This window comes from Paenibacillus sp. OK076, assembly GCF_900110055.1.
GTDB lineage: Bacteria > Bacillota > Bacilli > Paenibacillales > Paenibacillaceae > Paenibacillus.
In genome coordinates this window covers 230,687-288,357 of sequence record NZ_FOCH01000003.1, presented here as the reverse complement: position 1 = coordinate 288,357, position 57,671 = coordinate 230,687, and the positions used below count along the sequence as shown (strand labels likewise).

Annotated in this window: 51 protein-coding genes and 1 pseudogene (1 of these 52 cut by a window edge); 38 read left to right on the top strand and 14 right to left on the bottom strand. The window is 44.4% G+C overall.

Going from position 1 to position 57,671, the window contains the following annotated elements:
• Positions 1 to 795: the 3' portion of an LLM class flavin-dependent oxidoreductase gene (locus tag BMY78_RS23805; RefSeq protein WP_090903849.1), read on the top strand. It extends 528 nt beyond the left edge of the window; 795 of the gene's 1,323 nt are visible here — the last part of the coding sequence; its start codon lies beyond the left edge, outside the window; it ends in the stop codon at positions 793 to 795.
• Positions 796 to 952: 157 nt separating this feature from the next.
• Here BMY78_RS23805 and BMY78_RS23800 read toward each other — a convergent pair whose 3' ends face one another.
• The gene (locus tag BMY78_RS23800) at positions 953 to 4,102 is read right to left on the bottom strand and encodes an alpha-mannosidase (RefSeq protein WP_090903848.1); all 3,150 of its coding nucleotides are present in this window, start codon (positions 4,100 to 4,102) and stop codon (positions 953 to 955) included.
• A 231-nt stretch (positions 4,103 to 4,333) separates the two neighbouring features.
• On the opposite strand from BMY78_RS23800, the gene BMY78_RS23795 reads away from it, so the two are divergent.
• The 9 genes from BMY78_RS23795 (at position 4,334) to BMY78_RS23755 (ending at position 17,302) form a co-directional block, all read left to right on the top strand.
• On the top strand, positions 4,334 to 6,166 hold the full coding sequence (locus tag BMY78_RS23795) for a cache domain-containing sensor histidine kinase (RefSeq protein ID WP_090903847.1): 1,833 nt from the start codon (positions 4,334 to 4,336) through the stop codon (positions 6,164 to 6,166).
• Entirely contained in the window at positions 6,163 to 7,722 is a 1,560-nt protein-coding gene (locus BMY78_RS23790) for a response regulator transcription factor (protein ID WP_090903846.1), read from the top strand. Before BMY78_RS23795 ends, BMY78_RS23790 begins: the two co-directional genes overlap by 4 nt.
• Positions 7,723 to 8,006: 284 nt before the next feature.
• The gene (locus BMY78_RS23785) at positions 8,007 to 8,912 is read left to right on the top strand and encodes an ABC transporter permease (RefSeq protein ID WP_205524889.1); all 906 of its coding nucleotides are present in this window, start codon (positions 8,007 to 8,009) and stop codon (positions 8,910 to 8,912) included.
• A 24-nt stretch (positions 8,913 to 8,936) separates the two neighbouring features.
• Positions 8,937 to 9,893, top strand: coding sequence for a carbohydrate ABC transporter permease (locus BMY78_RS23780; protein ID WP_090903845.1), 957 nt, complete (start codon positions 8,937 to 8,939; stop codon positions 9,891 to 9,893).
• A gap of 58 nt (positions 9,894 to 9,951) precedes the next feature.
• On the top strand, positions 9,952 to 11,451 hold the full coding sequence (locus BMY78_RS23775) for an ABC transporter substrate-binding protein (protein ID WP_090903844.1): 1,500 nt from the start codon (positions 9,952 to 9,954) through the stop codon (positions 11,449 to 11,451).
• Positions 11,452 to 11,551: 100 nt separating this feature from the next.
• Positions 11,552 to 14,215: an endo-beta-N-acetylglucosaminidase gene (locus tag BMY78_RS23770; protein ID WP_090903843.1), complete on the top strand. Its 2,664-nt coding sequence runs from the start codon at positions 11,552 to 11,554 to the stop codon at positions 14,213 to 14,215.
• Positions 14,216 to 14,540: 325 nt separating this feature from the next.
• Entirely contained in the window at positions 14,541 to 15,548 is a 1,008-nt protein-coding gene (locus BMY78_RS23765) for a zinc-dependent alcohol dehydrogenase (RefSeq protein ID WP_090903842.1), read from the top strand.
• Positions 15,549 to 15,560: 12 nt separating this feature from the next.
• Positions 15,561 to 16,388 carry a sugar phosphate isomerase/epimerase family protein gene (locus BMY78_RS23760; protein ID WP_090903841.1) on the top strand — a complete coding sequence of 276 codons (828 nt, stop codon included), beginning with the start codon at positions 15,561 to 15,563 and terminating at the stop codon, positions 16,386 to 16,388.
• Between the two features lie 35 nt (positions 16,389 to 16,423).
• Positions 16,424 to 17,302, top strand: a complete 879-nt coding sequence (locus BMY78_RS23755; protein ID WP_090903840.1) for an AraC family transcriptional regulator — start codon at positions 16,424 to 16,426, stop codon at positions 17,300 to 17,302.
• A 224-nt stretch (positions 17,303 to 17,526) separates the two neighbouring features.
• On the opposite strand, the gene BMY78_RS23750 is transcribed toward BMY78_RS23755, so the two are convergent.
• Both BMY78_RS23750 and BMY78_RS23745 read right to left on the bottom strand, forming a co-directional pair.
• Complete coding sequence (locus BMY78_RS23750; RefSeq protein WP_090903839.1) at positions 17,527 to 18,162, bottom strand: hypothetical protein; 636 nt, start codon at positions 18,160 to 18,162, stop codon at positions 17,527 to 17,529.
• A 2-nt stretch (positions 18,163 to 18,164) separates the two neighbouring features.
• Positions 18,165 to 18,770: a hypothetical protein gene (locus tag BMY78_RS23745; RefSeq protein ID WP_090903838.1), complete on the bottom strand. Its 606-nt coding sequence runs from the start codon at positions 18,768 to 18,770 to the stop codon at positions 18,165 to 18,167.
• Between the two features lie 67 nt (positions 18,771 to 18,837).
• Here BMY78_RS23745 and BMY78_RS23740 point away from each other — a divergent pair, with 67 nt between their 5' ends.
• The 7 genes from BMY78_RS23740 (at position 18,838) to pstB (ending at position 25,540) form a co-directional block, all read left to right on the top strand.
• Complete coding sequence (locus BMY78_RS23740; protein ID WP_090903837.1) at positions 18,838 to 19,215, top strand: RrF2 family transcriptional regulator; 378 nt, start codon at positions 18,838 to 18,840, stop codon at positions 19,213 to 19,215.
• A 73-nt stretch (positions 19,216 to 19,288) separates the two neighbouring features.
• The gene (locus tag BMY78_RS23735; RefSeq protein WP_090903836.1) at positions 19,289 to 20,155 is read left to right on the top strand and encodes an aldo/keto reductase; all 867 of its coding nucleotides are present in this window, start codon (positions 19,289 to 19,291) and stop codon (positions 20,153 to 20,155) included.
• Between the two features lie 281 nt (positions 20,156 to 20,436).
• The gene (locus tag BMY78_RS23730; protein ID WP_256222350.1) at positions 20,437 to 21,831 is read left to right on the top strand and encodes a stalk domain-containing protein; all 1,395 of its coding nucleotides are present in this window, start codon (positions 20,437 to 20,439) and stop codon (positions 21,829 to 21,831) included.
• A gap of 55 nt (positions 21,832 to 21,886) precedes the next feature.
• Positions 21,887 to 22,750 carry a phosphate ABC transporter substrate-binding protein gene (locus BMY78_RS23725; RefSeq protein WP_063565318.1) on the top strand — a complete coding sequence of 288 codons (864 nt, stop codon included), beginning with the start codon at positions 21,887 to 21,889 and terminating at the stop codon, positions 22,748 to 22,750.
• A 107-nt stretch (positions 22,751 to 22,857) separates the two neighbouring features.
• A complete protein-coding gene (gene pstC, locus BMY78_RS23720; RefSeq protein ID WP_090903835.1) occupies positions 22,858 to 23,826 on the top strand; it encodes a phosphate ABC transporter permease subunit PstC in 969 nt (322 codons plus the stop codon).
• A complete protein-coding gene (pstA, locus tag BMY78_RS23715) occupies positions 23,823 to 24,731 on the top strand; it encodes a phosphate ABC transporter permease PstA (protein WP_090903834.1) in 909 nt (302 codons plus the stop codon). Before pstC ends, pstA begins: the two co-directional genes overlap by 4 nt.
• Positions 24,732 to 24,784: 53 nt before the next feature.
• A complete protein-coding gene (gene pstB / locus BMY78_RS23710) occupies positions 24,785 to 25,540 on the top strand; it encodes a phosphate ABC transporter ATP-binding protein PstB (protein WP_177185852.1) in 756 nt (251 codons plus the stop codon).
• Positions 25,541 to 25,603: 63 nt separating this feature from the next.
• On the opposite strand, the gene BMY78_RS23705 is transcribed toward pstB, so the two are convergent.
• A complete protein-coding gene (locus BMY78_RS23705) occupies positions 25,604 to 26,482 on the bottom strand; it encodes an SDR family NAD(P)-dependent oxidoreductase (protein ID WP_090903833.1) in 879 nt (292 codons plus the stop codon).
• Between the two features lie 135 nt (positions 26,483 to 26,617).
• Here BMY78_RS23705 and BMY78_RS23700 point away from each other — a divergent pair, with 135 nt between their 5' ends.
• Positions 26,618 to 27,076 carry a MarR family winged helix-turn-helix transcriptional regulator gene (locus BMY78_RS23700; RefSeq protein WP_090903832.1) on the top strand — a complete coding sequence of 153 codons (459 nt, stop codon included), beginning with the start codon at positions 26,618 to 26,620 and terminating at the stop codon, positions 27,074 to 27,076.
• A 12-nt stretch (positions 27,077 to 27,088) separates the two neighbouring features.
• Here BMY78_RS23700 and BMY78_RS23695 read toward each other — a convergent pair whose 3' ends face one another.
• Positions 27,089 to 27,430, bottom strand: coding sequence for a hypothetical protein (locus BMY78_RS23695; RefSeq protein WP_090903831.1), 342 nt, complete (start codon positions 27,428 to 27,430; stop codon positions 27,089 to 27,091).
• A gap of 416 nt (positions 27,431 to 27,846) precedes the next feature.
• Here BMY78_RS23695 and BMY78_RS23690 point away from each other — a divergent pair, with 416 nt between their 5' ends.
• The 4 genes from BMY78_RS23690 (at position 27,847) to BMY78_RS23675 (ending at position 36,588) form a co-directional block, all read left to right on the top strand.
• The gene (locus tag BMY78_RS23690; protein ID WP_090903830.1) at positions 27,847 to 28,941 is read left to right on the top strand and encodes an AAA family ATPase; all 1,095 of its coding nucleotides are present in this window, start codon (positions 27,847 to 27,849) and stop codon (positions 28,939 to 28,941) included.
• Between the two features lies 1 nt (position 28,942).
• Complete coding sequence (locus tag BMY78_RS23685; RefSeq protein ID WP_090903829.1) at positions 28,943 to 31,330, top strand: S8 family peptidase; 2,388 nt, start codon at positions 28,943 to 28,945, stop codon at positions 31,328 to 31,330.
• Positions 31,331 to 32,114: 784 nt separating this feature from the next.
• A complete protein-coding gene (locus BMY78_RS23680) occupies positions 32,115 to 35,648 on the top strand; it encodes an S-layer homology domain-containing protein (RefSeq protein ID WP_090903828.1) in 3,534 nt (1,177 codons plus the stop codon).
• Positions 35,649 to 35,865: 217 nt separating this feature from the next.
• Positions 35,866 to 36,588: a phosphodiester glycosidase family protein gene (locus tag BMY78_RS23675; RefSeq protein WP_177185851.1), complete on the top strand. Its 723-nt coding sequence runs from the start codon at positions 35,866 to 35,868 to the stop codon at positions 36,586 to 36,588.
• On the opposite strand, the gene BMY78_RS23670 is transcribed toward BMY78_RS23675, so the two are convergent.
• The 3 genes from BMY78_RS23670 to BMY78_RS32950 all read right to left on the bottom strand — a co-directional run bounded on the left by BMY78_RS23670 (position 36,552) and on the right by BMY78_RS32950 (position 37,578).
• Positions 36,552 to 36,962: a hypothetical protein gene (locus BMY78_RS23670; RefSeq protein ID WP_090903826.1), complete on the bottom strand. Its 411-nt coding sequence runs from the start codon at positions 36,960 to 36,962 to the stop codon at positions 36,552 to 36,554. The genes BMY78_RS23675 and BMY78_RS23670 overlap by 37 nt on opposite strands.
• A 110-nt stretch (positions 36,963 to 37,072) precedes the next feature.
• Positions 37,073 to 37,291: a helix-turn-helix domain-containing protein gene (locus tag BMY78_RS23665; RefSeq protein WP_090903825.1), complete on the bottom strand. Its 219-nt coding sequence runs from the start codon at positions 37,289 to 37,291 to the stop codon at positions 37,073 to 37,075.
• Positions 37,192 to 37,578 carry a sigma-70 family RNA polymerase sigma factor gene (locus BMY78_RS32950; RefSeq protein ID WP_177185843.1) on the bottom strand — a complete coding sequence of 129 codons (387 nt, stop codon included), beginning with the start codon at positions 37,576 to 37,578 and terminating at the stop codon, positions 37,192 to 37,194. Before BMY78_RS32950 ends, BMY78_RS23665 begins: the two co-directional genes overlap by 100 nt.
• 328 nt (positions 37,579 to 37,906) lie before the next feature.
• Here BMY78_RS32950 and BMY78_RS23660 point away from each other — a divergent pair, with 328 nt between their 5' ends.
• Positions 37,907 to 38,080, top strand: coding sequence for an S-layer homology domain-containing protein (locus tag BMY78_RS23660; RefSeq protein WP_090903824.1), 174 nt, complete (start codon positions 37,907 to 37,909; stop codon positions 38,078 to 38,080).
• Positions 38,081 to 38,283: 203 nt separating this feature from the next.
• Positions 38,284 to 39,230, top strand: a pseudogene (locus BMY78_RS23655) (helix-turn-helix transcriptional regulator).
• 106 nt (positions 39,231 to 39,336) lie between these two features.
• On the opposite strand, the gene BMY78_RS23650 reads toward BMY78_RS23655, so the two are convergent.
• The 5 genes from BMY78_RS23650 to BMY78_RS23630 all read right to left on the bottom strand — a co-directional run bounded on the left by BMY78_RS23650 (position 39,337) and on the right by BMY78_RS23630 (position 43,839).
• Positions 39,337 to 40,368 carry an alpha/beta fold hydrolase gene (locus BMY78_RS23650; RefSeq protein WP_090903823.1) on the bottom strand — a complete coding sequence of 344 codons (1,032 nt, stop codon included), beginning with the start codon at positions 40,366 to 40,368 and terminating at the stop codon, positions 39,337 to 39,339.
• Positions 40,369 to 40,444: 76 nt separating this feature from the next.
• Positions 40,445 to 40,651, bottom strand: coding sequence for a DUF554 family protein (locus BMY78_RS33810; protein ID WP_090903822.1), 207 nt, complete (start codon positions 40,649 to 40,651; stop codon positions 40,445 to 40,447).
• A 16-nt stretch (positions 40,652 to 40,667) separates the two neighbouring features.
• Complete coding sequence (locus BMY78_RS23640; RefSeq protein ID WP_090903821.1) at positions 40,668 to 41,990, bottom strand: amidohydrolase family protein; 1,323 nt, start codon at positions 41,988 to 41,990, stop codon at positions 40,668 to 40,670.
• Between the two features lie 196 nt (positions 41,991 to 42,186).
• A complete protein-coding gene (locus tag BMY78_RS23635; protein WP_090903820.1) occupies positions 42,187 to 42,798 on the bottom strand; it encodes a TetR/AcrR family transcriptional regulator in 612 nt (203 codons plus the stop codon).
• 381 nt (positions 42,799 to 43,179) lie between these two features.
• Complete coding sequence (locus BMY78_RS23630; RefSeq protein ID WP_090903819.1) at positions 43,180 to 43,839, bottom strand: hypothetical protein; 660 nt, start codon at positions 43,837 to 43,839, stop codon at positions 43,180 to 43,182.
• 285 nt (positions 43,840 to 44,124) lie between these two features.
• Here BMY78_RS23630 and BMY78_RS23625 point away from each other — a divergent pair, with 285 nt between their 5' ends.
• The 11 genes from BMY78_RS23625 to BMY78_RS23570 all read left to right on the top strand — a co-directional run bounded on the left by BMY78_RS23625 (position 44,125) and on the right by BMY78_RS23570 (position 54,231).
• Positions 44,125 to 44,394, top strand: a complete 270-nt coding sequence (locus BMY78_RS23625; protein ID WP_090903818.1) for a hypothetical protein — start codon at positions 44,125 to 44,127, stop codon at positions 44,392 to 44,394.
• Positions 44,395 to 44,593: 199 nt separating this feature from the next.
• Positions 44,594 to 45,631, top strand: coding sequence for an ROK family protein (locus tag BMY78_RS23620; RefSeq protein WP_090903817.1), 1,038 nt, complete (start codon positions 44,594 to 44,596; stop codon positions 45,629 to 45,631).
• Between the two features lie 307 nt (positions 45,632 to 45,938).
• The gene (locus BMY78_RS23615) at positions 45,939 to 47,138 is read left to right on the top strand and encodes an MFS transporter (RefSeq protein WP_090904014.1); all 1,200 of its coding nucleotides are present in this window, start codon (positions 45,939 to 45,941) and stop codon (positions 47,136 to 47,138) included.
• A gap of 187 nt (positions 47,139 to 47,325) precedes the next feature.
• The gene (locus BMY78_RS23610) at positions 47,326 to 48,288 is read left to right on the top strand and encodes a phosphatidylinositol-specific phospholipase C/glycerophosphodiester phosphodiesterase family protein (protein ID WP_090903816.1); all 963 of its coding nucleotides are present in this window, start codon (positions 47,326 to 47,328) and stop codon (positions 48,286 to 48,288) included.
• Positions 48,275 to 48,973, top strand: coding sequence for a response regulator transcription factor (locus BMY78_RS23605; protein WP_090903815.1), 699 nt, complete (start codon positions 48,275 to 48,277; stop codon positions 48,971 to 48,973). Before BMY78_RS23610 ends, BMY78_RS23605 begins: the two co-directional genes overlap by 14 nt.
• Positions 48,948 to 50,258, top strand: a complete 1,311-nt coding sequence (locus tag BMY78_RS23600; protein WP_218152285.1) for a sensor histidine kinase — start codon at positions 48,948 to 48,950, stop codon at positions 50,256 to 50,258. The genes BMY78_RS23605 and BMY78_RS23600 overlap by 26 nt, the downstream gene beginning before the upstream one ends.
• A 157-nt stretch (positions 50,259 to 50,415) precedes the next feature.
• Positions 50,416 to 51,267: an aldo/keto reductase gene (locus BMY78_RS23595; RefSeq protein ID WP_090903814.1), complete on the top strand. Its 852-nt coding sequence runs from the start codon at positions 50,416 to 50,418 to the stop codon at positions 51,265 to 51,267.
• A 77-nt stretch (positions 51,268 to 51,344) separates the two neighbouring features.
• Positions 51,345 to 51,593: a transcriptional regulator gene (locus BMY78_RS23590; protein ID WP_090903813.1), complete on the top strand. Its 249-nt coding sequence runs from the start codon at positions 51,345 to 51,347 to the stop codon at positions 51,591 to 51,593.
• 33 nt (positions 51,594 to 51,626) lie between these two features.
• Positions 51,627 to 52,115 carry an NUDIX hydrolase gene (locus BMY78_RS23585; protein WP_090903812.1) on the top strand — a complete coding sequence of 163 codons (489 nt, stop codon included), beginning with the start codon at positions 51,627 to 51,629 and terminating at the stop codon, positions 52,113 to 52,115.
• Positions 52,116 to 52,673: 558 nt separating this feature from the next.
• Positions 52,674 to 53,129, top strand: coding sequence for a DinB family protein (locus BMY78_RS23575; RefSeq protein WP_090903810.1), 456 nt, complete (start codon positions 52,674 to 52,676; stop codon positions 53,127 to 53,129).
• Positions 53,130 to 53,238: 109 nt separating this feature from the next.
• On the top strand, positions 53,239 to 54,231 hold the full coding sequence (locus tag BMY78_RS23570; protein WP_090903809.1) for a phosphotransferase enzyme family protein: 993 nt from the start codon (positions 53,239 to 53,241) through the stop codon (positions 54,229 to 54,231).
• A 186-nt stretch (positions 54,232 to 54,417) separates the two neighbouring features.
• Here BMY78_RS23570 and BMY78_RS23565 read toward each other — a convergent pair whose 3' ends face one another.
• Positions 54,418 to 55,743, bottom strand: a complete 1,326-nt coding sequence (locus BMY78_RS23565) for a hypothetical protein (RefSeq protein WP_143067076.1) — start codon at positions 55,741 to 55,743, stop codon at positions 54,418 to 54,420.
• Positions 55,744 to 56,129: 386 nt separating this feature from the next.
• On the opposite strand from BMY78_RS23565, the gene BMY78_RS33510 reads away from it, so the two are divergent.
• The 3 genes from BMY78_RS33510 to BMY78_RS23550 all read left to right on the top strand — a co-directional run bounded on the left by BMY78_RS33510 (position 56,130) and on the right by BMY78_RS23550 (position 57,590).
• Entirely contained in the window at positions 56,130 to 56,516 is a 387-nt protein-coding gene (locus tag BMY78_RS33510) for a hypothetical protein (protein ID WP_256222346.1), read from the top strand.
• Positions 56,517 to 56,616: 100 nt separating this feature from the next.
• Entirely contained in the window at positions 56,617 to 57,117 is a 501-nt protein-coding gene (locus tag BMY78_RS23555; RefSeq protein WP_090903807.1) for a ClbS/DfsB family four-helix bundle protein, read from the top strand.
• Between the two features lie 233 nt (positions 57,118 to 57,350).
• On the top strand, positions 57,351 to 57,590 hold the full coding sequence (locus tag BMY78_RS23550) for a winged helix-turn-helix transcriptional regulator (RefSeq protein ID WP_371129191.1): 240 nt from the start codon (positions 57,351 to 57,353) through the stop codon (positions 57,588 to 57,590).
• The last annotated feature ends 81 nt before the right edge of the window (positions 57,591 to 57,671 follow it).

Below are 57,671 nucleotides of genomic sequence, written 5' to 3'. Positions count from 1 at the left end.
GGTGTTTTCTTCGACCCATCCAAACTGCATACGCTGAACCACAAGGGAGATCACTTTTCTGTCCAAGGTCCACTCAATGTGGCACGCTCGAAGCAGGGACATCCTGTCGTTTTCCAGGCAGGTTCTTCGGAATCCGGCAAGGAGCTGGCGGCCCGATCGGCCGATGCTATATACACGGGGCACGAGACGTTGGAGGAAGCCCAGGAGTTCTATTCGGATGTGAAGGCAAGAGCGGTGGCTTATGGTCGTAAGGCGGAAGATATCCTGATCTTCCCTGGCATCGGTCCCATTGTGGGCAGAACGGAGGAAGAAGCGGAGCGCAAGTATCAGGAAATCGCGGAGTTGGTCGATATTGACCATGCACTGAATTATTTGGGACGTTACTTCGATCATTATGACTTCTCCCAATTCCCGTTAGATGAGCCTTTCCCGGAAATTGGTGATTTGGGCAGTAACAGCTTCCGCAGTACAACAGACAAGATCAAGCAGCAGGCCCGAGAACAGGGACTGACCCTCCGCCAAGTGGCATTGCTTGCATCAACGCCCCGCACATCCTTCATCGGTACACCGGAACAGATCGCTGATCAGATTCAGGAGTGGTTCGAAGGCGGAGCTGCGGACGGTTTCAACATTCGTACCGTTGTGCCGAACGGACTCGCGGACTTCGTGGATCTGGTCGTACCTGTCTTACAAGAGCGCGGCCTGTTCCGTACCGAGTATGAGCATGAGACATTGCGCGGTAATCTGGGTCTTGAGATTCCACGCAATCGATATACATTAGAGACGGTAAAATAAACATCAATTATGGTACATCGAACTTGCTTCCAGTTCAGAATGCTTTATAAGCGCTCCAGAAAGCTCCTATCCTAACGATCGACACGAAGAAACCAGCAAGTCGCCCATCATCTGGGGACTTGCTGGTTTCTTTGGTTAAGCTGCTGCAGTTATAGGATTATACTCTCAGATCAATCTCAAACGTCTTGATTTCATAAGGTTCAAGAGCAAAAGTTATCGGTGCATTATACAGGAGTTCGCCCTCCGGCACTTCCATAAGATTGCATTCTCTCCACGCGTAAATCCGTAGATCGCTTGTCAGTTCAAGCATATTCATGCTGCCGGAATAATCATGAACGCGTACGATGACACGATTGGAATCCTCCGCCTTCTTAACTGCCGAGATCATGGCTGTGCTGCCGGACAAGGTGAACATGGAGCGACTTGGCTGCTCTGATTGTCCCTGTGTATATCGAGCTGGAGCATTCAGAAGCCAGGCTTGCTGCACGGTTCCGCCAACGAGCCAATCTCCCTGATGCGGAAGAAGAGCATAGGTGAAGCTGTGCAGTCCCTGATCCGCATATGGATCAGGGTGCGTCGCGCTCTTGATCAGGGTCAGCCGCATGACGTTGTCTTTAATGTCATAACCGTACTTGGAATCATTCAGCAAACTGACGCCATAACCTCTGTCGGACAGATCAGCCCATTGATGGCCAACGGATTCGAAACGCGCCCAATCCCAACTTGTGTTCCAGTGCGTGGGCCGTTTAACGTTACCGAACTGAATATCGTAGGTGGCTTCCGTAGAGCGGATGCCGACTGGGAAGGCAACTTTCAGCAGTTGCTGCTGTTCATGCCAATCCACCTCAGTGGCGTAATCGATTCGTCGATGCCCGGTATATACAGTCATGTTCTGCGTAATCGTGGAGCCGAGGTATTCCCAAGCGAAGCGGATCACGGACTGAAGTGGCCCCGTCTCTACGACTTCAATGCTGGTGCATTTCGTAATCTCTCGCATATCTTCCTGATAGAAGATATCAATATCCCAGGCCTCGTGGGCAAGTGGTTTGTCCTCGAACACCTGAAGCACATTGCCTCTAGCGCCTTTGGCAAGCACCTCACGGTGTGACTCTTTATCGTAAAGGCGTGTCAACTGCCCATTCTCATTCCACTCAAGCAGATAGAACGGTGTCTCAATTCCATTGGCTGAGTGGATGAATGGCGAATGCTCAGGGATAGCGTTTACCGTACTGCTCTGGAAGTGAATGGTGGTATACCCCAGCGAAGGAATATTATTCACCTCGACGGACCAACGTGCATCCTGGTATTGAGCGTTCAGGATCTCTCCGGAATCGCTCAGCCAAGTTCCCGTTTCCAATTCGCCTGATGCCGCAGGAATGCTCACGATTTCTGTAACGACCCATGGGGAAGAGTTCCAAATGGTGTACGTATGCGGAGATTCTCCGCTGCAAGCGATAGCCATCCGAGCCTGCGTGTCCACGTGACTGCCAATCTGCTCAGCTTCTGCATATTCAATTCTGCTATCCTCATACACCTCTGTGATGGAGGAACCGGGAATGATGTCATGGAACTGGTTGCGCAAAATGATTTTCCAACCCGCAGTCAGAGACTTCGCTTGATACAGATTCCAGTCATTATGCACAATACTTTGCAATGCATTCAGCCATTCCGCTTCGCGGTAAGCCAGCTCAAGCTTGCGGTTCATCCGTTTGTTGTACGCCTGACTGGTATACGTTCCGCGATGATACTCCAGATACAGTTCACCATCCCAAGTATGGATGTACGAATCGGTTTTCTCGACCGTCTCCTGCAGTTTTTCAAAATAATCATCTGCGCGTCCTGTCTTGACCTTGGGCAATCCGGGCAGTTGATCCAGCCGACGTCTCATCTCCAGCATTTCGCGGTTAACTCCGCCTCCGCCGTCTCCGTATCCGTACGACAGCAGCAGATTCTGGTTCATCTCCTTATCACGGTAGGCATCCCAGATGCCCTTGACCGTCTTCGGAATGATTTTCCCGTTATAGGTATAGAACCATGAACCCGGCTCGGACCAAGGCTCGGGTGTAGTAATGAAGTGGGTCAGCACCTCTGAGCCGTCAATGCCGCGCCAGTGGAATGTATCGAATGGCATGCGGTTGTATTGGTTCCAGCTGATTTTGGTTGTCATGAACGTATGAATGCCGGATTTTTTCAGAATTTGCGGCAAGGACCAGCTGTAGCCGAAAACATCGGGCAACCATAGATATCGGCAATCCGTCCCGAATTCTTCTTTGAGAAAACGAGTGCCAATCAGCAATTGTCGGACCAGCGATTCACCCGAGGTCAGGTTGCAGTCAGCCTCCAGCCACATGCCACCGCCCGCTTCCCAGCGACCTTCAGCGACACGTTCCTTGATGGATTCGTACAGTTCCGGGTAGTCCTCTTTCACATATTCGTACAATTGCGGCTGTGTCTGAAGGAAAACATACTCCGGGAACATCTCCATCAGACGCATGACCGTAGAGAAGGAGCGGGCGCATTTCTCGCGCGTGTGCTTCAACCGCCACAGCCAGGCAACGTCAATATGAGTATGGCCGATACAAGTAACGGTCACATCAGAGGCCTTGTCCATCGCATTCAATCGGGAGCTTAGGTCATCCCTTGCGTCATGCACAGAAGTATAGAAGACATCGGACTTAGGCTGCGACCAATCGATCAGGCGGAAAGACTGCTGGAGTGCATGAAGCAGCTTTGTGCGTTCCGGTGCATGGGCATCCAGAATGTTGACCGTTTCCAGAATTGCTGACCCTGTAAATACAAGATCATCAACAGCTTCATCCAGCCAGCACAGTTCTGCTTGTCTGAACGTATGCGTCTGGTTGCGGGGCTGACCGCCACCTTCCAGACCGGACCATAAGCGGAAGACCAACTCGTTGGTGCTGCCTGCGGCAGAGGCTGGAAAGAACACTTCCTTGTGGTTGGAATCTACGCCTTGAAATGGCTTGCCATCCCAGTAGAACAGTGATTCAAAGCCGGAATTGTTACCACCCCCGGTATCGCCAAAATCAAACAGTCCGACAATCCGTTTATCTTCCCAGGAGGCAGGGAACTCGACTTTTGTACGCAGCCACAAATAGAGATCTCGACCGGACCAACTTTCTCCTGTATGCATAGGCTTCCAATGGCTATCGTCTCCAGGCAGGACCGGGTTGATCTCTTCTCTGCGGTCTTCGCAGGCGAGAAAATGATTTAAAGGCAGACGATCCCGGTAACGGAGCTCGGATAATTCATGAATACGTGCTTGTAGTTTGTTTTCAGTAAGAAACATCATAAAAACCCCCAGTTCATTTTATCGGGGAGTGATTCATATATAGAGAGCATCCAAAGCGAGTATGTATTACATAACTTTTATAGGGGAATGCGCCCATTATAGCGCTTCCATTCAATTTTGACAAATCATAATATGGATTACTGGTTCTATGCGCTGGTGATTGTCGAATTTAACCAAACGGTGATACACTGAGTTGGAAATGGGTCTGGAGGAGGTGTTCAGGCGCGAATGTCCAGGATACGAACCATGTATAAGAACTACTTGAAGAAAAAAATGTTCAACAAAATTCTGCTGTTTTATTCCATGGTGATGGTCCTGTTGTTCATCAGCATCGCGGTATTGGCCTACCGCTACTATGAACAGCGAGTGGTACAGGAACAAATGGATGCGAGTTTGCAGGAGCTGGATATTGTCAGCATCAACCTGAATCAGCAGTACGAACGGCTGTATAGTGCCGTGCAGCAGATTTATACCGACGCCATGATCGGCGATGATCTGAAGTATTTTTTGACTCATGAATACGAGGATTTTCTCAATTGGCGTCTGAATCAATATGCTTACAGCTACCGCACGGAGCGAGGGAACTTCGATTATCAATTACGTCTGCTGTTAAAGGATGAGGCTTCGATTGCAAATGTCGTCTTATACAGCACGGATCAGGATTTCTTCTATGTTCTTAATCGGGAGACCCAGCACTTTTACTATCATCCCAAGCTGTCTGCAGGGCATCAGGACTGGTTCCAGCGGCTGAGGAGTGCACCTTGGCAGTACATGGGCAGCGAACCGCTTTTCGAAGGGAAAATGGATGATGAGCCTACTCCATATAGCTACGCGAATGTGCTCAAGGACTCCGTGACATTGAAGCAGTACGGAGCAATTATGTTTGAGCTGAATACAGACCGTATCAAAGGGCTTCTTCGAGACAGACCGGGCGGCAAGAACAGTCGGATCATGCTGATGACCGGGGAAGGTGAGGTGATTTTCGATTCGCAGGGCAAGTATGACAACACCGTCTACCCATACTGGGGGAAGATGAATTTGCCGGAGGATTGGGTGGATCTGGAGGAGCGCTCCAAGGTGCAGCTGCTGAATATCGGGAATACGGGCATGGTCGTGGCTTCTATTATTCCGGAGTCGCACATCAAACAGAGCCTTCAGGCGATTCGTTTCAGCCTCATTGGGATTGTGATTCTGTGCATCATGATTAGCATCGCGGTGACGTTCACCATCATCCGCCGTTATTCCAAAAAAATTCACAGACTCGTGCTTTACATGCGTCGCTGGCAGGAGGGGGATCTAAGTAAACGTATCGAGATGGAGGGGGAAGATGAGCTGCAGCAGATTTCGCAGAGATTTAATCATATGTGTGATCGGCTGGAGTCTTACATAGAAACGGTATATGTGTCAGAGATCAAGCAAAAGAACGCGCAGCTTGTCGCTTTGCAAGCCCAGATCAATCCCCATTTTCTGTACAATACGCTGGAAAGCATCCGCATGAAAGCCATCAGTATGGGAGCCAGGGATGTTGGGCAGATGATTTATATTCTCGCCACGATGTTCCGTCATTTGATCAAAAAGCAGACCCATGTAACTTTGGCGGAGGAAATAGAGCTGTGCGGCATGTACCTGGCTTTGGTCCAATATCGGTATGAGGACAAGCTGCACGTGGAGACCCATATCGAGAATGCAGCGGCGGGAAGCATGGTCGTCAAGTTGCTTGTCCAGCCGATTATTGAGAATTACATTGTGCATGGTTTTCGTACGAATGATGAGGATAACCGGATCTCCATCACAGCCGAAGAAGAGAACGGCGTGATTCACATCCGTGTGAAGGATAACGGAAAGGGGATGTCCGCAGAGAGATTGCTTGAACTGCAGCATGGGTTGCATAAGGGTGATGAAGCTGCTGAGACATCTGACCGATCTTTGGGTCTTAAGAACGTGCACGACCGCATACGTCTGAATTATGGCAGTGATTATGGACTGCACCTGAACAGTGTGGAGGGCGAAGGATGTGAGGTGACCATCAGCATTCCAGTTACAAGGGAGGAAATGGGATGAGAAGTGTAATGTTGGTCGATGATGAGCCGCTTATTGTGAAAGGAATGCAAGCCATCATTGATTGGGATCAGAATAACATGCAGATTGCCGGAACGGCATGCAATGGGTTGGAAGCGCTAGCAATGATGGACGAGGTTCCTGTCGATCTGATTATTACGGATATCATGATGCCACAAATGACCGGACTTGAATTGATCCGGGAGACTAAAGCGCGCAATCCATATACCAAATTCATTATTTTGAGCGGTTACGAAGAATTCAAATATGTGCGGGAGGGCATCTCGCTGGGCGTCGAGAACTACCTGCTCAAGCCAGTCAATATGGATGAACTGGAAGCGACCATCAAGCATATGCAGCGGGATTGGGAGCACGAAGAGATGCGCCAGATTCAAATGGATCAGAGCTGGAGGATTCTGCGCAACAATATTTTGCAGCGGTGGGCGAACGAGACCATTGACGCTAAAGAATTCCGTGAGCGTGCGCAGATGCTTGAGATTCCCATGAACAAGTCAACATATTGTGCGGCTTCTCTTCGAATTGTAGGCGATGACAAGGGGGATGATCCCCAGATGTATCTGCCGGGAATTGCTGAGCAGTGTGAGCAGATCGGAAACAAAGGCCTCCCGGATGGCTGCGGTGTTATCTGCTTTCCCGATCAGGAGGGAGACATCATGCTGCTGTTCGTTTCAGCCGGTACGGAAGGCAGTGCTGAGTGGCAGCTTCAGGCACTTAACAGGATGAAGCAGGCGGTCGCCGAGGATACAGGTGCACGTGTATGGGGGATCATCGGTCAATCCGAGTCGACCTATCTGGGTTTTCCGAAGAGCTGCAAGTCCGTAAAGCTATGGCTTCAGAATCATTTGTTTATGGATTGTAATACCTTCATTATGCAAGTGGAGAACGAAGAAGCTGCCAATGAGTATCAAGAGAAGCCAGGGCCTGCGATGGAGCAGTTTCACAAGCTGCTGCGGGATGGTGAAGGTACTGAGGTGGACCGGTTCATCGACGAATTCTTCATTGCTGAGGGTAAGGAACCCTGTCTACCGAGAACACCGTTCTTCAATTCTGCGATCCAGCTTATGCTGGCCGCCAAGGAACTGGAGAAAACGCCTGACTATGGGGACATCTTCGGGCCCCTGTCCAGAATTCATACGCTCAGCAAACTGAAACAATTGGTCAGAAAGGTTGTTCATCGCACGCTGGATACATATCATACCGCCGAGAAAACGTACAGCCCGCATATCATGTCTGTGCTGGAGGTGGTGAAAAATCACTATCAGGATGAGCTGTCACTTAAGACGCTCAGTCAGAGGCTGGAGCTTCATCCGAACTACCTCGGCCAATTGTTCCAGCAAGAGGTCGGTACCACCTTTTCTGATTATGTGAACCAGTACCGAATCGAGCGTGCCACTCATTTGCTGTTATATTCGGACAAAAAGACGGCAGAAATAGCGGGCGAGGTGGGTTATTGGGACTCTACTTATTTCTACAGACAGTTTAAGAAATATGCTGGCGTTTCTCCTACGGAGCTGCGCTCAATCTACTTGAAAAAGTAAGCCGGGGCTCCGGCTGAATGAAGATACTCCCCATGTGGGGGTGTCTTTTTTGTTATGGAATGAATGTACGATCTTTAATTAATCCATCAATTTATTGGGTTTTTCAACTATCTCAAAATTGGTAGCGCTTGCATAATGGAAGTAGGAGTGAACGAGGAAATCCAAAGCAACAAAAGAGCTTAGATCCAGTGTTGATTATAGGGGATTAATGCTGGATGCAGCTAAAGCAATAATGAACGAGATTATAAGGAGGGACAGCCGTGCAGGGCATCTTCAAAAGTCTGATGAAGAACAAGGCGTTTCTTCTGCTGGTACTGCCGGGAGCAGCTTGGTTTATCATTTTTGCCTATTTGCCAATGTTCGGAACGATTATTGCTTTTAAGGACTTCCGGATTCATCCGGGCGGATTTCTTGAAAGCGTTCTAAAAAGCGAATGGGTCGGGTTCAAGAACTTTGAGTTTCTGTTCTCCACCAGTGACGCCTATATCATCACACGTAATACCATTCTGTATAACCTGGGTCTGATCTTTCTCGGGCTGGTACTCGCGGTGACGCTTGCGATCATCATGAACGAACTGTTGAACAAACGGCTGGCGAAGATTTACCAGACCGCGATGTTTATGCCTTATTTCCTGTCTTGGGTTATTATCAGTTATTTCGTCTTCTCGTTTCTGAGTGTGGAAAAGGGTGTGTTCAACCAGATCATTACCTATTTTGGTGGAGATCCGGTTAGTTGGTACAGTGAGACAGGGTATTGGCCGTATTTTCTCATTCTGCTCGGCCTGTGGAAAGGTGCAGGTTATGGCAGTGTAGTATATCTGGCGGCAATCGCAGGTATCGATCGTTCTTATTATGAGGCAGCGATGATCGACGGTGCTACGAAGTGGAAACAGATCCGGTACATAACGCTGCCACTGCTCAGACCGCTAATGATCATCCTCACCATTCTGGCGATCGGCGGGATCTTCCGTTCCGACTTTGGACTGTTCTATCAGGTTCCGCGGGACTCTGGTGCGCTGTATCCGGTCACCAATGTCATCGACACGTTTGTATACCGCGGCTTGACCATTATGGGTGATACAGGAATGAGTACAGCTACAGGATTGTATCAATCGGTTGTCGGTTTGATTCTTGTCCTACTGGCAAACTATGCTGTGCGTAAAATTGAAAAGGATTATGCCGTATTCTAGGCTTGCGGCAAGGGGGTGCTGTCCATGAGTAATTTAAGCGAACCGGTAAAGCGGGCATCTGCCCATGCGAAGAGGACCAGAAAGAAATCGAGAGATCTGAATGCCATTTCGCCATTATCCAATGTGATTTTTAATATAGCTATCGGTCTGTTTGCCTTATCTTGTATCTTTCCGTTTCTGTTCATCGTGATCATCTCATTTACCGATGAGAGGACGCTGGCGATCAATGGCTTTAAGTTATTCCCTGAAGTCTGGACGCTGGATGCCTACCGATTCCTTATGGAGTCCGGGCAGCAGATGGCCCAATCGTTTGGGGTTACCTTAACGGTGACGGTTGTCGGAACCGCGCTAACACTGTATTTGGTCACCACGTATGCGTATGCCATCTCGCGCAAAAATTTTGCGCAGCGTCGGTTTTTCAGCTTTTTGGCCTTCTTCACCATGCTATTTTCCGGCGGTCTCGTTCCCAGTTACATCGTGGTTACGCAGGTGCTGCACTTGCGGGATTCGATCTGGGCGCTGATCCTGCCGTCAATCATGAACGCTTTTTACATTATCGTTATGCGTACATTTTTCACGACTACCGTGCCGGATGCGGTTATTGAGTCGGCCAAAATCGACGGAGCTACTGAATTCGGTATCTATACGCGCATCGTACTGCCGATTTCGTTGCCGGGCATCGCGACTATTGGATTGTTCAGTACGTTAGGATTCTGGAATGACTGGTTCAATGCGCTACTCTACATCGACAATGCGAATTTGATTCCACTCCAGACATTGCTAATTCGAATACAGAACAATATGGATTTTGTTGTGCAAAACAGCAGCCGGGTCGTGTCCTACGACATTGCCTCGACACTGCCAACGGAGACCGTCCGCATGGCGATGGTTGTCTTGGCTACACTGCCGGTTGCGCTGGCGTATCCGTTTTTCCAAAAGTATTTTATACAAGGCCTGACCATTGGTTCGGTCAAAGAATAAGTCTGGTTGTGCCTGCCCTCAAAGGGCAGTAACAATAACATTGATAAGGGGGATACACATGAAGACAAGAAAAATCGCTCTGCTCATGGTTACTTTACTGCTTGCTTTTTCTACTGTTCTAGCAGGTTGCGGTGGCAGTAATACCAATGATACAAGCGGGAATGCGGCATCCGGGGGAGAATCCGGCGATAAGGACACAGTGAAGCTCAAGGTATATCTGATTGGTGGTCCACAGCGCGATCTGCCAATGGTGCAGGAAGAAATGAACAAATACTTAATGGAGAAAATAAATACAACTGTCGACATCACGATGATTGACTGGGGTGATTATTCCAAACGTATGCCAGTCATTACCGCTTCGGGCGAAAATTATGATATCGCTTTCACCTCTTCCTGGGCTTATGACTATCTGCCAAATGCCACCAGAGGAGCATTCCTGCCAATCAATGATTTGTTGGATAAGTATGGTCAGGGCATTAAAGAGCAGCTTGATCCACGATTCCTCACAGGATCGCAGATCGATGGCCAAAACTATGCTGTGCCAGTGAACAAAGAGTTGGCTTCGCAATGGGTATGGCGCTTCAACAAGCAGTACGTTGATAAATACAACATGGACATCACCAAGATTCGCACATTAGAGGATCTGGAGCCTTACCTGAAGCAAATTAAGGACAATGAACCAGCCGACATTACTCCGCTGGCTGTTCCGAAGGGCTTTAAGCCTTATCTGGCGTTCGACTTCCTGCTCGGTGACGAATTCCCGGTGGGTATCAACATGAATGGTGACACCGGTAAATACGTTAATGTGCTGGAATCCGAAGAGCTGAAAAGCTCGTTAAAAACCATCCGTAAATACTATCAGGCTGGTTATCTGCGCAAGGATGTAGCAACGTTGGAAGGCATCGACAACATCAAAACAGGCAAATGGTTTGTTGACCGTGAACAGACGCAGCCGTACGCCGAACTGGGATGGTCCAGAAGTGCGGGCTATGATATCGTGACTACACCGATGCAGGATCCGGTTATTTTCACTGGCTCGGCAACAGGCGCTATGCATGCAATCTCGGCGAACTCCAAGAACCCGGAACGGGCCATGATGTTCCTGAACTTGCTGAATACCGATCCATATCTGCGTAACCTGATCAACTACGGCATTGAAGGAACACATTACAATAAGATTTCAGATAATGTCATTGAGGATCTGCCAGCGATGAAGGACGGATTCCAGATGCCTGGTTTTGCCCTGGGTAACTTGTTCCTGACTTACATGCACAAGGAAGATCCAGCTGATAAGTGGGAAGCGTTCAAGGAATTCAATAATTCCGCGAAAGTTGCTCCAAGCTTTGGCTTCAACTTCAATCCTGATCCGGTGAAGACGGAAGTGGCTTCCATCTCCGCCATCGTGAAAGAATTCTACCCATCCATCATGACGGGAGCTGTTGACCCGGATGAGCATCTGCCGAAAGCGATCGAGAAGTTGAAAGCGGCAGGTCTGGATAAAGTGATTGCAGAAGCACAAAAGCAGTACGACGAATGGAAAGCTGCAAATCAAAAATAACCTGAATTATAAAGTAGACATGGAAACGTCTGTCCTGGTTTGACGGACGTTTCTTTTTTCACCCTGATTAGTTTGCCAAAACTGGATTGGAGGGTACGGTATGAAAAAACTTGGTGCGAGTCTCCTATTTGTAATATTGGTATGCGCTGTTCTTTCCTCAGCGGCCTTGGCGAAGCAACCTTATTCATCCTATTGGCTGCCTGAACAATTGCTTCACTGGAATCCAGCTTCCGACCCGGATGCGGCATTTAACCGGAGCACCATTCCGCTCCAGAGCCGATTCACAGGAGAGGCAGTTAACCCGAACGCAACAAAAGATCCTAAAGTGATGGCCTTGTCTGCGTTGAATCAGGGAACCAGTGGCGTTCCGTCACAGGGCTCGGATACATTCTCTGCAAATACGTTCTCTTACTGGCAGTATGTCGACAAGCTCGTATATTGGGGTGGCTCGGCGGGAGAAGGTATTATTGTGCCACCAAGCGCCGACACGATTGATGCGGCACACCGGAACGGAGTGCCAATCATGGGCACAGTGTTCTTCCCGCCATCCGTATACGGTGGCAAATATGAGTGGGTGAAGCAAATGCTTCAGCAGAACAGCGATGGTTCCTTCCCGGCCGCGGATAAATTAATTGAGGTAGCGGAGTACTACGGTTTTGACGGCTGGTTTATCAATCAGGAGACTGAAGGTGGAACAGCCACTGACGCACAGTTAATGAAGACATTCCTCCGTTATCTTCAGGATCATAAGCCTGCGGGTATGGAGATCATCTGGTATGATTCCATGACGAAGGAAGGCAATATTTCATGGCAAAATGCGCTGACGGACCGGAATGCAATGTTCCTTCAGGATAACGGGAACAAGGTATCAGACAGCATGTTCCTGAATTTCTGGTGGAATGATCTTGGCAGTTCTGCTGCCAAAGCCAAAAGCCTGGGCAGATCACCATTTGAACTGTTCGCAGGTATCGATGTGGAAGCGAAAGGATACGATACCAGTCTGAAATGGAATTTGCTGTTTCCTGAGGGAAAACCGGCTGTGACTTCCCTTGGCATTTATCGGCCGGATTGGTCGTACAACAGCGCGGACAGCATGACCGATTTCTTTGCCCGTGAAAATAAATTCTGGGTAGGGCAGAACGGCAACCCGGCCAATACGGCGACAAGCCAGGCCTGGAAAGGGATTGCGAACAATGTGGTTGAATCATCGCCGGTGGACCAACTGCCATTCACGACCAACTTCAACACGGGCAGTGGTAAGAAATTCTATGTTCATGGCCAGCAGGTACGGGATAGTGGTTGGAATAACCGCAGTTTACAGGATGTGCTTCCGACATGGCGCTGGCTGACAGAAAGTAAGGGTAACGCACTTACGCCGTCCCTCGATTGGTCGGATGCCTACTATGGGGGCAGTTCCCTTAAGGTATCGGGTACGCTAAGTTCGGCAAATGCTACCCATCTGAAGCTGTATCAAACCGATCTGAAGATTGAGCCAGCTACCAAGCTGTCGATCACGTACAAAACGCAGAACAAGCCGAGCATGAAGGTTGGTCTGGCTTTTGCAGACCGTCCTGATCAGTTCGTCTTTTTGGATGTAAAAGACAAAAAGGCATCGGGTTGGACGACGGACATCTTGAATCTGACGCCTTATAAAGGAAAGCGGATTGTGGCATTGTCTTTGTATTTTGACAGCAAGGAAATCATATCGGATTATGACATCCATATTGGTCAGATATCCATTCAGAAGAATGCTAATCCAGTGAAGCCACTTGAAGCAGTTCAAGCATTGAATGTCATCCAATCCGATTTCCGCGGCGGTATATACGGTGATGCAAGGTTGAAATGGAACGCGTTGGACAACGACAAGGAAGTTCAACAATATGAGATTTACCGTGTTCTGCCCGACGGCAAAGAGACTTGGGTGGGTGCGACCACCAATAACGTCTTCTATGTGCCTGAGATGAAGAGAATCAACGCGGAACAGGCAACTGTACTGAAAGTCGTGGCAGTGAATGCAAAATATGAGCGCGGCCAGGCTGCCAGCGTGACCATCCAATGGCCGGCGTATCCTAAGCCGGAAGCAGGATTCAAGGCCGATGTAACCCTGATCACACCGGGTCAGCAGGTGCATTTCACTGATCTCTCTTCCGAGGTGACGGAAGGCTGGTCTTGGACTTTTGAGAATGGCAGTCCGGCTGTCAGCACGGAGCAAAATCCAGTGGTAACGTATGACAAGGAAGGCACGTACAATGTGACGCTTACAGCTACCAACAGTTCGGGGCAGGATACGGTAACGAAGCAAGCTTTGATCACCGTCAGCAAGGGCGCTTCGGGAATCAAAAATGTCGCACTTGGCAAAACGGCCACTGCCGACCATGCCTGCGGACCTGCTGAAGATGCGGGAAAGGCCATTGACGGCAAGGTGACGGGCAACAGCAAGTGGTGCGCACTGGGGAACCAGCAGCATTGGCTGCAAGTGGATCTTGGCGAAGAACATCAGATCAGTGGTTTTGTCATCAAACATGCGGAGAGTGGTGGGGAGTGGTCTGGTTTTAATACGAGCGACTATTCGATCCAGGTCAGCGCTGATGGCGTGAATTGGTCTGATGTAGTTCATGTACAGGGGAATACCGCAGCCGAAACCTCGGATGCAATTGCGCTGGTCAAGGCTCGTTATGTGAAGGTGAATGTGCTGAAACCGACGCAGGGCGGCGATACGGCAGCCCGAATCTATGAGTTTGAGGTTCATGGGTTGCAGCCGTAGTTGGCGGTTGAGAAGTGACAAGTGTAGCTGTGAAATTAGCAAAAAAGGAATCATGTGGCCAATCCGGTTTCAATGACGGCTGGATATCCCTGAAATATCCCGTCTTCTAATGGGGGGACCGCATTGTATCAGACTACGACTGAATAGGATTGAATATGAGGCTCACAGATCATTGGATCTTGTGAGTCTTTTTACGTTTATGCTGGATTCGCTTACAAAGGTTTTAAAATCGTTGTTTTAGATAAAAAATCGGTTTTGCAATCAAAGACAATGGTAATGAAAAGTCTTATATTGTAGTTGAAAAGATAAGAAAGGAGTGAAGGTGATGAAGAATAGAAAGATCATGTTTGCTCGTCCGCTGCAAGTGGAAACGGTAGAAGAGGATTTTATTTTGCCAGCTCTAGGGGAGAAGGAAGTATTGGTTAAATTGATCTATTCCCTCATCAGTCCAGGGACGGAGCTGGCCATGTTATCGGGAAAAGAGGAGTGGGCCAAGCTTCCCGTATGTCCGGGGTATGCAAGTGTAAGTGAAGTAATCGAGGTGGGACAGGGTGTACACCATGTTCAGCCCGGGGACGCTGTGTTCCATTATGGTCAACATGCTGAATATCAAGTGGTATCCACAGATCATGTTTTCATCAAGGTACCTGAGCACTTGGATTTGAAGTGGGTTCCCTTCACCCGTATGGCAACCGTGGCATTCACCTCCGTTCGTGTATCCAATATTGAACTTGGGGATGTTGTTGGCGTGACGGGGCTTGGATTGGTAGGGAATTTGGCTGCTCAATTGGCACGCCTTCAAGGTGCAACTGTGATTGGCGTGGACCTGTCACCGGAACGAATCCGAACTGCCCAGACATGTGGGGTTGACTATACGCTTCATGGCGGAGAAGATAAAATAAAAGAAAAGATACATGCCCTAACGAATGGAGCAGGGGTATCCACTCATATTGAGGCGACGGGTGTACCCAGTGTAGGTGTTCAGAGTCTGGAGTGGATCGGGAAGCTGGGAGAGATTATTTTCCTGGGCAGTCCACGAGGCGAATATAACACGGATGTCACCGATATATTGAATTACTGCCACCTTTATGGACGAGGCTGCATTACGTTTAAGGGGGCACATGAATGGCGCTTCCCGGTTGAGCCGAACGAATTCGTTAAGCATTCCCTGGTGAGAAATTCGAACATTGTATTTGAACTGATGTTAAAGAACAAGCTGCATATCGAACCATTGATCAGTCATGTGATGAAGCCGGATCAAGCGCAAGAAGCATACGAGGGCCTGAGAATGAATAAAGACCAGTATAACGGTGTACTGTTTGACTGGTCCTAGGAGGAGATTGGGATGATTAGAGGGTTAACAAGAGCAGGCTTAGGGAACATCGAGTCCAATGAACAATATATTACGAATGCTGCAAAATACGGATTTCAATCTGTAGATTTGAATCCGCTCTCATTGATTGAAGAGGTTGGCAAGGAACAGGCCAAACATCTGCTCAAAAGCAATCAGGTGATCATCGGTTCATCCGATCTGACCGTAGACTGGAGAACCACAGATGAACAGTTTCGTGAAGGACTTCAATCGCTGGTTCAAATGGCAGAAGCCTCTGCTGCATTGAACTGTTACAGCTGTTGTACCTATATTTTACCTTCCACAGATCAGCCAGCAGCATCATTTATGGCGGCAGCTACCAAACGATTGAGATTGTGTGCAGATATTCTGGACGCCTATGGAATTCGACTGGGCCTGGAGTTTGTGGGTTGCCATCATCTGCGCACTCAATGGAAGAATCCATTTATTTGGAGTGTGGAGGATACGCTTGACTGGATCGAAACAATTCATGCTCCCAATGTAGGTTTATTGGTGGATTCCTATCATTGGCATACGAATGGATTAAAGATCGAAGAGGTGTTGGATCTTAAGAAGGAACAGATTGTCCATGTTCATATCAATGATGCTTATGATCTGCCCATTGAAGAATTGCTGGATCATGAGCGTTTATATCCTGGAGAGGGAGTAATCGATCTGCAAGGTTTCTTGAAGAATTTAAAAGCGATTGGATATACTGGCGTTGTATCTCAAGAGGTGCTGGCACCAACACCAACCCTTGATTCAAGTGAATTGTTTGCCAAGTCCAAAGCAGGCTTCGATAAAGTGTTTGCGACAATATAACCGGATCAGCGAGAAGGCAGTTGGGAGGAATACCTGTGTATGAGTCATGGATGAATAGCATTTCGCCATTTGTAAGAGCGGCAAGAATGACGGAATCATTTTCTTTGGCAGGGGAATGGATAGACCACGATCATGTATATACATACATTGAACAAGGGGAAGCGGAGTTCTTCTTGAGTGGAGTGAAATACCTGGTCAAGGAAGGCGACATTGTGCTGATGCATCCATTCATGTCTCATATCATTCGGTCCACCTCCAAGCAGCCATTGATTCAGTATATTTTTCATTTTGATCTGTACTATGAGGAAGAGCGTAGTTTATTGAAGAATACGAGTGCAGCTCATCGTGAAAGTCCCGATCTGGCGGATAGGGAAATGATGCTGGCTTCCATACGCCCAATATCTCATTTGCAGTTAGCCGATCGAATCGAATGGAAAAAGAGATTTGCGCTCATGCATAAGGAGTTTCAGGAAAAGCGGGGAGGATCTTCTTTAATCACGAAATCCATATGTTTGGAGTTGCTGCATCTGTTTTTCAAAAATCAATCCGCTGATCAGGACCAAGAGGGGAACATGACCAAGGGATGGGCATTCATTGAAAAGTCGATTCGTTATATTCATGAATGCTACGCCGATCCTCAATTAAATAATGTTGCCATCAGTAGATATGTCGGTGTATCGACGAACCATTTATCACATTTGTTCAAAAGCAAGCTGGGCATTACCCTTCACAAATATGTGACACATATCCGAATAGAGCAGGCCCAGAAAAGAATTATTGAAGGAACACATAATTTAACCCGGATTGCCGAGGAGGTTGGCTTTTCGAGTATTCATCTGTTCAGTCGATCTTTCAAGGCTGCTGTAGGTATCACTCCCAGTAAATATGCAGCGATGAAGTCGAGGGTAGAGTGAACTAAGTAAATTTCAATAAAGCCCATACGTCCATATAACAGCAATGATAAATACCATTTTGTAATTTGTTACTATACCTCATCTCATAATAGATAGGGCAATGTGTCCCCGTCCTTTTTATGTATGTTCAGGGAAATCCGGATTACTCAGGCTTCTAATCGGTGCATCTATCAAAAAAAGTAGTGCCTGAAATCTAGGCACTACTTTTGGTTAACCCGTTATAGTCATTGTGTATATTTTTCTAAAACACTTTTCTTCAACTCATTATATTGATCATTAGTAGCTTGCATTGTTTTTTCCTCTATATCAGTTCCAGATACCTCAAACTTACCTTGTTCCAGAGAATTAACCCAATATCCGCCAAGTTTTGGATTCCACACTAGAAATAAAATATATTCATTACCTTCTTGCATTAGTGTGTAATCTTCATAATTCATTCTAATGCTACCCTCTTTATCTTCGATCACATAGGAAGGTTCAAATGTTACAAGCTCTGAACCGATCTCCTGTTTTGCAGAATCCTTATATACTTGGGTTACTTTCACCTTAGTTTCTGTTCTGCCTGAAGGCCCCCACTCGAAATTTTCAATGACATTTTTGCTTTCACCAGTTGCAATGACTCTAACCACAGCGTCTGATTGAGATTCTGCATCATCTGCGTTTGTGAAAATTGCATGGTTGGCTTCGATTTTATCTGTACGCACTACAGATGGAGCAGATTTCTTAGCAATTGAATCAATATTTTTACTTATTGCAGCACTATCGTTTTTGTTCTCTACAGTAGAGCTATTAGAATATGAAAATACCCCTAGCCCAATTGCTAATGAAGCAACGGTTGTCAATACTATAATTTTCTTCATGCTTACCACCCCCATTTTGTTCTTACATGAGCCAAATCAGTAGCAGTAGGTGAAGTCAGTTTATATTTACCTGATTTCATCCAATGGTCGCCAGAGTGTGCCGGTGCATTCTCAAAATGATTTAAGCCGAGTACATGACCGATTTCATGTCCAGCATTCATGTATCGTTCCGACTGCTCCCAGCCACTTGTCCAACCGGCATCTATTACAACGCGAGCTACCTCATAGTTTTGCCCATTTGTTATAGCTCCAGCACCAATTTGCTGTCCGTTAAAATACCAGTAAGAGGTTTCGCCGTAAACATTAGCAGGAAGCGAGTATTCTCCTGCATAAACTTTTAATTTTGCAGTTGAGGAACTTGCGGAACTAAAAGAAATTCCGGATGATGCTGCATCCCACTTACTTATCGCGTTATCTACACCACCATTTTGACCGTATGATGCAACAGATGAATCAACCCAATAGGTAATACTACTTGCCCCACCTGATATAGAACCTATTTTAATGTGCGCGGTTCCAGTATCAGCGCTTGCCGTTGCTGCCATTAAAGATAAAGCAACTGTCATTGATGTGAGGATTAATTTTTTTGTCCTTTTTAAATTTCTCAATGATTTTCCTCTTTTGGTAAGATATTTTAATTTAACTTTCACTATATAGACGGTTCGAATAAGCAAAATGTTTCCATATTTTATTCATATTTCTCAATTTTTTCACCAAATTGATTTCGGAGCAATTAAATATTCCGGTTCCTACGACGGTAAAGTCATTCGCAACCTGAATAACGCCAAACTGACGATGGCCAAAGAAGGGGCAAAGGGCGGCATCTTGCTTGCTCAGCCTTTATCGGAGATCACGATGCTGGATGTATTCCTGGCGGTTGAACCCGGCAAAGACTTGTTTAAAATTCATACCGATGTAACATTCCAGGGACAGGAAGTGGATGACGTGAAACAAAAGGTCATTCATCATCTTGAAGGCGCGGAGATCGCCATGCAGAATTATTTAAAAGACATACGGTTAACCGATCTGTTTCATGAAGAAAGAAAGGGTTAACCTCTTTTTTTGGATTTAACTAGATATAATATATATTTAGTATATTTCGTTTATTTTGAGAGGAGCAGTCAAAATGAATTTGCATACAAAAGTGATTGAAGCCAGAAACGGGGTTCCCATTCCCCAATTGGGATTTGGCGTTTACAAAATAACGAAAGAAGCAGAATTTACAATAGCGACTCGCGAGGCCATTCAGGTCGGGTACCGACATTTTGATACTGCCCGAATTTATGGGAATGAGAAAGCGCTGGGAGCAGAAATCCGGCATAGTCAGACCCCCCGCGAGCAATTCTTCATCACGTCGAAAGTCTGGAATACAGATCATGGCTATGAAGCAACCAAGAAAGCTTTCCAGAAAACGATAAACAAGTTGGGTGTCGATTATCTCGATATGTATTTAATCCATTTTGCTTCGCCAAAGTATATCGAAACGTGGAAAGCGATGGAGGAATTATACGAGGAAGGCAAAATCAAGGTCATTGGGGTCGCGAACTTCGAGATTCAGCATCTGGAAGAATTAAGGAAGCATGCGAAGATCTTGCCGATGATCAACCAGATCGAGACGCACCCGGAATTTCCGCAGAACGAACTACGTGCCTATATGGACCAACATCAGATTTTGCATGAGGCGTGGGGTCCATTGGGACAGGGGAATAAAGTGTTATTGCAGCATCCGATATTGAAGGAAATCGCTGATCATCACCATAAGACGGTGGCTCAAGTGATTTTGCGTTGGCATCTGGAACGGGGCGTCATCCTGATTCCCAAATCATCCAATGCAAAGCGGATCAGAGAGAATAGTGAAATCTTTGATTTTGAGCTGTCGGCTGAGGAAATGGAGAAGATCAATCGCCTAAACTCGGGTAAGAGGTATTCGATCCATCCAACAGGTTATATTGTGAATCCGATTTTTAATGCGTTGATGAAACTTTTTATCTAGGAAAATAAGACAAAAAACGAGTCGTGGGTCATATTCCATCGACTCTTTTTTGTGTGTTATGAAAACATTGACAATTCGTTAACAATTCCAGGATTTCCCGTTTACAAATCTCTCCTATAATTACAATCGTGATAGGTCATTTTTACTATGAACGTGGAAGTTTGGGGGGATGAGCCGGACAAGCTCTCATAAAGACGATACATGCAGAATACCAGACAGCAGGGCATGACATAACAAGGCAAATTAAATGGAATAGAGAAGGGTGACAAGAGCCAATGTCAATGAGAAAAGTGTTAGTGGTGTCCATGGTAGCAACAGTGTTAGGTACTTCTGTAGTTAGTGCAGTATCGGCTGCTCCTGCAGTGAAACCTGCGGCTAATGCCGCTCAGGTGCAAAATTCCACGCTTACAATAAACGGTAACAGCGTCGTCGTTCGTTCCATCGTTAAAAATGGCGAGACACTCGTTTCCCTTCGTGATGTGATCAAAGCCATCGGTGCACAAGCCGAAGTACATAGCGGAACGACGGTGATCAAGCTGAATGATCACAGCGTGACGCTCCAAAACAATAGCAAACAAATCGTTGTAGATGACGTCAAAGTGAATTTGAATCAACCGGTCACCATCATCGGTGGTACAAGTTACATCGCTCTTCGTCCACTGGTGTCGGGCGTTGGCGGTACGATTGTCAAGCGAAACGGACTGCTTGAGATCAGTACGGTATCCTTGATCGATGAAGTCGAGAATCCTCGTTTTGCCGGAGCGGATAAGCTGATTGTCTCCAAGAGTGACAACAATGGCAGAAACGATTATCTCGTGAATACAACAAGCGGCAAATATGAGTTGTTGTTAACGACAGACGGTGGATCGGATCTCGTTATTTCGCCAAGTGGTGATCAAGCGGCTTACACGAATGCCGAAGGAGCCGTTTATGTTATTGATCTGAAGACCAAGGCTTCCAAACTGATCACGAGCGACAACAGCATCAAGCCTGAATTGGTATGGTCTGCTGACGGGAGTGCAATCTACTTCCTGCAAGGGGATAAAGGGTCCGTGATTGCCAAGCTGAATCTGGCAGATGGCGCGATTACGAAAGTGGTCGAAGACAAGGTGGACTATAAGGAAAACCTGAATGTCTCTGCTGACGGCAAGAAATTCATCTATACCGTAACCACCCTTGGTACCGTAACTTCGGATACAACGAATGTGGATGAAGACAATGTCTCCATTGATTTCTCATCCAATCAACAGCAGATATTTTCGTATAACACAGCAGATTCAAAACCAGAGGCTGTGAAGCTCACAACTTCAACCGACGACAAGGTATTTGTATGGTCTGCTGATGGACAAAAAGCCTACTACGTGAGTGTACCTTCCGAAGACGGTAAAGCATCATTGCTGTCTGTGGATTCATCCCAAAAGTCTACGCCGGTGTACACCGAGTACGATGTAGAACAAGCTATTCTGTCGGGTGGCATATTGTATGTACTGGCGGCTCAGGATGACAGCAACAGCGTGATCCTTTCAATCGACCCGGTAACCGGAAAACAAACCAAGCTGTACACGGTATCTTCCGATGTATCATCCATCGCGGTTGCCGGATCACAAATCTCTGTGGTTGAGAACGGCCGTGTTCTGGTACAAGCTGGCGGAAGCTGGAGAGCCGTTACAAAGTAATATTTGATATCAAATATGATCACAAGCTTTTTAATTCGAGAGGAGTTTAATTAACATGAAAAAATGGATCAAACCCTTCACAGCAATGCTTATGGCTGTATCTCTGATTGGTGGACTTGGTGGCGCAACGACAGCATCAGCTGCCAAGAGCACAGAGAAAGGTAAAATTGTCATTAACGGTTCCTCGGCATTGCTTCCGCTGACACTTCAAGCTGCCAGCGAATTCAAAAAAGATAATCCAAAAGTTAAAATCTCGGCTTCTGCAGCAGGTTCCATCACAGGTCCTCAATCCGTTCGTAAAGGGATCGCGGACATTGGCGCTGTAGACTGGGATGCATCCAAAGATGTACCTGGCTTCAAAAAATTTGATGGCTTGGTAGCCAATCCGGTAGCTGTAACAGTGTTCACGGCTGTCGTTAATACCAATGTGGGTGTAAGCAATCTGACAACAAAACAACTGCAGGACATCTTCTCCGGCAAAGTGACCAACTGGAAGGAAGTCGGCGGATCGGATGCCAACATCGTTGTGGTTAACCGTAAATTTGGTTCCGGTACACGGGTTAACTTCCAACAAAAAGCTCTGGATGGCAAGGATTTCATGAGCAAAGGGGACAACTACAAAGAGGTTGGCTCCAGCGGTGATATGAAAACAACCATTGAAACAACACCAAATGCAATTGGTTATATTGACCTTCCGTACGTGACTAGCAAAATGAAGGCTGTATCCATCAATGGCGTGGCACCAACAGAGAAAAACGTCCTGAACAAAACATACAAAGTATGGGGCATTGGATATTACATGACCAAAGGTCAGCCTACGGGAGCAACCAAAGCGTTCATCGAGTATATCCAAAGCAGCAAGTTCCAGAACGGTTCCCTGAAAAAACTGAAATTCATTCCGCTTGCTGCCGTTAAATAACGAAAGCTGCGAACGTTTATCATTCTCGCATTTCATAAGGAAAGGGATAGCCAGCTTCTGCGCACGGTCGCCAAGCTGGCTTCTCTATGTGAAAGGAAGAGCCCTTCATGATCGATTTGAATCCATCTTCGAACAGCCCTGCTCCGAGTGAGCTTGGTTCAAGCATCGGCAAGGCTCCCGGATCGGGACCCCGGTTTGACCGTAAGGCGCGTTTAAGATGGTCCAATAAACTGTTTCGCATGGTCTGTATTGGCAGTACATTGTTCGTTTGTCTCGTTCTGTTATGCATTCTGGTCCTTATGCTTCGTACGGGCGTTCTGACCTTTGCGGATGTTTCGCTCAGCGAATTCTTTTTCTCTACCAACTGGGACCCGGAAAATGAGCATTACGGTGCGCTGACCTTTATTCTGGGAACGCTGGTACTGACGGGGCTCACGATGCTGTTTGCCATTCCAATCTCCGTCATTATTGCCGTGTTTCTGGCCGAAATGACGCCAAAATGGCTTCGCCATATTTTGCGACCCGTATTGGATCTATTGGTGGGGATTCCTTCTGTGGTATACGGTTTCTTGGGACTGACGATTCTCATCCCCTGGCTTAGGGATATCAGTGGACATGATCTGGCGGACGGTTTGCTCGCAGCGTCCATCGTTCTGACGATTATGGTGCTGCCTACCATTAGCCGGATCAGTGATGATGCCATATCTGCTGTGCCGAACAAATACCGGGATGCAGCTTATGCGCTGGGTACAAACCGATTCCAAACCATAACTCGTGTGGTCTTGCCTGCTGCAAGAGGCGGAATCATGTACGCCGTCATTCTCGGGATGACTCGTGCCATTGGAGAAACGATGGCGGTGGTGATGGTCATCGGCAATACGGCGCAGCTCGCTAACAGTCTGTTTACGCCAACAGCGGTGCTGACAAGTAATATCGTTATGCAAATCTCAAGTGTCGAATTCGATTCCACCTGGAATCACGGGCTATACATGATGGGCTTTATCCTGCTTGCCATTTCCATCTTGATGATTGTAGCTGTAAGAATGCTTCAGAAGAAAGGGGGACGCTACTCATGAGTATGAAGAAGCAGGCGAACGCTGTCCCCGCCTATTCGTTCGGCAAACGCAGAGGTGCATCCACGCTGATGGACCGGATTTTTACGGGCATGGTATGGGGTGTAGGGATTGTCGTCATTTTATTCATTGTTGGACTGTTATTTCTTCTTCTGGAAAAAGGGCTGCCCTTGCTGAGCTGGGACTTTCTATATGGTGTTCCAAGCGAGATTGAAGAAGGAGGAGGGATTGGGCCGGCGCTGTTCAACTCGTTCTATGTGCTAATCCTATCCCTCCTGATCTCCATTCCCATTGGCATGGCGGCCGGGATTTATCTGGCGGAATTTGCTCCAAACAACAAACTTATGGAGATCGTACGAATTTGCGTGGAGGGACTGTCATCTGTTCCATCCCTCATCTTTGGATTGTTTGGTATTGCCTTGTTTGTGGAGTTCTTCGAAATTGGTCTTACCATTCTGGGAGCCGCCGTCAGCCTTGCCTTTCTGAATCTGCCTGTGCTGACTAGGGTAACCGAGGAATCAGTACGGGCGGTTCCCGTTGAACTTCGTAATGCGTCCTTTGCCCTTGGCTCTACCCATTTGCAGACGATCCGTAATGTATTGCTGCCGGTAGCTATAAACGGAATCATGACAGGTATTTGCCTCACAGCAGGTCGGGCATTTGGTGAGAGTGCCGTCATTATTCTGACCGCAGGGGTGTCTACTTCCGGGGAAATGTGGGACTTCAATTTGCTATCGCCGGGAGGAACCCTTGCGGTACATCTGTGGTACATCCAATCCGAAGCGATTGTTCCAGATGCCGAGGAGATTGCGCAAAAGACAACGGCTGTACTGATCTTTGTGGCCTTGCTCATTAATGTTCTGTTCCGTGTGCCACTGTGGCTGAATGCACGCAAAAATCAAGTCTGATGTGTCAGACTGATCCAGTAACAAGATCAATTTCAACACCGGGAGGAACTATTGTGCAGCCAATCATTGAGATCAACCAATTGAATTTATATTACGGTCAGTTTCAGGCGCTTAAGGATGTTTCCATTGAAATTCCGGAGCGGGCCATTACTGCTTTTATCGGACCGTCCGGCTGTGGGAAATCGACGCTGCTGCGGACCCTCAACCGCATGAATGACCGGATACCCGGAACACGCATCGATGGTAAAGTGGCCGTATGGGGGACGGATATCTACAGCGGCGAAGTGCATGTGGAGACCATTCGCAAGAAGATCGGTATGGTTTTTCAGCAGCCAAATCCCTTTCCGAAATCCATCTACGATAATGTGGCCTTCGGCCCACGACAACATGGCATTCATGGCAAAAAGAAGCTGGATGAAGTCGTGGAACAGAGCCTGCGTTCTGCTGTCCTGTGGGATGAAGTAAAGGATAACCTGAAGCGTTCCGCGTTAAGTCTATCCGGAGGACAACAGCAGCGCCTCTGCATCGCACGGGCACTGGCAGTGGAGCCGGACATTCTGCTGATGGATGAGGCTACGGCATCGCTTGATCCCGTCTCCACCTTCAAGATCGAAGAGTTGGCTCATGAGTTGAAGGAACGTTATACCATTGTGATGGTCACACACAATATGCAGCAAGCCGCTCGGGTCTCCCAGCAGACGGTGTTTTTCCTGAATGGAGAGGTCGTGGAATACTCTGCGACCCAAGATATGTTTGCCGAGCCCGTCGATTCGCGTACGCAGGATTATATCAGTGGTCGGTTTGGTTGAGGGTGGATCGGCAAGAGGTGGAAGTCTTTCAGATATGATCTGAAAGGCTTTTTCTATTTTCGATTATTTCAACAGACTGCGTTGCTCCAGTAATTGTGTCGTAACCTTCCACAGCTTGTTTTCCATTCCAGCATCCCCACCCGGATACACAGGAGTAATGGAAGCCCCGCTTCCAACATTGAAATACCCTCCCGTAACTTCTCCGAAATTCGGCTCCACAGCCAACCGGGTCATAATGTCCGCACCCCGCCGTGGGTCGCCGATGTGTAAAAAGGTTAAAATGCGCTCAAGCACACTCGCAAACCACAACTCCCGACCAAGACCCGTAACATTAAAACCTGGATTCAAAGCATTCACTCGGATTCCTGTTCCTTCCCATTTACGGGCAAGTTCGCCAGTAAACATAATATTGAGCAGTTTAGTTTTGCCATAGATGGCAGAGGAGCCGCGTGCAGTAAAGGGATCGGTATCCGTCAAATCATCGGGCAGCACCAGTTTGCCGTGATTCCGCGAGGCTTCAGAGGCAACATTGACGACTCGGGCGTGGCCTGCCCGAATCAGGGAAGAATGCAATGTGTGTGTTAGCAGCCAAGGTGCCAAATAGTTTACGGTCATCATCTCGGCAAACCCTTCGGAAGTGACTCTCTGTTCAAAAGCATGAAGTCCCGCGTTATTCAAAAGAACATCGATACGCGGATAAGCAGCTGCAATTTCAAGCCCCATACGTTTGACATCGCTCAGTAAGGATAGGTCTCCGAAGAAAACACGGATCTTGGTGGATGGTGCGATCTCCCTGATTTTGTTTCTGGTCGTCTCGGCGCGTTCTTCGCTTCTGGCTGTGAGCACAAGATGTGCACCGCGTTTGGCAAGTTCAATGGCGGCAAGCTGCCCTAGTCCACTTGTTGCTCCGGTAATTACAATAATGGGTTGTGTTGTTTTCATAATGAGGTCTCCTTTTGACACGAATAGGGTCGAATTATATAATGGACATAAATCAACTATATAATTTAATTGATATTTGTCAACTATATATTCAAAATCCTGTTTTGATGTATCGAGGAGAGGGGAACAACAATAATGAGTGAAAACCCGGTTAAAACCAAAGATAGAGAAACTCTGGAACTGGCACTTGGTGAGCAGATCCATGCACTAATTAGTGCCTCGCATGCGCTTAATGTCCGATCTGCCGAGCGTTTTGATGCGACTATGCAGCCTGCCGCTTTTCATCTGGTGCGGTGGTTGTACTCTTACGGTCCTACAAGCGCAGCAGCTTTGGCAGAAGCGACGGCTATGGACCGCAGTTCGGTAAGCCGTCTGATTAAACAACTTGAGAAGGCAGGGTATGTAAGCAAGGAGCCGGACCCCGAAGATCGGCGCGGCATTTTGTTGTCTTTGACGGAGCTTGGTCAACAATCGACGGTGGGTGCGCTCAAGGAGAAGGAGTCAACTTTTTATGAACGCATATCGAGATGGGATGATAAGGAGCTGGAGAGCTTCACCACCATGCTTCGGCAGTTTAACGGGTTGGATGGTTAGTCAGAGGTATCGTCATAGTTTCCAAGGAAGCTGTGGAAGCTTATATCGGAAAAAGGTAGTGTCTTCTTTTCTTACATAAATCCAGGGTGGCGGGACGGGGGTCCCTATCGCTTTATATAAGGCCGTCCCTTCATCGCTTGTCGAATATCCCTCGACACTTTGGATGTCGTTAAAATTAATCTTTCCCTGGTAAGATAACGTTTGTCCTTGAACAATGACATGGGGGGCTCCTGCAATGACTCGTTTCGTTGTGTTGAGAATTCCTACTTTCCCTTTAGAATTCATTACTAATTCGTTTAGTAATAATATGCTTACCAGGATAACAATGCTCACAATCCATCGTCTTTTTCTCATTGGTGTAACCTCCACTAATTAGGAATCAATCCTTACTTAGTTCATGTCTTTAATGACATGATCTCGTCGGATACGTTATTGAGTTTGGCTGAATTTTAGGTGAGGAGGATTTCTGGCTTGCTGAGTTCGATTTGTAAGATGTGAGTAGTATGGACGGAATCTTATTGTGAGAATGTTGGTGGTAACTTTCATTCTACACGAATCAGAATATGAGCCTTTTTTTATTTAATTTCTAGTAGATATCTTTCTTTATATTGAAATCCGTCATAAAATTAGAATCAAGGATATTTGAACACATTTTTTTGTTTAATTTACGTTTTAATCTGTAAAATATACAAAATTCCTTGATACATAACGTTATGATTGTTTTTGAGTACATTAAAGTATATATTTTAGAGAAAGGAGTTGTTGAACAAATGTTTGTAGAACTATTAAAAATAATTGAAGGCGGAATGTCTAAAGACCAACAAAAAGTAATCAATTTCTCAAAACTCTTAGCCCAAAAATTAGTTGAATCAGGTGATGATAAGATTGCTAAGAGAATCAATAAAATAATTGATGCCAATAATACAAATGTTGCTAGTCTAGATTCGCTTATCTCAAAACCATTTGATAATGACAGTAAATTGGAAACAGTTGATGTGTTTTTACCTGTGGAGACTGCAGACTCCTTAATTTTTAGTAACAGTATTGAAGAAGAAATTAAAGATTTCATTCTTTCATATTATAAAAAGGACCTACTCATAGCTAAGGGAATCGAAATCAATAATAACTTATTACTCTACGGTCCTCCTGGAACAGGAAAAACATCTGTAGCAAAATATATAAGTCTACAGTTAGATTTACCTTTAGTTATCGTCAGATTAGACAGTTTAATCTCTTCAATGTTGGGGAGCACCGCCAAAAACATCAGAAAAGTTTTCGATTTTGCCTCACGAAAACCTTGTGTTCTTTTCTTGGATGAATTCGATGTAATAGCAAAAATGAGAGATGATAAGCACGAAACGGGTGAGTTAAAGAGGGTAGTTAATTCATTAATTCAGAATATTGATGACTTCAGTGGTAATAGTATACTTATAGCTGCCACCAACCACCATCAATTATTAGACAGTGCCATTTGGAGAAGATTTGATAAAATTTTAATGCTTGATTACCCTGACCAAAAGATTCGTTTACTGCTACTAGAAGAATTTCTATCAACTATGAAAAACGATATATCAAAAGATGAAAAAAAATTGATTAAGTTATCTGATTTACTTATAAATATCTCCCCAGCAGAAATAAAATCAATCATTAACACCGCAATAAAGAAATGTGTATTAAATGATAAACTCGAATTAACTTATTACGATGTTCTTTACGAAATATATATTAGGGAAAACCCTTCACTTCAAAATGAAGAAAAATTCATAAAATTTCTATACGAGAATGGTATGACTCAAAAAGATATTGTAAGTAGTACTGGTTTTTCAATTAGAAAGGTAAGAAACTATATTCCAAAGGAGCATTGATATGAGTGATGATAAATACCGATTTATTAAATTCAATCAACGGGATCAAGATAATCTTCGTACTGAAGGCGGAGGAAAGGATACCATCTATTCTTGGACTTTAAAGGGTGATGATCTAAAAAAACACAGCGAAGCTTTAATAGGACAATTAAATTTCATTGAGAGGGCATCTAGACCATCTATTAAAGATTTCCCATATATTCTAACTGTAGATATTTTAGACGATGCTAAAGCTAAATCACATCAAAACAAATTAATTTCTATGTTTAACGTCGACAACTCCTTCACACAATTAGGAATGATTAGTGAGAACAAGCTTATTCTTAAGTTAGATCAAGAAGAATCTGTAAAAAAGGCCGCTAAAAATCTCAAACAACTTGAAAAAAATCAGAATTCTATCTCTGCTATAACTGAAATCAAACTGTTTGAGCCTAATATTATAGTAGATGAAAAAGAAGACGTTTATAAGATTAACCTTATTGACTTTCATAATGATAAGCTGAATAAAGATGTTTTAAGTTATGTGGAAGAACAGCTTAAAAATGAAGATATAAGTTTCGAAAGGCAAGAGTACAGCAAAAATCATAGTGTACTTGAAGTAACTGGTGTCACTTTAGATAAGCTAACCTTTATCAAGGAATTACCAGTAAAGAATATTGAGCCTATGCCATCTGTTGAAAGTCCCTTTCTAGACAATAATACGCTTGATGAAAATGAAATTAATTATATTGAATTTGAGCCCAGTAAGATTTATCCTATGGTAGGTTTACTGGATTCTGGAGTTACAATTTTGCCCCAACTAGAGGGGTTTGTACGGAGAGGTAACGGATGTAATTATATGGATTCAGAATTAAATACGAACCATGGCACTTTTATTGCTCATCTTCTAGTGCACGGCAACAACTTGAATGGTGTTAACGACTATTCTGTTGATGGATGTATAGTAGTTGATTGTCCTGTCGTACGGAGGGGATACACAAGCGAACCTCAGTTAATTAAAAACATTGAGGATGCAATCACCAGTAACCCTGAGGTTAAAATTTGGAATTTGTCTGTAAGCTTGAAAGGTGAGCTTTCAGAGGATAACAAATTCTCAGATTACGCTATTGAGCTAGACCGAATTCAGGATGAGTATAATGTCTTAATCTGTAAATCTGCTGGTAATGACGGAGATTCTTATATCATAGGAGATGAGCCAAAACGAATTAGCATAGGAGCTGATTCTGTTCGATCTTTAACAGTCGGATCAATTTCAAGATATGCCGATAATTTTGGATTCAGTAAAGAAAATCATCCCGCACCATATTCGAGAGTAGGTCGAGGCCCTGCAGCAATCATCAAACCTGATGTGGTTCATTATGGTGGTGATGTTTTCAGTTTGTCGGCAGCCCCAACTTCAATCATAGATTACAAAAATAAAGGTGAGCGCTCTATCCTAGCTGATGGATCCGAAAAGATAGAACCGGGTACAAGTTTTTCCACGCCCAAGATTGCAAAGCTTCTTGCCGAACTATATCTTGCCTTAGATATGAATCCAGAAACATTCAATCCTTTATTACTTAAAACACTAGTTATTCACTCAGCTAATTATTTGGATGGTGCTAACATAGAAGGTCTGGAAAGATTGAAAAGGATGGGCTTCGGGAAACCAAAAAATTCTAGGGAGATTGTTATTCAAGACTCACCACACTCTGCAACCTTGCTTCTTACCGGGAATCTTAGAAAAAAAACTAGGATAGATATTATGGACTTCCCTTATCCAAGAAACTTAACAAAAGGTAAATATTTTACAGGTGAAATTAAAGTCACTCTTGTTTATAAGAATTACTTAAGTAAGGAAATGGGACCAGAGTATTGCCAATCCGATATTGTCTTGAGAATGGGTACATATGATAAGCTCATAGATCGAGATACTAATGTAAACACAATATTAAATCCAATAGGCAGAAGTGATTCTAAAAACATTCTCCAAAAAAATGTCTATGGCACGAGGAAGATTACAAAAAACAATGATTTCCTAAAGGAACGAACTCTTATAGAGTATGGTGATAAGTATTATCCAGTCAAAAAATTCTCTGCGCACCTTGATGAGGCTAAGGATTCTGTTCAAAGAAAGCATCTAACGAAGGATAGGAAGTGGTTCTTATTCTTAGAGGGGCAATACAGAGACTTTATTTATCAACAATTAGAGCAGGATGATAGGCATATGTCCATGGATTTTGTTCTTACTGTCACTATAACAGACCCTACGAAAACAAAAGATGTCTATACTGAAACTATTCGTGAATTAGACAGGCATAACTTTGAATTCGAAATGGTCGACGTTGATGTAAGTGTGGAAATTGAGTCCTCAGGAGAAACTGATGAAGTTATCGTTTCTCCACTTTAGAACTACCATTCTTTTTAATGATGGAACTTTCCAACCAAACCCTTTTTGAACTCATATCATTATCTTTCTTGCACAAATATCTTTACTTTGGAGGAGCCGGACTCAACAAGAAAACAGGATATCATTTAATAAAACAAAAGGTTTACGTGAACTGCCCCCATAACATTAGACAAATTAAAGCACCTTCAAGTGAATGACCCTTGTAGTAGGATAGGGATATCATCTTGGAGGTGTTTTTGCATGGGTAATTAGAGTGAGTTAGCACTTGGAAAAATCGATGAGAGTCATATCGGCTCAATAAACCCCATGATACATGACAATTTTCACACATTATAGAACAACTGCTTCGAGGAAAGGTAAACAGAGGCGGCTAGGTAATAATAAAGCGAATTATACTGAAACAAGCTTACGAAGGAAATTTTTCTATTTGGGACTTTATGTAAATGTACAAACACGGTAACCCATCCAATTAGGGGGATTCCCTCTTATGCTAATTTTCTTCCTAATAGACCACTAGCAGTGGTGGAAATTCCCTGAATGGTGAACAAAATCCGAATTTTTCTTCACCCTCTTGCAACTTCTTTCTAGCACATTTCAAGACCTTAATATAGAGTAAGACTGAGCATGATCTTCATATACAAAGTAAAAGAAATCGTTAACGAAATGTAAACCAATGCAGATGTATGTCAAATTTTTAATAGGCGCTTTCATTGCGTTGACCCTGCCCTCAAAGTTTCTTATATTTACTCCCGACACAACAACTCAGAACGGTGGTGGGATGATTTTGTTCAATGCTAAAGGAAAGAAAATGCTCGCTATGCTTACGCTTATACCACTGGCTACGGGCCTTGTCATGGGAGCTTTCCCTGCTGCGGTAACCTATGCAGATGCGGGAAATAAAACACCAACCAACAGCTCGGCAGCAGGTTCATGGCAAACGGGCGATCTGCACGTACATACGTTTGAGTCCGATGATGCGCAGAATTCGCTTGAAAATGTACTTGACGCGGGACTGACGAAGTATGGTTTGGACTGGATCGCGCTTACGGATCATTTGCGGTTATCCAAGCGGGATCACAACGGAGTAGACATTCCAGGCGGATCGATTCCGATGTCCAAAGGGATGAACGAATATCAGGTGCCACAGATCAAGGCTCTTCAGGAAGCGGGCAAATACGCAGGCAAAACGATCTTCTCCGGTTTCGAATGGGACATGCCGACACATGAACACGTTGGTGTAGGGATTCTCACGGATGAGCCGAATTCGACCGAAGCGCTGGAAGCTGCGAACGAATTTGAGTATCGTTTTACCAATCGGGATGCAAGTTTATTCGATGCGGCTGACGTAGCGAATTGGGATCAGACCGGTGGACGTGCCTATACAACTCATCAGGATGCACTAGCTGCTATCAATTGGCTGGCAACCAAGTATCCAACGACGAGTTATGCAATGATCAATCACCCTTCACGAGGCAAAAACAAATATACCATCGCGGACTTCCGGGAGTTCAACGATCTGGCTCCACAAGTTGTTTTTGGTATCGAAGGTATGCTGGGCAACCAGATGGAACCGGATCGTGGCGGGTATAACACAAGCTACAACGTAGCCAATCCGACCGCAGATGATGGATACAAATATCGTACATACGGCGGTGTGGACTATATGGTCGCCAAGGTGGGCGGTCTGTGGGATGCATTGTTGGGAGAAGGGCGTCACTTCTGGAACTATGGTAATTCGGATTACCATTTCAAGACGATTGACACGAATTCCAGCGGTTATTTTCCGGGCGAATATGCCAAGACCTATTCGTGGGTTGATGGTACAGGAATGCAAGCCGTGCTGGAAGGACTGCGTTCGGGGAAATCATTTTCCGTATTCGGTGATCTGATCAACGCACTGGACTTCACGGCTTCCGGAGCGGGTAATCAGGCTGAAATGGGCGGAGACCTGGGTGTGACCCAAGGTGACGAAGTGGAACTGAAAATCCGTTTCAAGAGTCCAACCACGAGCAACAATTATGAAAAACCAATCAACAGCGGCACGTCTGCTGGACAAGTTCCAGTGGTGGATCACGTAGATCTCATCGCCGGAGATGTGACGGGCAAGGCTGAGAAGGGCACACCCGCATATAACAAAGACACCAACGACTCCACCCAAGTGCTGGCTACCTTCACGTCCAACGATTGGACGACAGACGCCGAAGGTTACAATGTTATTACGTACAAGATCAAAGCCACAGACCAGGATAAGTATTTCCGTCTGCGCGGTACGAATCTGGGTATGAACGTTACAGGTGAAACCGTAAATGGTGAACCACAGCTTGATCCGAAAATTACAACAGCTGATGCAACGACTCGCTTCAATGAGATCAATGACAAGAACTATGGCGATCTGTGGTTCTACTCCAATCCGATCTTCGTGAGTGCCACACCTTACAGTGATGCACAGGCGGTAAAAGATACGCTTCAAGCAATTGATCTGGGTAATCTGAACACGGTCACTTCCGACCTTACCCTTCCTGTGGAAGGGAAACATGGAGCCACGATTAGCTGGTCCAGCTCCAACCCGGAATTGATGGATGCACAGGGGAAACTTCTTACACAGCCTGAGAATAATGAGCGACTGGAATTGACGGCAACGGTACAACGTGGCAGCGAAACGGATACCAGAACGTTCACTGTCATTGTGGAAGGAACGAATAATCAGGTATTGGTGTTAAAAGGCAACATGACCACTGCTGACAGCCAGCCGTATCATACGGATACATGGACGAATCAGTCCGTAACGGTTAGTGTAACCGGCGCAGTATACGCGCCAGCCACTTCGGCGACGATTGAGTTATCCCGTGATGGAGGACAAACGTACGAACCATATACGGAGAATACACCTCTGGAGGTAACGGAGCCGGGAGAGCACAACCTTTTATTCAGAGCGACAGACGATCTGGAACAAACGTATACTTTACCTTTGGTGGTCAAAATAGACCGCGAAATTCCTGTCATCACCCTGCAAGGCAGCAGCCAGATGACATTAACCGTGGGAGATACGTATAACGAGCCTGGAGCACAGGCTACCGATAATGTGGGCATCCGTGGTTCCGTGCAGATGGACGGGACAGTGAACACACAATCAGCGGGGATCTACACCCTTCGTTATAACGTGAAAGATATTGCCGGCAATGCTGCACAGGAAGTCACACGTACGGTTACCGTACAAGCCCGTTCGGTCAATGGCGGCGGGGGCTCAGGCAGTGATGGAGGCAACGCTGGAGGGAATTCCGGTGGAAGCACACCAAGCGTGCCAACAACGCCTACCGTTCCAACCACACCAACCAACCCGGATGCGGGATCAGATTCAACGACTGAAGTGAAGGTAGGGGTCGAAGCGAATCAGCCAGTACAAACGGGTCTGAAAGACATCGTGCAATTCAACGCTCCAGCTGGAGCCATTGGAGAAAAAGATACATTGCAACTGTCTGTTGTATCCCAGAACCAATTGCAGAATGCAGTTTCGCTGAATGTACTGGGTCAAGCCGTACAGATTACTCGCAGCGGAGGACGGACATTGAACGATCAGGTAGCACTGATCCTGCAATATGACGCTTCCAAGCTGCCTCAAGGAACACAGCCAGCAATCTACTATTATAATGAAGCCCGTCAGAGCTGGGTATTCATCGGTGGCAAGATGAATGCAGCAGGAACAGTATCGGCAAATGTGAATCATCTGGGTACCTTTGTTGTGTCCAGTTACACACCAGCAAATCTGTCCGATCTGAACGGACACTGGGCATCCGACTATGCAGACCGCTTGATTGGCATGGACGTTATCCAGGGCTATACAGATAATACATTCCAACCATCCAAGAAGATTACACGAGCAGAGTTTGTTACGTTGATCAGTAAGGCACTGGCCTTGAAGTCCGTGCAGTCGGATACGACGTTTGCAGATCAAGGCAGTCTGCCAGACTGGGCGAAAGGTGATATTGCCGCAGCCATGCAAGCCGGAATCGTGAAGGGCTATGGAGACAACACGTTCAAACCTAATCAAACAATCACTCGTGCCGAGATGGCTGTAATGATGGCAAATACATTGAAGTTAAGTACAGATGTACAGTCGGGAACGAGCAATGATGCTGTAAAACCAAGCTTCACTGACGCATCGCAAACTCCGGCTTGGGCACAAGATGCACTGAATACAGCCGTTCAGGCCAAAATTGTGAACGGATATACGGACAATACGGTTCGTGCAGGGAATATGACGACCCGTGCGGAAGCCGCGGCAATGATCTATAAGCTGCTGCTCGCAATGTACATTTAATCTCAATAGAATGAATGAAAGGCCATCCTGAGAGGGATGGTCTCTGTTTATTCCAACGTTTAGTACAGTCTATTAATTAAAAAAAAGTTGAGTATAGGTTTCAAATTACACAGTAAAAACTCCTTAGTTAGTGAAAGACGAAGAGGATAGAAAGGCTTGGGACGGTCGTTTCCTCTTGCTCCCCGTCTTTACTAAATTAAGAATGAGGGATAAGAAAATGGCTATTAACTATACTTATTTTGAAAGTAGTGGATATCGTGTAATCAAGACTCATGTTAGTAATATTGTCTCAGAAGTTATTAAGAAACCCGTTTGTTCTACAAACAATTATGGTATTAATGGGGGGTTTTTTGCATCAAATCTATATACTGCGCCTCCAACTGGCGGTCTCTCAATCAGTTATGATGGCGCAACCCAAGATCCTGGAAGCAATGCTGGGGGGACACGGAATCGTGGTACGTTTTTTACTTACCTCGATAATGGTGTTACTAAAGCAGGAATTACCCGCTGTACAACTATTCCAAATTTGAAGCAACAAGTTGGTAATTTACAGTTCAAAACAATTATTGGTGGGGGAAGCCTTCATCTAACTGGAACAGAAGACCAGTTTAAGACCATCCACGAAGATGAAGTGTGGAACGTACACGCTGGTATTGCTGCAACAAGACGGGCTGGACTAGGCTTTAAAAATGAAAGCAATGGTGTGTATGCATACTTAGTGACATCAACAGTATGGAAAACCCTGTACAATTTAAGAGATTTCTTTAAAGATGATCTTGGTTGTAATAACGCTGTTTTCTTGGATGGTGATGGTTCCGTTCAGATGCAAGTGTACGCTAATGGTGAGCTGATCAAAGCAGATGGTACAGATCCGAGCCCGGGAAGATATGTATGGAATATGGTTTATTTGATAGTTAACTCATATATTTCAAATAAATGATTATTTACTTGTCTCGTCCAACTTTCAATTTTATCACCTACATTAACTTCATCGAAATCAGCCTCGATTCGCATTTTACTAAATTTTGCATCTGCTTGATAAAAATCACTAGAAGTAACATAAAACCTCGAATTTTTCGTTACATTCAGATATTCTCCATTATCCAGTACGATTGAGTAAAGTACCTTGTCTCCGTCTACTTTACTGTTTTGCTCTTTTATTTCAACGATGGTGCCAGTGTAATATTGCTGTTCCTTTGCTGGTGAAGACCATCCTTTCATATAATCCGAAAAGAAAACGAAATAGACGATTACCAGAAGTATTACGACAAAGCTGCTTATTACGACGAAGGGCCATTTTTTTTTTGCTTTCAAATTTTTCATCCTTCCTCAATGTACTATAGTATGTAGACGTCCAATAATTAAAAAAGTTACAAAAAAAGAAGCTATGGCTAAAAATATCCATAGTATTGTTTTCTTGAATTTTATTGAGTTGGAAAAATTTTAATAAACTCGATTAGTTCGAGCCGTAAGCTTTGTATGGTATCTTCTTTTGGCATTCTAATGGTTTCTGCTAATTTCTCCATTTCTGGGTGATAAAGTTCTAATATTTTAAGTATCGCCTGTTCTTCTCCAGCTCTAGCTTGGAAAAGTAGTTGGGTGAGATCTTCTTTCGTAGATCCTCTAGTGTTTTTCTTTTCCATTTATTCACCCCCTGAACACTAATATTCATTTCAACCGAGACTTTCTTAGCACTTTTGTCCTCCACGTAAAGTGAATGTATTATCTTTCTTCCACTCTCTTTATCGATCAAGCTTAATATATCTTTGACGTTTAACTCATCAATAATTTCATCTTCAAAGGATTCTTGTCTTGTGAAATCAAAAGTGAAGGGATATTGCTTCGCTGCTTTCCTACCGTGATACTGGAGTCTCCATGCCATCCGCTGGAGTTCGACATCAATTATTTCTTTAATTTGTACTTCGTTCATTGGATTCTCCCCCTTTCATGTGCAGTGTAATGATACCTAATATCTAGGAACTATATCTAAAGAATTTGAAACCAATTTCGCCAAAAAAGGGAACGCTAGTTCCTATATGTGAATATATTACCTTCTTTTAAGTCGGAGTTAAAGTGTTTTTGTATATAAAATCGATAAATTAGTTAGATTCTAATTATTGTTAATCTACTATTTTTATACAGATAGAGAATTGTATCTATATTTTACAATGGTCCAAACCCAGTTTAAGAGCTGTACACACGGATGTCAGTAGTCTGCCAGACTGGGTAAAAAGGAATGGCCGCTGCCATGCAGCCGAATGTCTGACAATACGTCCATTAAACCAAACTTCACTGACGAGTCGCAAACTCCGGCTTGGGAGCAAGATGCACTGAATACAGCCGTTCAGGCCAAAATTGTGAGCGGATATACGGACAATACAGTTCGTTCAGGGAATATGACTACCCCTGCGGAAGCTGCGACAATGATCTAGAAGTGAAGAAGAGAATTAACCGTATATAAAGTAGATAAAAAACTGATATCCTTTTGGGGATATCAGTTTTTTTGGGGGATTAAGACTTTCTCATCTTCGGGTGACATTTAAGACATTCCATTGCTTGAATTCACGAAACTAAAGGACCAGTTACTGTGATAGAATGAGTTAGGTTTGGATGATGAATGGTGGGGGCTTAGAACATGAACAAAACGGAGCGGCAGCTTGCTATTACGCTTGAATTGCAGAGAAGTAAGATGATCAGAGCTGAGGATCTGGCATCTCAATTTGAGACAAGTGTACGTACAATATATCGCGATATCCAGGCATTAAGTGAGGCTGGTGTTCCGATTATGGGAGCTCCGGGTCATGGTTATTCTCTAATGGAAGGATATTTCTACCCCCGGTAAGCTTCACGGCAGAAGAAGCTGTGTCCCTGCTCATGGGATCCGATTTTATCGAACAGAGATTGGATACAGAATATGCTATGCAGGCTAAGTCCGCTCAACGAAAGATTGAAGCGATTTTACCTGAAGTCGTTCGTAACGAATCAACACGTGTTCGTGAAACGATGCGACTGCTTCATGCGGCTGAACCTTTAACCAGAGCGAGCGTGAAAACATACCTTAACCAAATACGTAATGCCATTTTGGAGCAACGTAAAATCAGCTTCATGTACCTGAAAAAAATGCCAGGAACGGATGGCAATCGATATAACATGCGTGAGGTTTCTCCCTATGGACTCTCACTTGTTCAGGAGAATTGGATGTTGATTGCACGTTGTGATATGCGACAAGACATCCGTCATTTTCGTTTGTCACGCATGACTGAACTTTCCGTGCTGGAGGATCAGTTCCTTTTGCCGCCGGATTTTGATCTAAATAGTTATCGACCTCCTGACGACCGTAACGAACAAGTATTAATCAGGGCTAAACCTGAAATTGCTGACAAAGTTATGGAGGCAGTTCATTTTTATATGGATGCATTTGAGGAGCGGGAGGAAGGTGTTGTTTTTCATTTTCGTGTCCGTTATCCGGAGGAAATATTGCATTATTTACTTGGCTGGGGTGGGGATATCGAGGTCTTGGAGCCGGAGTCTTTACGCTTCCGAATGCAGGAAGTAGCCAAAAATATCTTGAGCCACTACTGACATACACCTTTCAGTAGTGGTTTTACGGATAATCAAATCCTCCACCGTTGATATTACATTTTCGAAGACGCTGGATTCCCAATGAAAGTCCTTTGATCACCTCGGTTCACTTGATAAAGGTATCTACCATCCAATCCAAAAATCTTTGCTTCTCTTCATAATGTGGGTAATGGGCCGAGTTATTATAGGCAATGAATTGCTTTTGATTTCCTTCAATCTGGTCAAAAAACACCTTGGCGGCATGGGATGAAGTCATTAAATCGTAATCTCCCATGACAAAATAAAAGGGAAGGTCCAGCTTCGTAATCAAGGAAGGCAAAGGACGGCTCATGGCTTCACTTATCAGTATTTCTTGCGAATAAATGATTCCTTTATTATAACGAATGGCATCCAGCATATTATATTCATGACTGAACGTCATTCCCAGAAAGCTGGTGTCAGGGCTGTCCATCAACCTTGATGTGCCCCCATAACGTTTAACGATATCTCGCGGCGTGAATGCCTGTCCTTGTTTGATCGGTTCATAGATCTGCTCCAACTGGTCTACGTCTTCATGATTATCAGCCAACTGGGCTTGCTCCATAACGTAATTCCATCCATCCATCTCGCTCTGTTGTGTATCTGCCATCTGCCCGATCCCAATGTAGGCTTCATATTTATCGGGTGCTCGATGCGCAGCAAGAGTTCCTATGTATGTTCCGTACGAATGACCCATCAGGATCACCTTTTTCTTCCCCAGACGTTGAGTAATATAATCCGTGACGGCCAGTGCATCTTCAACTAGCAAGTTAGCTGAGAGATTGGAATAATCCTCGAAAAAATGATAGGATTTGCCGCTTGCTCTCTGATCATAGTTCACAATCGTAAATTGAGATTCTAATAAATCTTGGACCTTTTTGGCGTACGGAAGTTCAGATGCACCGGGTCCACCGTGTAAATAAAGGATAACTGGGTTGTCTAGATCCTGCCCTCTGATCATGATTTCATGTCCCGTACCGTTGATTTTAACTTGTTCCAATACATGAATAGGGTTTGTTCCTTTTATTTTTGGCGTCCATGTTGGAAAGTGAAGAACTGCGAGTGATAGGGTTAGAGTCGTAATGCCAAGCCACAAACCTGTTTTTTTCATTTTGTTCATAGGATATGTCTCCTCTGGTTCAATGTCTTGAAGTGATTATTGTTCATAAACTCATAACTCTATCTTACTTGACTCGTCATTGATTCCAATCGTACGCCAGATTGAATTTGTTCTCAGTCTCAGGTTGGACATAAAAGACCTCACTAATGCCTATGATGAGTGCGCTGATCCCAATCACTTGATTGAGTCTGGACTTGTAACCGTCATTCATGAAGTTTTTGGAGATGGCCCAAAGGGTACTCCCGCATATAATGGAAAAACAATTGATCAGTATACCAAGCATGATTTCACTTCTGAATTCACCAAACTGAGTTTAGAACATCGTCGACTTCTTTGATTCTTGTGACAGATGGTGTTTGAATTAGATTTCCCTTGACCATGACCATAGAGATGTCAGACAAGGCTTCGATATGTTCCAGCGGATTTTGCTCCATCATAATCAGATCAGCATGTTTCCCGATATCCACCGTCCCTGTAACATCATCAACGCCTAAGATCTTCGCATTGGTTCGGGTCACCATGTCGATGACCTGTTTGTTGTTCAGGTTGGCCTGTCTCATGTAGTGGTCCATCTCTCTCCACATATCATAGTGAGTCACGTAAGGCATGGCGGCATCAGTGCCTATACCAACGGTGATGTCGTTTTCGATCGCTTGCTTGACGCCTTGGAGCATGGAATCGTAGACGAGTCTGGAATTCTCTTTTACCGTTGCACTTACCTTCGTTACGCTGGTATCCAGTGAGGCGGATGGATAAGCGGCTTGCAGGGTGGGGATGAGTGCGGTATAGCCATTCAGGGCATTGGGATTATTTTTGTACAAACGAATGATTTCGTCATCCATCTCCGAACCGTGCTCGATGGTATCGACGCCACCTTGTAACGCAACTCTTACGCCTTCCGTGCTCTCCACATGGGCTGCCACCCGCAGGCCAATCTTATGCGCTTCATCGCAGATCGCCGCAACTTCCTCCACCGTCATCTGTAAACGTCCAGCTTCGCCCACCATTTTCGCATCCGTCACGCCGCCCGTCACACAGATTTTGATCAGATCCACGCCGTGTTTCACATTGATGCGTACATTTTTTCGTGCTTCCCATGGAGAGTCGCCCTCCAGAGCCAGGAATGGAGCGCCATGTCCGCCTGTGACACTTAGGAAAAACCCGGAGACAAGCAGATTAGGGCCGACAAAGTCGCCGTTATTAATCTCATCCCGCAGCTGGACGTCCGTGTAAAAGAATTCCCCCACACTGCGCATCGTTGTTACACCTGCATGGAGTGCGGTCAGCGCGTTGCGTTTCATGCGTTTTTTCAAAACGTTTCTGCCGAACTTCGTGTTCAATATCCGATCATAGGCAAACTGCAACAAACCTTCACTGACCGAAAGACTGAATGGTTTACCATCTGCAAAGAGGTGCACGTGAGCATTAATCAGTCCAGGCATTACGTATTTACAAGCGAGGTCGATGGTTGTGTAGTGACTTGGGATATGCAACTCATGATCTCGGCCGATATCCTGAATGAGACCTTGCTCATTGACGAGAATGGTCATGTTTTTTTGCAGATTGCGGCTGGAGTCGCCGTGAATCAGATTGACGTTTTTTAATGCGTAAGCGGTGTTCATGTTGTGTTCCTCCTTAGAATGTGGGTGAGGTGAGTAGTTGGGGTAAAAAAGATACTCTTTTCAATAGTGAATAATTAATTCATTTTTAGGTTAAAAAAATAGGCTGATCTATGATGAAGTTTTTTGCGTGCAAACCAAGTGAAGTTGATCTGATCTGCACGCTTTGTCTATCCGGCATAAGTGATGAGATGGAGTGTTATTCGTTGAGACTCTTCATACCATACAGTCTGTATACATACAAAGCTTCGAAAATTTGCTTCCGGCTGTCTTCACTCATATCCCGCTTCAATAGATCCAGGTTCATGTCGATCACGTTGTGTGCGAGGATGTTCAGCAAGATCAAGTTCTCCTCGGTGCCAATCTCATACCGTTTATATTGATTCTTGAGATAGGCCTTCTTGGTTTCGATCATCAGCTCGACAAGCTCGTTCTTGGCGTTGGTGTAGATGGTGCCTTTATTCTTTTCAAAGATGATGACAATCTGATTCCGGTATTTCCGTAATACGTCCACCTGTTCCTGCAACAGCGCCGACTTTCGCTCGCTATCCGTTTCCTCGAACAAGGTCTGATTATCAAAGTGAATCGTCTCCACCAGCACATTTTTCAGATAATCCACTAGATCCGGCGGCACGACGGCGTAGAATAGTTCTTTCTTGTTCTTAAAATAAGTATAGATATTGCCCACGGAAATATTGATTTCATTCGCGATATCGCTCATCTTGGCATCCACATAGCCCTTTTCAAAAAAGACTTTGAGTGCCGCGTATTCAATCTCTTTCCTGACTTCGTCTTTCTTGGCTTGCACCATCGGGAACGACTCCTTAATAGTGAATGGATTATTCGTTATTAGGATAGACCTTTTTGAGGTGGGTGTCAAATAGGGGAGGAAATGCCAACAATAATGTAACAAATATGCTATCTAAGTTGTAGCTAAGTGGATATTTTTTATATTGTCGGACTCGAATACAAGAAAAATTAAGCAGCTTTATAAGTGAAACTTGAAGAACCTTGATGATTGTTACAATCAACAGAGTATCCAGAAGATTCTCCATTCGAGTGACAAGTATTAGGAGACTTATGTGCATATGCATTTATAGGAACAAGAGTTGATAAAAGAAGAGAAGTTATCGACAACTTTACTAGGAATTTTATCATAATCTATAACCCATTTCTTTCTCTTTGTTAATAATTATTTAGTTATTGATTCTATTCTCTTAATGAATGCTTCTTCGTTGAGCACTTGAGTGTTAGTCGTTTCATTGAGATTTAAAGTATGGTTGTTCTCAACATCATAAAGTTCTTTGTCAATATACCCTAATTTTTCAACAGTGTTATTTCTAATATTTTTATACATATTAGTATCTTCACCCAGTATCCAATAAAGGTTTGGATATTCTTCTGCCACAGAACCAACAGCTTTTTTCAAGAATAGAATATATTCTTCATTTTCTTGGAATAACGGATTATCATTAAACAAGACTTCACTATTACCTTGTTGCATGATACTAATAGTTTCTGATACTAGTGTAGGGTCACTTTTTTGTCTACTTAGAATTTGAGCATTAAATATACTTTTAGGCACGGGTTCGGTAAGTTCACCAAGGTTTTCACGTAATACTACTTTGACAATTAAATCTGCTTGTATAACCCCATCCTCGAAGGGAAAAACCTCTAGTTGACCTTTGAAGGTTTTCTTTTCATCCGTTTCTTGATTATTAATAGGTCCTGAAGTCTGGGCATCCCCATTAACGACTGATCCTGAATTCCTTTGATCAAGTGTACCTGAGTAAATCATTCCACCTGCCATTAAAGAGAGTATGACTGTTGAAAAAACTAATTTTTTATTCATAAAGCTAACCTCCAATCTAAATTTATGTACTTTCCAATAATTAGACGGTGGAACTTATAGAAATGTTTAACATTTTTATATAAAAAAATTTAATTAATGATTTTTAATAATACTTCATAAAGCCGCATGTGTAGCAGGCAAAACTTAAAGATTACTATAAATTCAGTCAAATAGATGATTATTTTAATAAACAATGATGTGAATAGGAATATACTGGTACGTTTACGCGTACCACATCTGTTCTATAGTTATGTTACCCTCTCCTTAACAAAGGAGAGTGGTGACATGACAAGTACAAACAGCGAAGACCTGAATTCGCAGTACGCACAACTCATCAAACAAGAAGACGATTACGTCGATCAACTGGTCACATGCAACAAACTCATATTGGACGCCATGGACATCATCGCAAAGCAGGCAGGTGTGCTAGACATGAGTACCGTGAAGCAAGCAGCATATCACCTTCATTCCATGGAACAGGATCTGAACCGAAAGTTATTTAAAGTCCGGCTGGAGAAGAGCATCTTGGCCCATCAACTAAGCCAGTCTACATAAAACCACCTTAACCAAAGGACAGCGCAGGATCGTAACCAATGATCTTCTACTGTCCTTTTGCCTTCCCATCCAAACGTTTTCCTCTCCCAATTAAGCATTGACTTTCCTCCCAAATCCCCCTACACTTCAATTATTAAAACACTTTTAAAAACATTCATTGAATGGTTCGAAATGAACGAAAGGAGGCATATAACTTACCATGTTACCCACATCACACAACACCCAGCAGGTGAAGCGCATTAACGTTGAACTGGTCAAGAACACGCTCCGATCCATGGGCGTAGGCACGAAGGCTTCCATCGCGAACCTGACCAAACTTAGCGTAGCGACATGCGGCACGATCCTGAACGAATTACTCCAAACGGGTGAGATTATCGACTTGGGTCCAGATGAATCGAGCGGTGGAAGACCGGCGAGTAGGTATCAGTTTAATGCAGACTACGCCAGCGTACTTTGCCTGATTATTCGAACAGAGGGCGGCATTCACTCAATCACACATACATATGCCAATCTGAACGGAGAGATGGCGGACGAACAGACACTCTTTTTGGATGAGATTAATGTCCCGGTGGTAGAGGATCTAATTGCAAACCTGATTGAAAAACACCACAATGTGCAGGCGATTGGTATCGGCATACCTGGTGTGGCACACAACGGCGTTATTGGGATTTGCGATGTACCGGAGCTGATGTATCAGCCACTCGGGCCAAGGCTCAAGGAACAATATGAAGACGTGGAAGTGGTCATTGGCAACGACATGAACCTCACGGTCTATGGACTGTATAACCAGCAGCAATTTGAGGAAGAGAAGAACTTTGCGGTGGTGACGTTTCCAGAGAACCATTTTCCGGGTGCAGGATTTATCATTGATGGTCGGCCGCTGACCGGGAATACGCAATTTGGGGGCGAGGTGTCCTTCTTACCTTTTGGCGTGTCACGGGAAGAGCAGCTGCGAATGTTGAAATCGACGGAAGGGTTGCAGGAACTCGTCACAAAGACGCTGATCTCCATCATTGCAATTATTAACCCGGCAGCGATTGTTGTTACGGGCGATACAATGGACCCGGCTATGCGGGATGACCTGTTACAAGGCTGTCTGGATCACCTGATCCCACAGGAGCATATGCCGGAGTTAATCATCCAAAGAGACACTCGGCGCGAATATGTGACTGGGCTAGTCGCGGTAACGCTAGAGAGCCTGACCTACCGCATTCAGGTGGTTGAGAAGCAGTGGTAAAGGAAAAAGGAGCTTTTACGAGTATTCTATTTTTAGGAATAAAGATTAACCATGTTACCTATCTCAAATGTACAAATCATTGATGCGATAACGGAGAGGGCAGAACCAATCTGAAGAACGCCTTTATCACTGTATTTTCACCTTTAGGAACGATTCAAAAAAATACAGGGATAACAGCGGTCGGAAGATGGTACTGCAATCGTAGTTATAACGTGCAATCATTTTCCTGAACACAATGGAGGAACTTATTTTGAATCAGCAAGCAGGTAAACAAGGCAACAAACGAAAGTTCAACAAGCTGTACGCCATGCAACTGGCAACGATCTTTCTGGGATTTATCGTATTTGGTATATCGGAAAATATTAAGGGGCCGGCCATTCCGCGCATTCAATTCGACTTCAATCTGGATGAGAAACAGCTCGGGACGTTATTGTCCCTGAATGCATTGGGTTACCTGATCGCCTGCTCCTTCACGGCTATTCTGGTTCGCAAATGGGGCATCAAGGCGGTTAGCATCATATCGTTTGCATCGATGATCCTATCGGGTGTGTTCATTTATGTGTCTCATACCTATCCACTCTTTGCTTCATCGTACTTCTTCATGTACATCGGTAACGGCATGCTGGAGATTGCCCTGGCGATTCTGGGTGCTCGGATCTTTGTAAAAAACACAGGTACGATGATGAACCTGTCCCATTTCTTCTATGGGTTGAGTTCAACGGTGGCGCCTTTGCTGGCGACAGGGGTAATGTCCTTGAACGTGTTCGGACACGTACTGGATTGGCGCGGCATGTATTTGGTGATGTTGTCGCTCTGTCTGCTGCCGATCATTGCGGCACTGCGCAGCAAGTTTCCGGGGGACGATCTTCCTCATGAAGATCGGACTTCACTGAAGACGTTAACACGTGATCCTGCCCTTTGGTTGATGGTGCTCATTCTTTCTTTTGGCGTGGTATCGGAGCTGGCGGTTGGGGGTTGGCTCGTTAACTTCCTGGAGAAAGCCTATACGTGGGACACGGTCAAAGCCTCCGGGTTATTATCTGCGTTCTTCCTCACGTTCTCGCTGGGCCGCCTGCTGCTTGGACCATTGACGGACCGGATCGGATTTGTATTGTCGCTGATTCTGTTCTCGGCTTTCTCGGGAGTGTGTACGTTCGTGGCGCTTGCAGGGGGAGAGCGTCTTGCGATTTTCTTTGCGATATCTGGCGCGGGCATAGCGATGATCTATCCTACAGTTATGGCGTTTATCGCACGCAGATATCCAAACGGCAGTGACACCGCGATTACTTTCACGGTTACCCTGATGGGAGTTGGTAGTGTCATCGGTAACTATGTGATTGGCTGGGTCATTGAAGGTGTGAAGCATATGTATGGGGCAACCACTCAGTTAGGGCTGCTGCGCGGACTTCAGGCGGGATATGGATTCATTGGTTTATGTGCAGTGATCTGTGCGGTATCTGGCGTAGTGTTGTATGTGTATTTGAAGCGGAAGCAGGAACTGATTTAGTTATCATTCTAATGGATATGAATAGCGCAAGATGGTATGGGAATCCTCGTTTTGGCAAACGGGGATTCTTTTTTTATATGGATTTCAATGTATACAAACTTCATAAATTCATTCGTTTTTATACCAGTCCTTCTTCATTTGAGTCTTGTAGTATGACTTACATCGGGATAACAAAGGGGCAGAACGAATGAAGAAAACGATTATGTTAAGCTTATTCATAGTCATTACGGCTGGAATAATCTGGTGCAGCTGGGGCTTTGTTTGGTCAGGTCAGAATCAGCCTGCCTCTACAGCTGGCACCAGCGGCTGGCAGGGAAATAGGCTTATTGCGCATGCATTTGGTGGAGTCAACGGCGCTAGCTACACAAATTCTTATGAGGCATTTATAACCAATTACAATAGAGGGTACCGTTTGTTCGAGGTTGATCTTGTGCAGACGACGGACAGGGAGCTTGTAGCCAGACATGATTGGTCTGACAGGCTACAGCCGGATTTGGCCGCTCATCGCGGACAAAACGTAACAACGCTTCAGTTTGCAAACTCGCTTATCATGGGCAGATTCCACCCTCTTACACTGCCGGACATACTGCAACTGATGCAGCAATATCCTGATTTCGACTTAATCGTGGATACGAAAGCAGGCAGTAAAGAGCAAATTCAGCAGCAGTTTACGCATCTAGTCAATGAGGCGCACCGTACGGATCCTGCACTGCTCAACCGGATTATACCTGAAATTTTCAGCCCGGAAATGTATGACACGGTTATGGGAATCTACCCCTTTCCAAACAAAATGTATTCACTTTACAAAACTGGCGCCTCTGCCGAAAGTATTGTAGAATTCGTAAGGGACAAACATTTGACAGCGGTTGCCATGCCCGTATACCGTGTGTATCTCAACCCCAATCTAGTTCCAGCACTAAATAAGTTTGGGGTTAAAAGCTATGTTCACACCGTCAATCGCAGACCGGTTATGCAGATTCTGGACAGATTCGGGGTGCATGGATTTTACACGGATCAGGAAGAATCACCGGAAGAGCTGATGCTTGCAGACGTTCCCTCCGGCCATGTTGATTTTCCGGGATACATGAGTTCCGGATGGGCAAGTATAAGAAATATTGTGATGAAGGTGAGAAATAATGGATATAAATAACATTCTTGTTGTAGACGATGAACCGGAAATTCGAGAAGCGCTCGTTATTTACTTGAAAAGCGATGATGTGGATGTATTAACGGCCTCTAACGGATTGGAGGCGCTGGAAATCCTAGAACAAGAAACAATTCATCTTATTATCATGGACAACATGATGCCACAGCTCGATGGAATTAAAACGACATTTAAAATTCGTGAAAACAAAAATATACCGATCATTATGCTTTCCGCCAAATCGGAAGATAGCGACAAGATTTTGGGACTCAACGTTGGGGCCGATGACTATATTACGAAGCCGTTCAATCCGCTAGAGCTGATCGCTAGAGTCCGATCTCAGCTGCGTCGGTTTACGAATTTAGGTTCCTTCCAGTCAAACGGGGAAGAGATCATTCAAGTAAGAGGACTCGTGCTGAACAAAAGCTCGAAGACTGTTGAAGTGGATGGAGAGGACGTCAGACTGACCGCGAAGGAATACAAAATTTTGGAGCTGTTGTTGGAGAACAAGGGTAGAGTTTTTTCAATTGAAGAGATTTATGAGCGCGTGTGGAATGAACCGATCTTCGCTTCAGAGAATACGGTTGCCGTACATGTGAGAAATATTCGTGAAAAAATTGAGATCAATCCCAAAGACCCAAAATATTTAAAGGTGGTATGGGGAATTGGATACAAAATCGAGAAAAAGTAAAGCAGATCGAAAGGTTGGAATCGACCTTATTGTCATAATTGTTGCCGCGATCTTATGGAGCCTCATACTCATAAGCGAGTATTCATACGTGGGGTTGAGTCTGAGCTATTCAACTTCAAGTTTCATCCAGGCACTGCTTGCCTTTACGATTCTTTGCTTGCTGGTGAGCAGACTGTTTCTTTATTTTAAGGCACCCCTTAGTAGGCGTTCCTTCTGGCATGGCAGTGTGCTGATGGATTACTTTCATTTTTGGAGAACTGGTCTTAGAGCCAGTCTGCAGAACTGGAGACTAACGTTAGGCCTCATCGTTATGCTTCTGCTAACCGCGATAGCCGGTATTTGTGTTTGGCAGGCAGCCACATATTACTACGAACGTGACTGGCACATACTTTATGTATTGCTGTATGTGCTTTTCCTGGTTCCGTATATACTTTCCAAGATTAGACGCTTTATCGCGATCATCAACGGGAGCAAAGAAATTGCCGAAGGGAATATTCAAAATGCAATTCAAGATACCGGGAAAGACGCCCTATCTGAACTTGCTGGCTATATTAACAATATGAAAGCCGGATATCAAAGCGCGCTGGAGAAGCAAATGAAAAGCGAACGGTTAAAAACTGAACTGATTACCAACGTATCGCATGATTTGAAGACCCCGCTTACTTCTATTATCAACTATGTCGATTTATTAAAAAAAGAAGATCTGTCTACGGAGACAACCCGAGCCTATATTGAAACCCTGGACCGGAAGGCGCTACGGCTGAAGCTGTTGATAGAAGACCTGTTCGAAATCTCAAAGATGGCCAGCGGTACAGTAGAGCTGGATATGGAGTACGTCGATGTCGCAACCTTGTTAACACAGGCGATTGCCGAGTCCAATACCAGTATGGGACAAGCGTCGCTCGTGATTCGGGAGAGGATCGCGAAATTCCCGATCCATGCACATTTGGACGGCAATAAAATTTGGCGTGTCTTCGAAAATTTAATTGGCAACGCGCAGAAATATTCGCTTCCAGGAACCAGAATTTATATTTATTTGGACGAGTCTGATGATATGGTATTATTTAAAATTCAAAACACAGCTGCGTATGAAATTGATTTTGCTGCGGAAGAATTGTTCGAGCGTTTCAAAAGAGCAGACGTATCTCGCCAGACAGAAGGCTCCGGACTAGGGCTGTCCATTGTGAAAAGTATCGTTGAGCTGCACGGCGGGGAGATCAAAATTGAAATTCATGGCGATCAATTCAACGTTATTTTGCATTTGCCCAAGCAGCGCTTAATTTAAACGTCATAAAACTAAGTTAACCCTCAATGCTCCTTTTCAGGATGCATGAGGGTTAACTTATCTTCAGGCTCTCTTCCAGCTCAAGCATTCATTGTGATCGGTGAACAAAGAATATTATTATGCGAATAAGTTTTCATTATTGTTAGGAGGTTAGTAGATGCTATATCGTAAGCTAGGTAACACGGAAGTAAGCATTCCTGTTATAGGCCAAGGGACATGGAAATATGGTGAAGATAAGCAGAAAGAAAAAGAGGAAGTAGAGGCGTTGCATTTTGGTATTAGGAATGGACTTACTCTGATTGACACTGCCGAAGAATATGGGAATGGTGGAGCAGAGAAAATTGTTGGTCAAGCCATCCATGGTATTAGAGATGATGTTTTTCTTGTGACTAAAGTCTCTGCAAAAAATTGTTCTTACAAAGGTGTCCTTAGAGCGGCAGAGGCAAGTTTAGAACGTTTAAAAACAAGTCATATTGATTTGTATTTACAGCATTGGCCTAGTCAACAACATGATGTTTCAGAGACGATGGGGGCCATGGCTGAATTAGTTAATAAGGGATTAGTCAAATATGTCGGGGTGAGTAACTTTAGCATTCAATTAATGAAAGAAGCTCAGTACCATTTAAGAAATGTGCCTTTGATATGTAATCAAGTACCGTACCATTTAAACGATAGAAGCATAGAGAATCAGATTTTACCCTTTGCAGAAGAGAATGGGATCACAATTATGGGATATTCACCATTTGGATTTGCTCCTCATTTACATACATTTGGTATGAAAGGTTTTCCTGAAGTGGGCTCAATAGAAAGAAATATACTCGACACAATAGGGGACAAGTACGGTAAAACAGCATATCAAGTTGCATTAAACTGGGTGTTAAGACAGCAAGGATTAGTTACGATCCCAAAAGCTGCGAACAAGAAACACATTGTTGATAATCTAAATGCCTTAGGATGGGAATTAGAAAAAGATGATATAGACCAGATTGAGAATCACTTTTCATTGTAAAAAAAGGAAGTATATTCACGCTGGCAATGGATTACGCTTAAGGTTAAATATGTTCTTATAAGGGAGGTCATCGTTTCTTGAAATTTGAATTAGGGCGTTGCTTACTGAATGAACGATTGAAGGAATCCGGAAAGTCAGCGGAATGGCTGGCAAAAGAATTACTTTTTAAACCGGAACGAGTTTACGACTTTATTGAAAACAAAAGAGTAATGCCACTCAAAATTGCCATATCAATCGCTGCTTCCATCGGTTGTGATGTTCGTGCCTTGTATGAATTAATTCCGAATGATACAAAGGCAGGGAAGTACGGGAATCATGTGGAATAAATATACAACTTTATCTTATTTGGAGGTTGTAAAATGGGGTTCCCGACACATATTGTATCTGCAGGCGGAATTGTAGAAGATGGAACTGGAAATATCCTTTTAGTAAAAGCCCATGACGACGGTTGGGTGTATCCTGGTGGGATAACTGAAGTTGGAGAAAATCTGATTGATGGTGTCATTCGTGAAATCAAAGAGGAAAGTGGAATAGACGCCACGGTTAGCCATTTAATTAGTGTTGTTTCGAATACAGCAATCCATAAGTGGTATGACGGTGTGACTGATGTCCCTACCAAGGTCATGTTTGATTTCGTATGTAAAGCTGTGGGTGGAGCGTTAGCTACTTCTAATGAAACGAGCGAATGCAGGTGGGTTCCAAAGGAACATGTTCTGGATTTGATTACTTTACCTGGAATCCGCATGCGTTATGAAGCTTATTTGAACTTTAATGGCTCTGTGAATTATATGGAGTATGTCACTGCGTCAACGACAGAATTTAATGTCAAGCTTCAAAGGAGTGTTTAGTTGTACGAGGGATCGTGTATTGAACTAACGGGAAACGAGAAAAAATGAGGAGGCAACCAATACATAATGGTCAATGATCTATACCGAAAAATGGGTCCTTTCCTTTTAAAGAAGAATCTAGTTCAGTTAGCATCTCAGTTTTTTATTTCGGCGTTAATCGGAGTTATATATACATTTATGATCATTGATGAAACTATAGGTGGATATATTCATGAAGTATTACCGAGTAAGGATGGACCGAATCTTCATCAATATTTGCCCATTGTGATCACTGTGTTAATTTACTCGTGCTTCATTCAAAGAAAAGAAAGAATTTTTATAGAAAAAATCTCATTCAGTTGTCTTCATATTTTGATTGCAATACTAAGCTGTATTTCTTCTCTTATCGTTATAATGATGGTTCAATTCCCATTGATGTAACTAACTAAATTATTCAACTAACGGGCAGGCTAGTTCACGGCACTATGCTTATGCGAAACAAATTAAAAGCTTCATTGATGAAACTATCAGATGGCAACAGGTTAAATTAATCAACGAGACGAAGAGGGGGAAATCGAAATGAAGACGATCAAGTGTATGATGGACCACCTTTACTGGGCAGACGGACGCATCTTGGACGCGCTGGAAGAGAGTGAGACGAAGAATATGGACCTTCTGAAACTCGTTCGGCACGTTGCGGTCGCGGAACGAGTCTGGCTGTCTCGATTGCAGGGCAAGGGCAGTGCGCAGTATTCGTTGTGGGAGGAAGCGGAAGAGCTGACGGCGATCCGGACGATGTTCAAAGAAAACGCTGAGCAATATCGCGTCTATATCGAAGGGCTTGAGGAATCTGAGTTGAACGAAATAATCGACTACGCGAATCAGAGCGGGGTTTCATACCGAACATCCGTCCGGGACATCCTGTTGCAGGTCCTCTTACATGGGCAATATCACCGGGGACAGATCAATCGGGCACTTCGGATCGAATCGATAGAGCCTGTCCAAGTCGATTACATCACGTTCGCGAGGCTCTAACGGGGCCTAATCTTCACTATTACTTGGAATGAGATTGGCATTGAACTTTTATTGTCATTTTATTAAGCGAGTTAGGCCATAAATTAATCTTTATTACTAAGGAGAACTAATGGACCCCAAAATAAAATTATTGTTCTTGGACGAACATGCCTCAGAAGGCGCCGCGCGTTATGGGGTCAGCCAAGAGGAACTCACTTTCATTGGAGGTTTTCAAAACTTTATTTATTCCTATAATCGCGATGAATTGAAATATATTCTCCGTTTCACTCCAAGCACTCTTCGCACATCGGAAGTACTAGTAGCAGAAATAGATTGGATTCGTTATCTTTCAGAGAGTGGTATATCAGTGTCAGAACCGATTTCTTCAATTAATGGAGAGTATTACGAATTAATTCAAGGAAATTCAATTGATTTTTACGTAACCTCCTTTAAATATGCACCAGGCCGTAAAATCGGATATCCAGAATGTCTAGGTAATTCTATACTTTATGAAGAGTGTGGACGTATAACGGGCCGTCTTCATAAATTAGCGAAGCTTTACAAGCCTACCAAAGCCAAAAGGCACACTTGGGAGTTTAATGAATACCTTTTACGAGCCGAGGATTATTTGCCGTCAGAATTTCGACCAATCCTTATTGCTCTTGATGAACTTAAAGGACAATTGGCGAGTCTGCCTGTTAATGCGGATAATTTTGGTTTGATCCACGGAGATATTAATGTAGGAAACTTCACGATCGATGAAGCTGGGGGATTAACTCTCTTTGACTTCGACGAGTGCCAGTACAGTTGGTATGTCGAGGATATTGCTATCCAGCTGTATTACTTGCTATATGTATTCGGAGAAGATTCGAAGTTCGAACGAAAGGAACAGTATGAACTTTTCATAAAGCACTTCGAGTTAGGCTATACAGAGGATGGCCGAAGAATGCCAGACAACTGGAAGGATTTGTTGAAGCTTTTCCTTAGACTTCGCGAAATCATTGTGGTTGTCGGTATGCATCGGAGCTGGGATTTAAGCAAACCAGATGATTGGACCCGCGATTTCTTGCAGGATAGTAGAATGAGGATTACTAAAGGTATCTCGTTGATCGATGAGTTATGAACCACTAAAATGGGGGGATACTCATTGAGCTAACGGTAATGATAGCTTAATAAAACCAAGAAAGCAGCTGACCAACGTGATCGGCTGCTTTTTGTTCAACTAACGGACAGAATAGTTGAATTAAGTGGTACATTGAGAAGGCTACCTGCAGCGAGGTGGTCGTGGGGTTGCCTAGTTTTGTTGTGGTTACAAGCGGTAATTGATGCCTTCGTAAGCGCCTGTGAGGGCGTTTATGTACACGTGAGAAACGCCTTCGATTCCAGTGACAGAAAATGCGTATACAAGCTTGCTGTTGTGGATCTCCAGCTTTGGATTACCCGAGACGATTACTTTTGGTCCGAGATTTTCAGAGGCTTGCTTCGCTGTCAGTTTCGGGTGAAGTGGAAAGGTTTTATTGTAATTGTAAAAATAATTATACGCATCAAAGCTCTTTAGCGCACCAGTACGGCGATCAAACTCCCATAAGACTTGCATTTGCGGAATGGAAACTTGCTCCCGAACCGGTATATAAGTGATATGAATTGAGGTACCTTTTATTTCTTTTGCTACTATTATCAGACGTTCGTCAGACCAACGCGCCATCCAGGTGTCTGCAACCGTGATAGCCTGCTTTAAGTCCATAGATTGCTCCACAGCCTCTTCTTCGGAGGTCGAGCCGTCGCGTGTCACTTGGAGCACGTGTCCGCTTTTACTCAGTGTTGCAATATAGGAGCTGGTTGGTCTTCCAGCGGTGTCTGATAACTTAAAATCCATGACTTCTCCTAATTGGGGGCTGCTCCCGCCTGAGACCATGTTGACGATTTGCTTACCTGCTCCTGTATTCCAAGCTTCGCCCATGAAGATTTTCGCTTTGGCCGCAAGCTCCGTAGCCTTATAAGTGGGTTCACCGGCGAAAACGGTTCCTGGCTTCGGAGGTGCGTAAGGATTCTGATTGTACACGAACTCGTTAAAGGCTTTATTGCCGTACGTGGAGACCGAGTCGAGTTGAGACAAGGCCTCTTCCATTTCGGTCGAGATCCGTTCTATATCCGATAAAGAAGTACCATCGCCTTTCTCTCTCATCAGATCAAGATATGGTAGGGCGGTCCTCACGAACTTTCTCAGACGCTGAATTTGGTCTAATTGATCCGGGTTGAGCGAAATTTCCTTCTCGTTGGCGGGATAGGCCAAGTAGCGGCTGCCGTTCGTGATAAACGATTCGTACGCTGGCCAAGATTGAAAGTTCGTTGTAGCGGATGCACTCCTTACTAATTGCAATATAAGATTGGCATTTTCAATCGCAGATTGAAGTGCTACTTGCCGATCTGCAAACTTAGGTGCCGCAAGGGACTCCGCAAGCGCATAGTCGAAATTGCGCAAGTAGATCGATTGCATATGCGACCAGTATTGCGTATTGCGCTGTTGTTGCTGCTCCCATTGTCGATTATTCTGATGCTCCGTATAACTGAAATACGTGCCCGCTAATGTCGTCGCGCAGAGCAGACCAATGATGGATTTGGTAAGAACATTCATGTCTATTAAAGCTCCCGTCTTTGTGTTCATAATGCTTATCCACTTTAACAAAGATGAGAACACAGTTTAATGAGTAAATATTGCCAATGCAAATCGCTAGCCCGGTGATCAATTCTGCACGCATGAGGCTGATGAAAAGTACATTAGAGGTGGAAATAAGAGGATTTATATTTAATGAACGTGGAGAGAAAATTAACATAAATGGAATCGAAAATTCAAACTAACGGAAAACGAAAGCAATTAGGGCTGCCACCTTACATGGGGGCCTATTTTATATTTGACTTTAAGTAGACTATGAAAGTGGAATGACTTATACCCTTGAAATAGAGCAACAAATTCGATATAAATCCGTTGTAGTATGAGAGAGGTGATATGATGTGACAAACATGAGTAGTTGGATCTTAATTTTGGTATTATTATCTTTAAGTGAAGAAGAGGATAAACCCTCCCACTATATTGCTTCTGGGGGCGCAACGGTACAGCAACCCTTTTCAATAAATCCGGAATTTGTACATATAAAACTTCTAATGAAGAACAATAGTAGACACGAAGTCAATGTTAGTTTAACGCACTTAGATACTAGTACAGTGTATTTCGCTAGAACGATTGCTGTCGGGGAATCTCTAGATTGGATAAATATTAATGAAGGTTTCACGCAAGGCATGCGTACTGGAGACTACTTGCTTCAATGGAGCGGTGGCGGTTATAGGGTTGAGGGGGAAGTATGGGGATCAGCTGGTTCAGACCCGGATACTGCTCCTCTATCTTATTGAACTAACGGGCAGGTTAGCGTAAAAACAGTTTATAAAATGATACGTATCAGAATGAATATTCATATGTTAATATACCGGATAAAAGGAGGTATTTGTAACAGTGACTCAAAATGAAAAAGAAACTTTATTATTAAATAGCGACATGAATTTTAAATCAATGCTTGCAATAATCGAATCTGTACCCAGAAGCAAAAGGAGTAGTTCTGTTGAAACTGAGGAGAGAGATAAGAATTTTCGGGATGTATTGATGCATCTATATGAATGGCATGCCATGCTTGAGAGGTGGTATAGAGAAGGTATGGACGGTGATATTCCTTTTATGCCGGCAGCTGGTTATAAATGGAGTGCGATTAAAATACTTAATATGAAAATATGGGAAAAATATCAAGATGTAACATTGAATCAAGCTATAAAAAAATTGAAATTAAGCCATGAAAGAGTGATGGAATTAATTAAATTACATACAAATGAAGAAATCATGACAAAGAAATACTATAAATGGACCAAAACAAGTAATTTATACAGCTATTTTGCAGCAAACACTTCAAATCATTACATTTGGGCTATACAAAAATGCGAAGCTATCGCAAAGTCCATATAAAGTTCAACCACAAATATGTTGATGAATAATACAGAGAATATAAGGAGAAGGAGCATTTTTATTGGAAAAAACAATTTTTTGATATTAACACATATGGATTACCCAAAAAAGACTTAAATAGTATCAGGAGCGCTACGCTTCAAGCTAATTCAACTAAAGGAAAATAATAGCGTTATAAAACAAAGAAAGCAGCTGATCAAACGATCGGCTTCTTTGTTCAATAAACAGGGAGCATAGTCGACATTTTATCCGAAAAATCGGTCAGATTTAATGAACTTAAACAATTAATACCAGGGATTTCACAACGGATGTTGACTTTACAACTCAGGGAACTCGAGGCGGATGGAATTGTGAAGAGGATAGTAGATGACACTGTGCCACCCAAAGTAGAATACTCCCTCACTGAACAAGGAAATAAATTGTCGAGTATCATCGATTCTATAAGAGTATGGGGAAAAGAGTTTCTATCCTAAGTCTGCGATCGGGAAGTCTTAGTGGATACCCTTGTCGGAAAACAAATCGTAGGCGTCGTCCATTTTCCACCGCGCCGCATA

Excerpts from the sequence above, each read along its gene's own strand:
- BMY78_RS23565 (WP_143067076.1), bottom strand. The coding sequence starts at position 55,743 with ATGAATGTTCTTACCAAATCCATCATTGGTCTGCTCTGCGCGACGACA.
- BMY78_RS23690 (WP_090903830.1), top strand. The coding sequence starts at position 27,847 with ATGTTTGTAGAACTATTAAAAATAATTGAAGGCGGAATGTCTAAAGAC.
- BMY78_RS23630 (WP_090903819.1), bottom strand. The coding sequence starts at position 43,839 with ATGAATAAAAAATTAGTTTTTTCAACAGTCATACTCTCTTTAATGGCA.
- BMY78_RS23740 (WP_090903837.1), top strand. The coding sequence starts at position 18,838 with ATGTTTCCATATTTTATTCATATTTCTCAATTTTTTCACCAAATTGAT.
- BMY78_RS23785 (WP_205524889.1), top strand. The coding sequence starts at position 8,007 with ATGAAGAACAAGGCGTTTCTTCTGCTGGTACTGCCGGGAGCAGCTTGG.
- BMY78_RS23685 (WP_090903829.1), top strand. The coding sequence starts at position 28,943 with ATGAGTGATGATAAATACCGATTTATTAAATTCAATCAACGGGATCAA.
- BMY78_RS23775 (WP_090903844.1), top strand. The coding sequence starts at position 9,952 with ATGAAGACAAGAAAAATCGCTCTGCTCATGGTTACTTTACTGCTTGCT.
- BMY78_RS32950 (WP_177185843.1), bottom strand. The coding sequence starts at position 37,578 with ATGAACGAAGTACAAATTAAAGAAATAATTGATGTCGAACTCCAGCGG.
- BMY78_RS23595 (WP_090903814.1), top strand. The coding sequence starts at position 50,416 with ATGCTATATCGTAAGCTAGGTAACACGGAAGTAAGCATTCCTGTTATA.
- BMY78_RS23780 (WP_090903845.1), top strand. The coding sequence starts at position 8,937 with ATGAGTAATTTAAGCGAACCGGTAAAGCGGGCATCTGCCCATGCGAAG.
- BMY78_RS23700 (WP_090903832.1), top strand. The coding sequence starts at position 26,618 with ATGAGTGAAAACCCGGTTAAAACCAAAGATAGAGAAACTCTGGAACTG.
- BMY78_RS23750 (WP_090903839.1), bottom strand. The coding sequence starts at position 18,162 with ATGAAGAAAATTATAGTATTGACAACCGTTGCTTCATTAGCAATTGGG.
- BMY78_RS23705 (WP_090903833.1), bottom strand. The coding sequence starts at position 26,482 with ATGAAAACAACACAACCCATTATTGTAATTACCGGAGCAACAAGTGGA.
- pstA (WP_090903834.1), top strand. The coding sequence starts at position 23,823 with ATGAGTATGAAGAAGCAGGCGAACGCTGTCCCCGCCTATTCGTTCGGC.
- BMY78_RS23585 (WP_090903812.1), top strand. The coding sequence starts at position 51,627 with ATGGGGTTCCCGACACATATTGTATCTGCAGGCGGAATTGTAGAAGAT.
- BMY78_RS23760 (WP_090903841.1), top strand. The coding sequence starts at position 15,561 with ATGATTAGAGGGTTAACAAGAGCAGGCTTAGGGAACATCGAGTCCAAT.
- BMY78_RS23735 (WP_090903836.1), top strand. The coding sequence starts at position 19,289 with ATGAATTTGCATACAAAAGTGATTGAAGCCAGAAACGGGGTTCCCATT.
- BMY78_RS23695 (WP_090903831.1), bottom strand. The coding sequence starts at position 27,430 with ATGAGAAAAAGACGATGGATTGTGAGCATTGTTATCCTGGTAAGCATA.
- BMY78_RS23660 (WP_090903824.1), top strand. The coding sequence starts at position 37,907 with ATGTCTGACAATACGTCCATTAAACCAAACTTCACTGACGAGTCGCAA.
- BMY78_RS23725 (WP_063565318.1), top strand. The coding sequence starts at position 21,887 with ATGAAAAAATGGATCAAACCCTTCACAGCAATGCTTATGGCTGTATCT.
- BMY78_RS23570 (WP_090903809.1), top strand. The coding sequence starts at position 53,239 with ATGGACCCCAAAATAAAATTATTGTTCTTGGACGAACATGCCTCAGAA.
- BMY78_RS23640 (WP_090903821.1), bottom strand. The coding sequence starts at position 41,990 with ATGAACACCGCTTACGCATTAAAAAACGTCAATCTGATTCACGGCGAC.
- BMY78_RS23675 (WP_177185851.1), top strand. The coding sequence starts at position 35,866 with ATGGCTATTAACTATACTTATTTTGAAAGTAGTGGATATCGTGTAATC.
- BMY78_RS23575 (WP_090903810.1), top strand. The coding sequence starts at position 52,674 with ATGAAGACGATCAAGTGTATGATGGACCACCTTTACTGGGCAGACGGA.
- BMY78_RS23795 (WP_090903847.1), top strand. The coding sequence starts at position 4,334 with ATGTCCAGGATACGAACCATGTATAAGAACTACTTGAAGAAAAAAATG.
- BMY78_RS23625 (WP_090903818.1), top strand. The coding sequence starts at position 44,125 with ATGACAAGTACAAACAGCGAAGACCTGAATTCGCAGTACGCACAACTC.
- BMY78_RS23770 (WP_090903843.1), top strand. The coding sequence starts at position 11,552 with ATGAAAAAACTTGGTGCGAGTCTCCTATTTGTAATATTGGTATGCGCT.
- BMY78_RS23765 (WP_090903842.1), top strand. The coding sequence starts at position 14,541 with ATGAAGAATAGAAAGATCATGTTTGCTCGTCCGCTGCAAGTGGAAACG.
- BMY78_RS23790 (WP_090903846.1), top strand. The coding sequence starts at position 6,163 with ATGAGAAGTGTAATGTTGGTCGATGATGAGCCGCTTATTGTGAAAGGA.
- BMY78_RS23730 (WP_256222350.1), top strand. The coding sequence starts at position 20,437 with ATGAGAAAAGTGTTAGTGGTGTCCATGGTAGCAACAGTGTTAGGTACT.
- BMY78_RS23620 (WP_090903817.1), top strand. The coding sequence starts at position 44,594 with ATGTTACCCACATCACACAACACCCAGCAGGTGAAGCGCATTAACGTT.
- BMY78_RS23650 (WP_090903823.1), bottom strand. The coding sequence starts at position 40,368 with ATGAACAAAATGAAAAAAACAGGTTTGTGGCTTGGCATTACGACTCTA.
- BMY78_RS23665 (WP_090903825.1), bottom strand. The coding sequence starts at position 37,291 with ATGGAAAAGAAAAACACTAGAGGATCTACGAAAGAAGATCTCACCCAA.
- BMY78_RS23635 (WP_090903820.1), bottom strand. The coding sequence starts at position 42,798 with ATGGTGCAAGCCAAGAAAGACGAAGTCAGGAAAGAGATTGAATACGCG.
- BMY78_RS23800 (WP_090903848.1), bottom strand. The coding sequence starts at position 4,102 with ATGTTTCTTACTGAAAACAAACTACAAGCACGTATTCATGAATTATCC.
- BMY78_RS23610 (WP_090903816.1), top strand. The coding sequence starts at position 47,326 with ATGAAGAAAACGATTATGTTAAGCTTATTCATAGTCATTACGGCTGGA.
- BMY78_RS33810 (WP_090903822.1), bottom strand. The coding sequence starts at position 40,651 with ATGCTTGGTATACTGATCAATTGTTTTTCCATTATATGCGGGAGTACC.
- BMY78_RS23605 (WP_090903815.1), top strand. The coding sequence starts at position 48,275 with ATGGATATAAATAACATTCTTGTTGTAGACGATGAACCGGAAATTCGA.
- pstC (WP_090903835.1), top strand. The coding sequence starts at position 22,858 with ATGATCGATTTGAATCCATCTTCGAACAGCCCTGCTCCGAGTGAGCTT.
- BMY78_RS33510 (WP_256222346.1), top strand. The coding sequence starts at position 56,130 with ATGAGTAGTTGGATCTTAATTTTGGTATTATTATCTTTAAGTGAAGAA.
- BMY78_RS23615 (WP_090904014.1), top strand. The coding sequence starts at position 45,939 with ATGCAACTGGCAACGATCTTTCTGGGATTTATCGTATTTGGTATATCG.